Source organism: Nonomuraea spiralis, assembly GCF_014648435.1.
Taxonomy (GTDB): Bacteria; Actinomycetota; Actinomycetes; order Streptosporangiales; family Streptosporangiaceae; genus Nonomuraea; species Nonomuraea spiralis.
Genome location: NZ_BMRC01000011.1, coordinates 282,007 through 338,758, shown reverse-complemented (window position 1 = coordinate 338,758; position 56,752 = coordinate 282,007). Strand labels below are relative to the sequence as shown.

The 56,752-nt window shown below is 72.0% G+C and carries 52 protein-coding genes (2 of these 52 running past the window's edge); 16 read left to right on the top strand and 36 right to left on the bottom strand.

Going from position 1 to position 56,752, the window contains the following annotated elements; all coding sequences use genetic code 11:
• Window positions 1-1,144: the 3' portion of a type VII secretion protein EccB gene (gene eccB, locus IEZ27_RS28000; RefSeq protein ID WP_189649958.1), read on the top strand. It extends 290 nt beyond the left edge of the window; only the last 1,144 of its 1,434 coding nucleotides appear in the window; its start codon lies beyond the left edge, outside the window; it ends in the stop codon at window positions 1,142-1,144.
• 11 nt (window positions 1,145-1,155) lie between these two features.
• Here eccB and IEZ27_RS27995 read toward each other — a convergent pair whose 3' ends face one another.
• From IEZ27_RS27995 to IEZ27_RS27970, 6 genes are all read right to left on the bottom strand, one after another.
• Complete coding sequence (locus IEZ27_RS27995) at window positions 1,156-1,914, bottom strand: WXG100 family type VII secretion target (protein WP_189649957.1); 759 nt, start codon at window positions 1,912-1,914, stop codon at window positions 1,156-1,158.
• The gene (locus IEZ27_RS27990; protein WP_189649956.1) at window positions 1,915-3,006 is read right to left on the bottom strand and encodes a hypothetical protein; all 1,092 of its coding nucleotides are present in this window, start codon (window positions 3,004-3,006) and stop codon (window positions 1,915-1,917) included.
• Complete coding sequence (locus tag IEZ27_RS27985) at window positions 3,003-4,310, bottom strand: ICP22 family protein (RefSeq protein WP_189649955.1); 1,308 nt, start codon at window positions 4,308-4,310, stop codon at window positions 3,003-3,005. Before IEZ27_RS27985 ends, IEZ27_RS27990 begins: the two co-directional genes overlap by 4 nt.
• Window positions 4,311-4,312: 2 nt before the next feature.
• Window positions 4,313-4,693 carry a hypothetical protein gene (locus IEZ27_RS27980; RefSeq protein ID WP_189649954.1) on the bottom strand — a complete coding sequence of 127 codons (381 nt, stop codon included), beginning with the start codon at window positions 4,691-4,693 and terminating at the stop codon, window positions 4,313-4,315.
• 67 nt (window positions 4,694-4,760) lie between these two features.
• Window positions 4,761-5,066: a WXG100 family type VII secretion target gene (locus IEZ27_RS27975; RefSeq protein ID WP_125631982.1), complete on the bottom strand. Its 306-nt coding sequence runs from the start codon at window positions 5,064-5,066 to the stop codon at window positions 4,761-4,763.
• 24 nt (window positions 5,067-5,090) lie between these two features.
• A complete protein-coding gene (locus IEZ27_RS27970; protein ID WP_185844504.1) occupies window positions 5,091-5,405 on the bottom strand; it encodes a WXG100 family type VII secretion target in 315 nt (104 codons plus the stop codon).
• Between the two features lie 284 nt (window positions 5,406-5,689).
• Here IEZ27_RS27970 and IEZ27_RS27965 point away from each other — a divergent pair, with 284 nt between their 5' ends.
• The 3 genes from IEZ27_RS27965 (at window position 5,690) to IEZ27_RS27955 (ending at window position 8,012) form a co-directional block, all read left to right on the top strand.
• On the top strand, window positions 5,690-6,109 hold the full coding sequence (locus IEZ27_RS27965) for a hypothetical protein (protein ID WP_189649953.1): 420 nt from the start codon (window positions 5,690-5,692) through the stop codon (window positions 6,107-6,109).
• Window positions 6,110-6,180: 71 nt separating this feature from the next.
• Window positions 6,181-7,326 carry a hypothetical protein gene (locus tag IEZ27_RS27960; RefSeq protein ID WP_189649952.1) on the top strand — a complete coding sequence of 382 codons (1,146 nt, stop codon included), beginning with the start codon at window positions 6,181-6,183 and terminating at the stop codon, window positions 7,324-7,326.
• A gap of 5 nt (window positions 7,327-7,331) precedes the next feature.
• A complete protein-coding gene (locus IEZ27_RS27955; protein ID WP_189649951.1) occupies window positions 7,332-8,012 on the top strand; it encodes a hypothetical protein in 681 nt (226 codons plus the stop codon).
• A 1-nt stretch (window position 8,013) separates the two neighbouring features.
• Here IEZ27_RS27955 and IEZ27_RS27950 read toward each other — a convergent pair whose 3' ends face one another.
• Window positions 8,014-8,460: a YbaB/EbfC family nucleoid-associated protein gene (locus IEZ27_RS27950; protein WP_189649950.1), complete on the bottom strand. Its 447-nt coding sequence runs from the start codon at window positions 8,458-8,460 to the stop codon at window positions 8,014-8,016.
• 36 nt (window positions 8,461-8,496) lie between these two features.
• Entirely contained in the window at window positions 8,497-10,008 is a 1,512-nt protein-coding gene (gene eccD, locus IEZ27_RS27945; RefSeq protein WP_229824405.1) for a type VII secretion integral membrane protein EccD, read from the bottom strand.
• A 145-nt stretch (window positions 10,009-10,153) separates the two neighbouring features.
• Between eccD and eccCa the strand changes: the two genes are divergently transcribed.
• From eccCa to IEZ27_RS27930, 3 genes are read left to right on the top strand one after another with little or no spacing between them, the layout of a single operon-like run.
• The gene (eccCa, locus tag IEZ27_RS27940; RefSeq protein ID WP_229824399.1) at window positions 10,154-14,062 is read left to right on the top strand and encodes a type VII secretion protein EccCa; all 3,909 of its coding nucleotides are present in this window, start codon (window positions 10,154-10,156) and stop codon (window positions 14,060-14,062) included.
• A gap of 45 nt (window positions 14,063-14,107) precedes the next feature.
• Complete coding sequence (locus tag IEZ27_RS27935) at window positions 14,108-14,422, top strand: hypothetical protein (protein WP_189649948.1); 315 nt, start codon at window positions 14,108-14,110, stop codon at window positions 14,420-14,422.
• Window positions 14,419-15,654, top strand: coding sequence for a transglycosylase SLT domain-containing protein (locus IEZ27_RS27930; protein ID WP_189649947.1), 1,236 nt, complete (start codon window positions 14,419-14,421; stop codon window positions 15,652-15,654). The genes IEZ27_RS27935 and IEZ27_RS27930 overlap by 4 nt, the downstream gene beginning before the upstream one ends.
• 100 nt (window positions 15,655-15,754) lie before the next feature.
• Here the strand turns inward: IEZ27_RS27930 and IEZ27_RS27925 are convergent, their stop codons facing one another.
• The 5 genes from IEZ27_RS27925 to IEZ27_RS27905 form a co-directional block, all read right to left on the bottom strand.
• Entirely contained in the window at window positions 15,755-17,866 is a 2,112-nt protein-coding gene (locus IEZ27_RS27925; RefSeq protein ID WP_189649946.1) for a serine/threonine protein kinase, read from the bottom strand.
• Window positions 17,867-17,909: 43 nt separating this feature from the next.
• Window positions 17,910-19,169, bottom strand: coding sequence for a S8 family serine peptidase (locus IEZ27_RS27920; RefSeq protein WP_189649945.1), 1,260 nt, complete (start codon window positions 19,167-19,169; stop codon window positions 17,910-17,912).
• Window positions 19,170-19,402: 233 nt separating this feature from the next.
• Window positions 19,403-19,795, bottom strand: coding sequence for a hypothetical protein (locus IEZ27_RS27915; RefSeq protein ID WP_189649944.1), 393 nt, complete (start codon window positions 19,793-19,795; stop codon window positions 19,403-19,405).
• 10 nt (window positions 19,796-19,805) lie between these two features.
• Entirely contained in the window at window positions 19,806-20,336 is a 531-nt protein-coding gene (locus tag IEZ27_RS27910) for an alpha/beta fold hydrolase (protein ID WP_189649943.1), read from the bottom strand.
• 60 nt (window positions 20,337-20,396) lie between these two features.
• Window positions 20,397-20,978 carry a mycothiol transferase gene (locus IEZ27_RS27905; protein ID WP_229824398.1) on the bottom strand — a complete coding sequence of 194 codons (582 nt, stop codon included), beginning with the start codon at window positions 20,976-20,978 and terminating at the stop codon, window positions 20,397-20,399.
• 96 nt (window positions 20,979-21,074) lie between these two features.
• Here IEZ27_RS27905 and IEZ27_RS27900 point away from each other — a divergent pair, with 96 nt between their 5' ends.
• Both IEZ27_RS27900 and IEZ27_RS27895 read left to right on the top strand, forming a co-directional pair.
• On the top strand, window positions 21,075-22,019 hold the full coding sequence (locus tag IEZ27_RS27900; RefSeq protein WP_189649941.1) for an RNA polymerase sigma-70 factor: 945 nt from the start codon (window positions 21,075-21,077) through the stop codon (window positions 22,017-22,019).
• A gap of 93 nt (window positions 22,020-22,112) precedes the next feature.
• Entirely contained in the window at window positions 22,113-23,330 is a 1,218-nt protein-coding gene (locus IEZ27_RS27895; RefSeq protein WP_189649940.1) for an NAD(P)/FAD-dependent oxidoreductase, read from the top strand.
• A gap of 20 nt (window positions 23,331-23,350) precedes the next feature.
• On the opposite strand, the gene helR is transcribed toward IEZ27_RS27895, so the two are convergent.
• On the bottom strand, window positions 23,351-25,501 hold the full coding sequence (gene helR, locus IEZ27_RS27890) for an RNA polymerase recycling motor ATPase HelR (protein WP_189649939.1): 2,151 nt from the start codon (window positions 25,499-25,501) through the stop codon (window positions 23,351-23,353).
• Between the two features lie 478 nt (window positions 25,502-25,979).
• On the opposite strand from helR, the gene IEZ27_RS27885 reads away from it, so the two are divergent.
• Window positions 25,980-26,519, top strand: a complete 540-nt coding sequence (locus IEZ27_RS27885; RefSeq protein WP_189649938.1) for a transposase — start codon at window positions 25,980-25,982, stop codon at window positions 26,517-26,519.
• Between the two features lie 69 nt (window positions 26,520-26,588).
• Here IEZ27_RS27885 and IEZ27_RS27880 read toward each other — a convergent pair whose 3' ends face one another.
• The 4 genes from IEZ27_RS27880 to IEZ27_RS27865 all read right to left on the bottom strand — a co-directional run bounded on the left by IEZ27_RS27880 (window position 26,589) and on the right by IEZ27_RS27865 (window position 29,094).
• Entirely contained in the window at window positions 26,589-26,993 is a 405-nt protein-coding gene (locus tag IEZ27_RS27880) for a hypothetical protein (protein WP_194521970.1), read from the bottom strand.
• A 318-nt stretch (window positions 26,994-27,311) separates the two neighbouring features.
• The gene (locus IEZ27_RS27875; RefSeq protein ID WP_189649936.1) at window positions 27,312-28,304 is read right to left on the bottom strand and encodes a sporulation protein; all 993 of its coding nucleotides are present in this window, start codon (window positions 28,302-28,304) and stop codon (window positions 27,312-27,314) included.
• A gap of 170 nt (window positions 28,305-28,474) precedes the next feature.
• Window positions 28,475-28,747, bottom strand: a complete 273-nt coding sequence (locus tag IEZ27_RS27870; RefSeq protein WP_125632016.1) for a GlsB/YeaQ/YmgE family stress response membrane protein — start codon at window positions 28,745-28,747, stop codon at window positions 28,475-28,477.
• A gap of 155 nt (window positions 28,748-28,902) precedes the next feature.
• Complete coding sequence (locus IEZ27_RS27865; protein ID WP_189649935.1) at window positions 28,903-29,094, bottom strand: hypothetical protein; 192 nt, start codon at window positions 29,092-29,094, stop codon at window positions 28,903-28,905.
• Window positions 29,095-29,235: 141 nt separating this feature from the next.
• Between IEZ27_RS27865 and fxsT the strand changes: the two genes are divergently transcribed.
• Together fxsT and IEZ27_RS27855 are read left to right on the top strand one after the other, a co-directional pair.
• Window positions 29,236-32,478 (top strand): FxSxx-COOH system tetratricopeptide repeat protein, encoded by a 3,243-nt coding sequence (gene fxsT / locus IEZ27_RS27860; RefSeq protein WP_189649934.1) that lies wholly within the window; start codon window positions 29,236-29,238, stop codon window positions 32,476-32,478.
• 120 nt (window positions 32,479-32,598) lie between these two features.
• Window positions 32,599-33,162: a YbhB/YbcL family Raf kinase inhibitor-like protein gene (locus tag IEZ27_RS27855; protein ID WP_189649933.1), complete on the top strand. Its 564-nt coding sequence runs from the start codon at window positions 32,599-32,601 to the stop codon at window positions 33,160-33,162.
• A 43-nt stretch (window positions 33,163-33,205) separates the two neighbouring features.
• Here IEZ27_RS27855 and IEZ27_RS27850 read toward each other — a convergent pair whose 3' ends face one another.
• The 3 genes from IEZ27_RS27850 to IEZ27_RS27840 form a co-directional block, all read right to left on the bottom strand.
• Window positions 33,206-35,017: a glycoside hydrolase family 15 protein gene (locus tag IEZ27_RS27850; protein ID WP_189649932.1), complete on the bottom strand. Its 1,812-nt coding sequence runs from the start codon at window positions 35,015-35,017 to the stop codon at window positions 33,206-33,208.
• Between the two features lie 30 nt (window positions 35,018-35,047).
• A complete protein-coding gene (locus tag IEZ27_RS27845) occupies window positions 35,048-36,292 on the bottom strand; it encodes an RNA polymerase sigma factor (RefSeq protein WP_229824397.1) in 1,245 nt (414 codons plus the stop codon).
• A 72-nt stretch (window positions 36,293-36,364) separates the two neighbouring features.
• Complete coding sequence (locus IEZ27_RS27840) at window positions 36,365-36,697, bottom strand: YciI family protein (RefSeq protein WP_229824404.1); 333 nt, start codon at window positions 36,695-36,697, stop codon at window positions 36,365-36,367.
• A 153-nt stretch (window positions 36,698-36,850) separates the two neighbouring features.
• Between IEZ27_RS27840 and IEZ27_RS27835 the strand changes: the two genes are divergently transcribed.
• Together IEZ27_RS27835 and IEZ27_RS27830 are read left to right on the top strand one after the other, a co-directional pair.
• Window positions 36,851-37,408 (top strand): serine hydrolase domain-containing protein, encoded by a 558-nt coding sequence (locus IEZ27_RS27835; RefSeq protein WP_189649929.1) that lies wholly within the window; start codon window positions 36,851-36,853, stop codon window positions 37,406-37,408.
• Between the two features lie 55 nt (window positions 37,409-37,463).
• On the top strand, window positions 37,464-39,749 hold the full coding sequence (locus IEZ27_RS27830; protein ID WP_189649928.1) for an ATP-binding protein: 2,286 nt from the start codon (window positions 37,464-37,466) through the stop codon (window positions 39,747-39,749).
• A 23-nt stretch (window positions 39,750-39,772) separates the two neighbouring features.
• Here the strand turns inward: IEZ27_RS27830 and IEZ27_RS27825 are convergent, their stop codons facing one another.
• Both IEZ27_RS27825 and IEZ27_RS27820 read right to left on the bottom strand, forming a co-directional pair.
• Entirely contained in the window at window positions 39,773-40,450 is a 678-nt protein-coding gene (locus IEZ27_RS27825; RefSeq protein WP_189649927.1) for an alpha/beta hydrolase, read from the bottom strand.
• A gap of 11 nt (window positions 40,451-40,461) precedes the next feature.
• A complete protein-coding gene (locus IEZ27_RS27820) occupies window positions 40,462-41,415 on the bottom strand; it encodes an alpha/beta hydrolase (RefSeq protein ID WP_189649926.1) in 954 nt (317 codons plus the stop codon).
• Window positions 41,416-41,598: 183 nt separating this feature from the next.
• On the opposite strand from IEZ27_RS27820, the gene IEZ27_RS27815 reads away from it, so the two are divergent.
• A complete protein-coding gene (locus IEZ27_RS27815) occupies window positions 41,599-42,324 on the top strand; it encodes an alpha/beta fold hydrolase (RefSeq protein WP_125632036.1) in 726 nt (241 codons plus the stop codon).
• 54 nt (window positions 42,325-42,378) lie between these two features.
• Here IEZ27_RS27815 and IEZ27_RS27810 read toward each other — a convergent pair whose 3' ends face one another.
• The 11 genes from IEZ27_RS27810 to hisG all read right to left on the bottom strand — a co-directional run bounded on the left by IEZ27_RS27810 (window position 42,379) and on the right by hisG (window position 53,939).
• Entirely contained in the window at window positions 42,379-43,311 is a 933-nt protein-coding gene (locus IEZ27_RS27810; protein ID WP_125632038.1) for an isopenicillin N synthase family oxygenase, read from the bottom strand.
• Window positions 43,312-43,359: 48 nt separating this feature from the next.
• Window positions 43,360-44,052, bottom strand: a complete 693-nt coding sequence (locus IEZ27_RS27805; RefSeq protein WP_221762044.1) for a helix-turn-helix transcriptional regulator — start codon at window positions 44,050-44,052, stop codon at window positions 43,360-43,362.
• Window positions 44,053-44,110: 58 nt separating this feature from the next.
• Complete coding sequence (locus IEZ27_RS27800) at window positions 44,111-44,836, bottom strand: GntR family transcriptional regulator (protein WP_125632040.1); 726 nt, start codon at window positions 44,834-44,836, stop codon at window positions 44,111-44,113.
• Window positions 44,833-45,783 carry a PfkB family carbohydrate kinase gene (locus tag IEZ27_RS27795; RefSeq protein ID WP_229824396.1) on the bottom strand — a complete coding sequence of 317 codons (951 nt, stop codon included), beginning with the start codon at window positions 45,781-45,783 and terminating at the stop codon, window positions 44,833-44,835. Before IEZ27_RS27795 ends, IEZ27_RS27800 begins: the two co-directional genes overlap by 4 nt.
• Window positions 45,759-46,670 (bottom strand): 6-phosphogluconolactonase, encoded by a 912-nt coding sequence (locus IEZ27_RS27790; protein ID WP_189649924.1) that lies wholly within the window; start codon window positions 46,668-46,670, stop codon window positions 45,759-45,761. The genes IEZ27_RS27795 and IEZ27_RS27790 overlap by 25 nt, the downstream gene beginning before the upstream one ends.
• A gap of 11 nt (window positions 46,671-46,681) precedes the next feature.
• Window positions 46,682-48,775: a N,N-dimethylformamidase beta subunit family domain-containing protein gene (locus IEZ27_RS27785; protein ID WP_189649923.1), complete on the bottom strand. Its 2,094-nt coding sequence runs from the start codon at window positions 48,773-48,775 to the stop codon at window positions 46,682-46,684.
• On the bottom strand, window positions 48,775-50,001 hold the full coding sequence (locus tag IEZ27_RS27780; RefSeq protein ID WP_189649922.1) for an ABC transporter permease: 1,227 nt from the start codon (window positions 49,999-50,001) through the stop codon (window positions 48,775-48,777). The genes IEZ27_RS27785 and IEZ27_RS27780 overlap by 1 nt, the downstream gene beginning before the upstream one ends.
• Window positions 49,998-51,089, bottom strand: coding sequence for an ABC transporter permease (locus IEZ27_RS27775; RefSeq protein WP_229824395.1), 1,092 nt, complete (start codon window positions 51,087-51,089; stop codon window positions 49,998-50,000). Before IEZ27_RS27775 ends, IEZ27_RS27780 begins: the two co-directional genes overlap by 4 nt.
• The gene (locus IEZ27_RS27770; RefSeq protein ID WP_185844508.1) at window positions 51,086-52,114 is read right to left on the bottom strand and encodes a BMP family lipoprotein; all 1,029 of its coding nucleotides are present in this window, start codon (window positions 52,112-52,114) and stop codon (window positions 51,086-51,088) included. Before IEZ27_RS27770 ends, IEZ27_RS27775 begins: the two co-directional genes overlap by 4 nt.
• A 155-nt stretch (window positions 52,115-52,269) precedes the next feature.
• The gene (locus tag IEZ27_RS27765; RefSeq protein ID WP_189649921.1) at window positions 52,270-53,076 is read right to left on the bottom strand and encodes an HAD family hydrolase; all 807 of its coding nucleotides are present in this window, start codon (window positions 53,074-53,076) and stop codon (window positions 52,270-52,272) included.
• Window positions 53,073-53,939, bottom strand: coding sequence for an ATP phosphoribosyltransferase (gene hisG, locus IEZ27_RS27760; protein ID WP_189649920.1), 867 nt, complete (start codon window positions 53,937-53,939; stop codon window positions 53,073-53,075). The genes IEZ27_RS27765 and hisG overlap by 4 nt, the downstream gene beginning before the upstream one ends.
• Before the next feature lie 179 nt (window positions 53,940-54,118).
• Here hisG and priA point away from each other — a divergent pair, with 179 nt between their 5' ends.
• Window positions 54,119-54,856: a bifunctional 1-(5-phosphoribosyl)-5-((5-phosphoribosylamino)methylideneamino)imidazole-4-carboxamide isomerase/phosphoribosylanthranilate isomerase PriA gene (gene priA, locus IEZ27_RS27755; RefSeq protein ID WP_229824394.1), complete on the top strand. Its 738-nt coding sequence runs from the start codon at window positions 54,119-54,121 to the stop codon at window positions 54,854-54,856.
• On the opposite strand, the gene IEZ27_RS27750 is transcribed toward priA, so the two are convergent.
• Window positions 54,853-55,338 (bottom strand): NUDIX domain-containing protein, encoded by a 486-nt coding sequence (locus IEZ27_RS27750; RefSeq protein WP_189649919.1) that lies wholly within the window; start codon window positions 55,336-55,338, stop codon window positions 54,853-54,855. The two genes, priA and IEZ27_RS27750, sit on opposite strands and share 4 nt — an antisense overlap.
• Window positions 55,335-56,752, bottom strand: partial view of an ABC transporter ATP-binding protein gene (locus IEZ27_RS27745; RefSeq protein WP_189649918.1) — the 3' portion only. It continues 361 nt past the right edge of the window; only the last 1,418 of its 1,779 coding nucleotides appear in the window; its start codon lies off the right edge, out of view; its stop codon occupies window positions 55,335-55,337. Before IEZ27_RS27745 ends, IEZ27_RS27750 begins: the two co-directional genes overlap by 4 nt.

Genomic DNA, 56,752 nt, shown 5'->3' with positions numbered 1-56,752 from the left:
GGAGAACTACGTCTCCGCCAGGCTCCTGCTGGACAGCCAGGAGATCAAGGTCCGTACGGTGTCGGCCGAGTCGCTGGCCGGCTTCGCACGGGGGCAGAAGGTCGGCATCTCGGGCGCGCCCGACTCGCTGCCGAAGCCCCAGAAGCTGGTCAGATCTCCGTGGACGGTCTGCGTGGTCGAACAGCAGGACGCGACAGGGGTGCGGCGTCCGTACGTCACACTGCTGGGCGGGATCGACGTCGGCGGCACGCCGGTGGGCACCGACGCGCTGCTCGTCGACGACGGGCAGCAGAACTGGGTGTTGTGGAACAACTACCGCATGCTGGTCAGCAGCCCACGCCGGCTCACCGACCAGACGCCGCGCCGCGTACCGATCTCCTGGGTGAACTCCATCCCCGCGGGTCCGGACTTCGCCGCACCGGCGATCGCGCAGCGCGGCAAGCGGGTGCCGGGCCCCGGCGGCCCGCCCGCGCGGGTGGGGCAGGTCTTCACGCTGGCCGCCGTGCCCGGCGTGCCGGAACGCTGGTACGTGCTGCTCGCCGACGGCCTCACGCCCCTCACCCACACACAGGCGACGCTCCTGCTCCAGGACCCGGACACCAAGATCGCCTACGGCGGCGGCCGGGTACGCCCGATCGCCGTGGACGCCGCCACCGTCAACGCCGCCAAGATGTCGGCCCTGCGCGTCCTGGGCGGCGGGCTGCCGGTCACCATGCCGCGCTTCCGCGCCCCGGCGGCGGACGCGCCCTTGTGCGCGGTGTACGCCGACACGCTCAAGGGCTCGGTCCGGGCACGGCTGACGACCGGGGCGACGCTGGCCATCCCGAAGCCGCCGAGCAGCGGCAACCCCGACCGCGTCGACCAGGTGCTGCTGCCTCCCGGCGGCGCGGCGCTGGCCGGCCAGCTCTCGGGCGAAGGCCAGACCGACGCCATCCACGAGTACTCCCTCATCACCGACGAGGGCAAACGGTTCCGGCTGGCCTCCCCCGACCTCGTCGGCACGCTGGGCTACGACGCCGCCCAGGTGGCGCCGGTGCCCGCGCATCTGCTGCGGCTCATCCCGGAGGGCCCGCTCCTGGACCCCGCCGCCGCGCGGAAGCCCGTCGCGGAGACGTCGTCCGAACGCCTCCCCCGCCGGTCCTGAAGCCCGTCCGCTCAGGTGCGGGGGAGACCGCCCTGCGTGTCCAGCTTGGGCATCAGCGAGTGGCTCTCCACGCTGTACTCGAGCGCGGTGTTGCTGAACTCCGGCAGGTCGCCGGACTTCAGGGTGTCGAGCTCGTTCGGTATGCCCTTCATCGTGGGGAACGCCTTCCCGCTGGACTCGGACATCTGGACGGCCTGGTAGAACAGGGTGCCGAGGAGGGTGACCGCGATGCCGTGCTTGATCAGCACCTTCCTCCCGGCGCTGACGGCGGCCTTGCCGACCTTGAGGTCGAGCACGTAGGCGAACGGGACATAGCGTTTCACGGCGAGCATCGCCAGGGCGTATGTCAGCATCATGCCGGCGATGCTCACGAAGGTGAGCCCCCCTATGTAGTACAACTTCGCGCTCTGGTCGACCGCCTCGCCGGTGGCGTTCCGTGTCGACCTGAGCGTGGCCAGGGACTTGGTGAACTCCGCGTAGGCCTCGTCGAACTTCTCGCGTGCCGTGCCCTCCCAGGTGGTCCCCGTGCCCGTGACCGTGGCCTGCAGTTGCTTGAGCTGCTCCTCAAGCGCGGCCAGTTCGGAGGTCGTCCCGCCGTTGTCGGTGGTGCGCCAGGTCTTGGACGACCCCGACATGCGCCCCGGATCGGAGATCATGATCCCGATCATGCTCACTATGTAAAAGGCCCAGGGACGCCTGATCAGGACCGCCGCGCCAGAAGCGGTGGCGGCCGCCTTGTAGTACAGGCCCTTGCCCGACTCGTAGCTCATCTACGCCTCCTTGCCGATGATCTCGGGGGCGATGTCCTCGTCGTCCTCCCAGACGCCTTCGTCCTCCGACAGCAGCGAGCCTTCCTGCCGGTCGCGTTCGTCGAGGCCGTTGCCCGAGCCGGCCGTCGGCATCATGGGCATCATCGGCATGCCGCTGCCCATCCCCCCGGCCCCGGACGTGCCCATGCCGGGAACCCTCGGACCGGCGGCGGCGCCACCGCCCGAGCCCGCGCCGTTGCCGGTCGGCGACCCCCATGTGGTCCCCGGCCGGGTGCTCAGGTCGGTCAGGTTCGGGTTCGGCGTCCCGTTCAGGGCCCTGGGGTCGTACGACGACAGGCCGGTCGTGTCCTGCGGCGAGTTGATCGCCGAGTCGATGTCGGGGACCTTCATGTTCGGATCACCGGCGCCGGACAGGCCGGAGTCCGGCCGGTCGATCCCCGGCAGATCGCTGCCGGGAAGGTCGCTCCCGGGCCGGTCGCCGTTCGGCAGGTCGCCGTTGGGCGGCTCCGTGCCGGGCAGGTCGGTGTCAGGCCGGTCCGGGACGGGCAGGTCGGCGTCCGGAAGGTCGCCACCGGGCGGGTCCGCGTCCGGCATGTTCAGCTCCGGCGATTCGGGCATCTTCGGGGTCGGCACTCCGCCGCCGGTCGGGTCGTACTCCTCGTCCTTGCGGTACAGGCCGGCGTTCGCCTCCTCGGCCGCGTGGTAGTTGGCGTCGGCCGCCTTCAGCGCGGCCTGCCAGCTCTGCAGCGCCTTCTTGCCTCGCTCCAGGGCGGTGGACTGGGCCGCGATCGCCCTGTCATGGGCCTTGGTGAGTCCGTAGCCGATCACGCCGAAACCGGGGAAGGGCACCCCCATGTGGCCGGACTTGGCCCGCAGTGTGTCGATGATCGCCGTCTGTCCGTTGATCTGGCCGCTCGCCGCGTTGAGCGCGCCGTCCGTGAAGGAGATGCCCGACGACGGCAGCGGCACCTGGGTGCTCATCGGGATGCCGTACTGGCCGTAGGGCTGCTGCCCGGTCGGCTGCGCGCCTGCGCCGTTGGGCTGTTGCCCGGTCGGCTGCGCGCCGGCGCCGTTCTTCTGCTGGTCGCTCACCTGATCACCGGATCCGTCACGTCATGGTTGCCGTTCCAGGCCGACCTGTCCTCCGACAGGTAGGTGGTGCGCTCCAGGTCTCCGCCCGCGTCCCCGACAGGGCCCGCGCCGCCCGTCATCGGCAGGAACGGCGTGCCGGACAGGCCCGCCGCACTGCCGCCGCGCATCGCCCCGAGTCGCCCGCCGGGTGTGTACGCGCTGTTCGGCGAACCGATCACCGATGGTACGGGCTGGTTCGTGGCGACCGGCGCCACGGTCGTGTTGGGGGTCGCCACGAGAGGTGGGCGCTCGCCGATCGTGGGCTGGTAGGCCGAGCCCTCGGTCCGGACCGGGTCGGCCCCCGGAGTGGCGTCGTCGAGTTCGGTCCGGTCCTGAGCGCCGATCACCGGCGGGGTGGTGCCGTCCTCCGTGCCCGTGCCCGTGCCTGTGCCGGTGTTGCCGGCCTGGTCGCCGGGTTGTCGTCCGGGTGTGTCCCCGCCGGCGGGCTGGTCGCCGCCTGCGGGCTGATCGCCCGGGGGTGTCCCCGGAGCGGCGTCGTCCTCGCCACCTGGGGGGACCTGGTCCTGCGTGCCGTCCGGCGCGCCCGGGTCACCGGCGCCGGTCGTGCTCCGCTCGCCCGTGCCCGTCCCGGCCGGGTCGCCCGCGCCGGTCGTGGGACCGTCGCTCCCGCCCGTCCCGCCGTAGGCGACGCTCGTCGTGGCGAGCGGGCCCCCCGGGACCGTGACGGCCGGCAGCTCATAGGTGATGTTGTACGGGACCGAGCCGAGATGCAGGTCGCGGATCTTCTCGTTGAGCTTCCGCAGCGCCGCCTGCGCCCGCATGTTCTCCAGCAGGGCGACGGCGTTGGCCTCGTCGTCACCCTGCCGGTCGAGCCCGTACAGCGCCCGGTGGACCCGTACGACCTCCTGGACGTCCGGGTCGTTCTTGTCCAGTTTGATGCCTTCGACCTCGGCGACGGCCACGGGGATGGAGGCGGCGTAGCCCTCCAGGCTGCGGCCCATCTCCGCGAGCTTGCGCGCCAGCTCGTTGCCGGTGGCGTACAGGAGCTCAAGCGCGATGCGGGCCCGGTCGGCGTCCGGCCCCTTCCAGATGGTGAGGATCCGGCCCGCGTGGTCCTCGATCCCGACGACCGCGTTGAGGACCGCCTCGGCCGTGCTGACGTACATGGATCCGGCCAGTTTGACCAGGTCCGGCTGTGACGTCGCCAGCAGGCGCTGGATCTCCGCCTTCGGATGGACCTCCGTCTGGCCGGAGGGGACCTGGTCGCCCCAGATGACGAGCGTCTCGCGCTTCGAGCCGGCCATGGTCACCCGCCCTCGTTCCGGGTGTCCGCCTCGGCGTGGTTTCCGGCGCTCGCCTCGATCGCGTCGATGACGCTCTTGTACGCCTTCACGAACTCGGCGTAGACCTGGCCGAACTTCTGCCCCGCGCCGTCCCGGCCCGCGGTCGAGCCGAACGCCTTGGCGTCGATCCACTCGCCGAACTGGGCGGCGCCGGGCTGGACGTCGGCCAGGGTGCGCCCGCTGACGCCCGGCCTCTCCATGGCCTGCAGATTCTTCGACAGGGCCTCGGCGATCGACCGCATCACGGAGGGTTCGTGCACCCTGCCGTCGCCCTGGAACTTGTCGGCCGTGTGCGGCGGGATGCCGAGCGGGTCGGTCTGCGGTTCGGGTTCCTGGTTGCCCATCGCTTACCCCTGCGGATGCGAGTCCCCGGTCACCGCGTCGCCACGGTGACCGGGAAGAGGAGACGCGTCAGTCCGTCCAGATGGCGATGTTGCGCCGCTCGGCGGCCTCGTAGTTGCCCTTGGCGATGTTGACCGCGGTGGCGGCCTCGAAGAGCTGCCTGCCCATCGCCTGCTCGTGGGCGTTCCACTGGTCCTTCTTGGTGTTGAAGAACTGCTCGGCCTCGCCCTCCCAGCTGGTCGCCAGCTCCTTCTTGATGTCGGCGAACAGGTCGTCGGTGACCTTGTCGAGCTCGCTCACGACCTTCTTGAGCTCCTCGTACGCCTGCTCCATGCTGCCGAACTTGACGAATGTGTGATCATCGGGAACGGTCACTGGGATCTCCGTGGCGTCGGCCGGCTAGTTGCTGTTGATGACGTTGTCGATCCGGCCCGTGAGACCGTCCCTGGCCAGGGATCCCGACAGCTCCATGTTCTGGTCGGCGGCGTTCCGGTAGACCCCGGCGCCCATGTTGAGCCGGTCGTGGATGTCCTCAAGGATCTTGATCACGGCCTTGAACTCGACGTCCCACTCGTCGAGGGCGTGGCTGAACTTCTGGGCCGCGCCGCCCCGCCACCCCTGGGTGGTCAGGTCGCCCTTGATCGTCTGAACGCGCTGGCGCATGCCTTCGATGTACTGCGCGGTGTCCTGGCAGTACCCGGCAGCGTTGGTCAACTGCGTCGGACTTGCTCCGTACAGTGCCACTGGACCTCCAAGTGGACATTTCCTTGTCTCGCATGCCGGTTGGCCGACATGAATAGGGCGAACCCCTGCGAAACAACATCGACTCGCATGTTAACCACCACCCGTCCCAGCGATCACAACCGTCTGGTCGACAAGAAAAAATCTGCGCTCATTGCCAAAACATTCTGCGCTCTGCGCTGAAGACGCGGGGAATCCGGCATCACAGGATTGCCCCTCGGACAAATCGCCTTTTGACTCCTTCGGAGATGAAGAACTTGAGAATCACGAAGAGGACGGCCGGCGCGGTCATCGCGACCGTGCTCGGCACGACGGCGGTCTTCACCGCCACCACCGCCTCGGCCTCCCGCCAGGCGGCCGAGACGCCCGCCGTCGTCTGCGGCCCGGGGTACACCGTCCAGCGTCAGGCCGCGTTCGCCGGCGGCGTCGCCTACCTGCTCTACAACCCCGGCAAGCAGAACGCCTGCGCGGTGACGTTCAAGACCAAGGGCGTGGGCACGCGCAGCATGGTCTGGTCCGCGGTGGACGTGAAGGGCGCGGGCGTGGTGAAGAACGAGGAGATCACCCCTCTGCACACCGTGCCGGTCTACCACGCCGCGCCGACCGGGTCGTGGGTGAAGTTCTCCGGCGGCGTCAAGGCCGCCGACTCCGGCGGCGCGTACGAACGCATCGGCTGACCTGTACGGCTGACCGTTCACGCGGTTAGTGTTTCTGATCGTTTGGGCGGGTCGCGGGTTTGGGGGCGCGGATGGCCGAGTTCGGGAGCATCGACAGCCTTGTCAACTGGACCACGGCCGAGGACTCGGCGGCGACCGAACGTATGTCCGCCACGGTCGTCACGAGCGACGGAGACACGGGTGAGCCCGGACTGGTCGCTCCTCTGACGGCCGCCGCCGGCCTCGGACAGGCTCCGTACGTCCAGGAGGCCGAGGACGACGGCGAGCACCGGCCGGACGGCGGCGCCGTGGAGCCGGGGATCCCGGGCGACCTCGTCGAGATCTCCGGCGACGGCACCCCACCCGAGCCACACGATCCGCCCCCCACCGACCCGACGGCCTCCACCGACCCGGCGGACCCCGCCCGCGAGGACACCCAGGCCACCGAGGACGACCCGGCCCCCCAGAGCCCGCCCACCCTGGAGACCGCCCCTTCCGCCTCCACCCCCTCGGAGCCCCCCGCCGCCCCCGAGACGCCCACGACCCCCGACCGTCCCGAGGAGACCCCCGACCGTCCCGAGGAGACCCCCGACCGTCCCGAGGAGACCCCGTCGTCCGGGGAGCCGACGCCCGACCGACCGGCCGCGACCACCCCCGAGGACACCACGAAGGTTCCCGACGTCGCGAAACCCCCCACGGCCACCACCCCCAAGGCGGACGGCACCGAGGAATCTCCCAAGGAGACCGCCCCGGCGGGCGGCGGCGGCGGGATGCCGAGCGGCGGCACCCCCACCGGCGCGACCCCGGACCCCACCGCCGCCACCCCCACCACCCCCGCCGCCGCCGCGAACAAGAACGGCTCCGGCACGGAACGCCCCCAGGACCCGAAGGCGACCGCGCTGAGCAACGGCGGCGTGTCCGGCGACTGGCGCAAGGCCAGCCCGGACGCCATGGAACGGCTGGGCCAGAGCCTCGCCCCGACGCAGGCGGGCGGTACGCACACGCCGGGAGACCGGTTCAGGGCGGTGGAACGCACGGTCAGAGGCGCCACCCCCGGCTTCCCGGGCTTCGGCCTGGTCGGGAAGTTCGCCTTCGACGGCGCCTACGACGCGGCCCGCAACTCCGCCGCCGACTACCTCAAGCACGCCAAGAAGCAGCTCGGCCGCTGGCAGACCCAGCTCGACGAGGGCGCCAAGGTCATCAGGGCCGCCAACGACAAGAGCACGCCGAAGAAGTAGGAACCATGGACCATTACCGCAACGGCACGACCCTGTACACGATGGCCGTGGCCTCCTGCAACGCGGGCGCCATGCTGAAGACCAACGTGGTGCTCTCCGTCGTCTGCAAGATGTGCGCCGCGCTGATCGGCACGATGTTGTCCAGCCCCGAGGACATCCGCGGCACGGCCCAGGAGGTACGCGCCGCGACGCACGAGGTCGAGCAGGCGAAGGAGAGCGTACGGCAGCTCGTCGCCGGGGTCTCCGGCCAGGACTGGGAGCAGATGGCCCGGCCCGAGATGGAGAAGGTGGCCGAGAAGTTCACCCTTGAGGTGGCCAAGACCGGCGGCGTGTACAAGGAGCTGGCCCACACCCTCGACCAGCTCGCGAAGATGTCCCACACGGGTGCGGTGACGTCCGTCACCCTGGGCGGGTTGTTGCTGAGCCTCTCGGCCGCCGGGCACTTCTTCCCGGGCAATCCGCTGGCGGCCTCGGCGGCCGTGCGGGCGCAGGGGGCGTTCAGGCGGTTCCTGTCCAAGATGCTCGTGGTGTACGGCTCGGCCGCCGCCCTGGCCTGGCTCGCGAGCGGGCTGATGTCCGCCTTCAAGGACACGGGCATGTCGGAGGCGGTCACGCTCACCGGCAAGGACGCGCCCGCCTTCGAGCAGGTCGTCATCGCCGACCTGCCCACGCAGCGCCCGGCCTAGCTCACAACTCCAGCCGCCGCCGGATGCGGTCGAGTTCGCCCATCACGTCCTCGAACGTGCGGTTGTAAGCGGACTCCGCCTCCTTGATCTGGTTCAGCGCGGCGTCCGGGTTCCTGAGGTACGTCATGGGGTTGTCCTCGGAGTCGCCGAACGTCTCGCTCATGCTCTCGGCGACCTGCCGCTGCAGGTCGGCGGCGGCGTCGTTCAGCGCCGTCTTGATGAGGTCGGCCAGCTCGCCGGACGACAACCGCAGGCCCTTGGGGTGCAGTTGCAGCTCGCGGACGCCCTCTTGGCCGCACTCGACGGTGACCAGCCCCTGCTCGTCCTGGGCCCGTCCGACGAAGGAGTCCATCTTCTTCTGGAACTCCTCCATGCGGGCGAACTGCTGGTCGGCCCCCTTGAGCAGCTTCTCGATGTCGATGTTCGCGAAGTCTCCGAATTCCTGCACAGCCTCACTCCTCCGCTCGAAACGGCCAGCAAAGTATCAGCCCGACAACCCGCGTACCCAGGTGTAGAGCTCCAGCACGCCGGCCGCGAGCGGGAAGAGCTCGACGATCAGCAGCAGGTCGAGGATGTCCCCGGCCCGTCCCCAGAACGGCGACGGCTTGCCCGTGGCCAGCCCCCTCCCGACGCCCACCATCAGCAGGGACGCCCACAACACGCAGACCGCCACCGCCAGCGCGCCGATGACCCCGCCCTTGGAGCTGAGCGCGAAGGCCGTCATGGCGAGCCCCGCCATGCCCGGCCCGACCAGCCAGAGCCGCTGGCCGACGCCGGAGAACACGCGGGCGCGCATGATGAGCGTCAGCGAGAGCGCGACGGTCATGATGTACGCGATCAGGCCGTCGTGCAGCACCAGCAGCGCCTGGGCAACCAGCGCGGCCAGCCCGACGGCGACGATCTGCGCCGTGGCGTAACGCTGGGCGATCACGGTGCGCTCCTGGATCGCCGCCGCGTCGAGCCGCTGGTTGTCGGCGCGCAGTTCCTCGGCCGTCGTGGGCATGGCCGGCAGCGGCACCCGGGCCAGCCGGAACGACAACGTCGGCACCAGCGGGCTCAGCGCCAGCAGCACGGCGATGGCCACGGCCGCCACCCCCGCGGGGACGGTTCCGGTCAACATGACCACCGCCGCACAGACCGCGCCACAGGTCGCGGCGATGGCCGTACCGAGAAAGCCGGGAATGCCGTGCGAGATCGTCATCCCGGCGACGGCGGCGGCGAGCGCGGTGCAGGCGAACGCGGCGAGCAGATGGGGAGCGCCGATCCCGGCCAAGCCGCCGGTCCCGGCCGGGCCGCCGCTCCCTGCGGGCGTGAACAGCCCGGCCAGGAAGGCGTACGGCAGCGCCGCGTGACCGATCAGCGCGCTGGCCGTGGAGTCGCCCATGGCCCGCGACAACACGGTTCCGGCGGCGATGAGCAGCAGCGCGAGCGTTCCGAAGACGACCGTGCCGACCAGCGGGGGCAGACCGGCGAGGGCCAGGCCGACGGCCCCGAGGACCAGCAGCCCCGTGGCGCCGGCCGCGCCGAGGGCCGCGGTGTGGGCCGCCGTCCACTTGCCCGGCCCCTCGCGCACGCCGGTGGCCACGACGTCGGCGACGTCGTCGAAGATCGCGGCCGGCAGGATCGACTCGCGGGGGCGGAGGTAGAGGATCTCGGCGTCGAGCACGCCGAGCGCGCTGAGGCTCTGCTCCAGGTCGAGCGGGGAGCCGCCGAGCCGCTGCAGGGTCCATCCCGGCGACGACGTGGCGTCACCGCCCACCTCGCCGAGCATGCGCAGCAGCCCCGGCAGCACGTGCGGCAGCGGTATGTCGGCGGGCAGCGTCAGGTCGGCCTTCCTGCCGGGCCCCACGATCGTCACGTTGCACAACACCGGCAGCGGCAACGGCAGTTGCGCGAGCGCGCCCTGCTGAACCGGCCCCGACGGCGTCGGTGCGGGCGGCCCGCCGGGGTCCTCCGCGGCCGGCCGAGACTCGGGCGGCGGCGGCTTCTGAACCATCGATCCCACGGTCCACTCCGTCCCAAGAGGATCACGGACAGCACAGAACATAGCGGGTCGATTCTGGTAAGAACGTCGCGTGAGCAAAGTGGTTGTCCGGCGCCCGGAGCGTCGCCCCGGCCCCAAGCCACCTCGCGGAGAAGTCATGCTGGAGTCTCCGCCGGAGATCCCCGAGGTCCAGGGCCAGGGCTTCATGCTGGTGCTTTCGTACCTGCCCATGGTGGCCGGAGCCGCCGCGATGGCGCTGATGTTCACCTCGGGCGGCAACTCCAACCCGATCATGTACGTGGCCAGCGGCCTGTTCGCGGTCTCCATGGTCGGCATGACCATCGGCCAGATGGGACGCCAGTCGGGCGAGCGCAAACACCGCCTGAACGGCGCACGCCGCGACTACTTCCGCTATCTCGGACAGATCCGCAGGAAGGCCAGGCGCGCCGCCAAGCAGCAGCGCGAGGCCCTGGAGTGGAGCGGGCCGGAGCCGGACTCGCTGTGGTGGATCGCCATGGGCCCCCGCCTGTGGGAGCGCCGCCCCCGCGACGAGGACTTCAGCACGATCCGTCTCGGCACCGGCGTGCAGAAGCTGGCCATCCAGCTCTTCCCCCCGGACTCCAAGCCCGTCGAGGACCTGGACGCGCTCTCGTCCGGTGCGCTGCGCAGGTTCATGCGCGCCCACTCCACGCTCTCCCGGCTGCCCGTGGCCGTCGCCCTCGCCTCCTTCGCCCGGATCCGGCTCAGCGGCGACCTCGCGGCGATGCGGGATCTCGTACGGGCCGTGATCGGCCAGGTCGTCACCTTCCACTCCCCCGACGACATGCGCATCATGGTCTGCGCCGACCAGGAGCGCATGGCCCACTGGGAGTGGGTCAAGTGGCTGCCGCACGCCCTGCATCCCGACATGACCGACGCGTCCGGGCCTGTCCGCCTGATGGCCGAGAACCTGGGCGAGCTGGACCGGCTCGTCGGGGGCGACCTCAAGGAGCGGCCCAGGTTCCAGCCGGGCGCGCCCTCCGACGAGCTGCCGTACCACGTGCTGATCGTGGACGGCGGGCACATGCCGCACGACTCGCAGCTCGGCAGCGACGCCATCATGGGCGTGACCGTCATCGACCTGACCGGCTCCACCGGCGCCGTCGAGGAGGGCAACACGCTGCGGATGGAGGTCCAGCGGGACGATCTGTACATGGTGAAGGTCGACCACGCGGGCAAGGAACGCAAGACGCGTCTGGGCGCGCCGGACAGGCTCTCCTTCGTGTGGATGGAGGGGCTGGCCAGGCAGTTGTCCCCGCTCCGGGCCTCGTCCAAGAGCGGCGGCGACGGCGAGGACATGTTGTCGATCAACACGACGCTCACCGACCTGCTGGGCATCAGCGACCCGCGCGCCCTCGACCCGGCCGTCACCTGGCGGCCGCGGGCCGGCCGCAACCGGCTGCGCGTGCCGATCGGGCTCGGTGCGGACGGCCGCATGGTCGAGCTCGACATCAAGGAGTCGGCGCAGGGCGGCATGGGCCCCCACGGCCTGCTGATCGGAGCCACCGGCTCCGGAAAGTCGGAGCTGCTGCGCACGCTGGTGCTCGGGCTCGCCGTCACCCACTCCTCGGAGATCCTCAACTTCGTCCTGGTCGACTTCAAGGGCGGCGCGACCTTTCTCGGGCTCGACTCGCTCCCCCACGTCTCGGCCGTCATCACCAACCTTGAGGACGAGCTCCCGCTGGTCGACCGCATGCACGACGCGCTGCACGGCGAGATGGTACGCAGGCAGGAGCTCCTGCGGGCGACGGGCAACCACGCCTCGCTGCGCGACTACGAACGGGCCCGCGAGCAGGGCGCCGACCTGTTGCCGCTGCCCACGCTCTTCGTCGTGCTCGACGAGTTCAGTGAGCTGCTGTCCACGAAGCCGGAGTTCATCGACCTGTTCGTGATGATCGGCCGGCTCGGCCGCTCGCTCGGCGTGCACCTGCTGCTGGCCTCCCAGCGCCTGGACGAGGGCAGACTGCGGGGGCTCGACACCCATCTGTCGTACCGGATCGGCCTGCGGACGTTCTCGGCCATGGAGAGCCGGGCCGTGCTGGGTGTGGCCGACGCGTACGAGCTGCCTCCGGCGCCCGGCAACGGCTACCTCAAGTTCGAGACCACCGGCATGACCAGGTTCAAGGCCGCCTACGTCTCGGCCGCCTACCAGCCCGACCCCCGGCACCTGGTGAGCAACGGGCAGCCCGTGCCACGCGAGGTCATCGAGTACGGCCACGCCCACGCGCCGCTGCCCTCCGTCGAGACGCCGGAGGCCGAGGCGCCGGCGGAGGCGGAGGAGAGCGGCCCCCGGTCGAGCCTGCTCGACGTCGTGGTCGGCCGGCTGGAGGGACGCGGCCCCGCGGCGCACCGCATCTGGCTGCCGCCGCTGGCCGAGCCGCCGACCCTGGCCCACCTGCTGCCCGCGTTGTCGGTGACTCCGGAGCTCGGGCTGTCCACGCCGGGCTGGGACGGCAGAGGACGCCTGCACGCCGTCATCGGCATCATCGACCGGCCCTTCGACCAGCGGCGGGACCCGTACTGGCTGAACCTGTCCGGCGCGGCCGGGCACGTCGGCATCGCGGGCGGCACGCAGAGCGGCAAGAGCACCGTGCTGCGCTCGCTGATCGCCAGCATGGCGCTCACGCACACGCCCAAGGAGGTGCAGTTCTACTGCCTGGACTTCGGCGGCGGCGCCCTGGCGGCGCTGGAGGGCCTGCCGCACGTGGGCGGCGTGGCCAACCGGCAGAACGCCGACCGGGTCCGCCGTACGGTCGCCGAGATCTCGGCCCTCCTCCAGCAGCGCGAGCGGGACTTCGCCGACAAGGGCATCGACTCGATCGCCACGTACCGCAAGCGGCTGGCCGACGGCAGCGTCGAGGGCGACGGCTGGGGTGATGTGTTCCTGGTCGTGGACGGCTGGCTGACGATCCGGCAGGAGTACGAGAGCCTGGAGCAGGTGATCACCGACCTCGCCGCACGCGGGCTCGGCTACGGCATCCATGTCATGGTGACCACCAACAAGTGGTCGGAGTACCGGCCGGGCATCCGCGACCTGTTCGGCACCAGGATCGAGCTGAAGCTCGGCGACGCCTACGAGTCGGAGGTCAGCCGCAGCGCGTCGCTGGCGGTGCCCGAGGGAACGCCGGGACGCGGGCTCACCAAGGACGGCATGCACTTCCTGTCCGCCCTCCCCCGCATCGACGGGGTACGCGGCGCCGACGACCTCGCCGACGGGCTGCGTTCCCTCGTGGACGTCGTCAGCGAGTCGTGGCAGGGCCCCTCGGCCCGGCCCGTACGGCTGCTGCCGTCGCTGCTGCCCGCGGCCGGCCTGCCGGGCCCGGAGGAGACCGGCCGGAGCCGCATCGCGATCGGCATCGACGAGGCGACCCTCTCCCCGGTCACCGTCGACTTCGACGTCGACCCGCACTTCGTCGTGTTCGGCGACACCGGGTGCGGCAAGTCGAACGCGCTGAAGCTGATCATGGAGGGGCTCGTCGCGCGCCGCACGCCCAAGGAGGCCAGGCTGGTCGTGATCGACTACCGCCGCTCGCTCCTGGACACCGCGGTCACCGAGCACCGCATCGGTTACGCCGTGTCCAGCGCGGCGGCCTCCGAGCTGGTGCAGGAGGTCCGTTTCGCCCTGCTCAAGCGCCTGCCGCCGGCCGACCTGACCCCCGACCAGCTCCGTGAGCGCAGCTGGTGGAAGGGGTCGGACCTCTACATCGTGGTGGACGACTACGACCTGGTCGCCACCTCGAACAACCCCCTGCAACCGCTGGCCGAGCTGCTGCCGCAGGCCCGCGACATCGGGCTGCACCTGATCCTCGCCCGCCAGATGGGCGGCGCCTCCCGGGCCATGTACGACCACGCGGTGCAGCGGCTCAAGGAGATGGCCACCCCGGCGCTGATCATGTCGGGGAACCGCGAGGAGGGCGTGCTGTTCGGCAAGGTGAGACCGCAACCGCTCCCGCCCGGCCGGGCCTTCCATGTGGACAGAAGGTTCGGAGAGCGACTGATCCAGACAGCATCCCTTGAAGGGGAGTAAAACGGGTCTCTTCAACCTCAATGATCTCCATTATGCTCAACCTTCATGAGCCAGGGCTTGGTTGGTGTTTCCTACAAGGCGCTCGACGAGTGCAGGACGCAGATCAACATCGCGGCCAAGAAGTTCTCCGTCGACGAAATACTCAAAATCGGCCAACGGCCGCCACCCGCCGAGCAGACGGACGTCAACCTGTTCGCCAAGCTGGATGTCGCGCGCGAGCTGACCACTCAGGTGGACGCCATCTGGGTCGCCGTCCGAGTCGAGATCGACAGCGGTCAGCTCAAGCTGGAGAGCGTGGAGCGGGCGCTCGACGACGTGGAGACCAACCTCCGCAAGGCGGAGACAGCCTCGGGCGCATGAGCGACAACGCCCCGATCACGATCACCATCACCGCGCCGGACATCACCGAGCTGCCCCGCGGGCCGGAGTTGCAGGCGCTGCTCGACAAGGTGACCGGGAACCCCGCAGGCATCAGAGCCATCGCCTCGACCTGGAAAACGTGCTCGTTCCACGTCGCCGCCCAGACTTCGGCGCTCGTCAAGAACATCAACGACGTCGACAAGAAATGGGAAGGCGACTCCGCGGACGCCTTCGACCGCTACATGCGCCTTTACCCCAAGGCGGGCGACGAGTTCAACACCACCGTCCTCGCCTGTGTGGCGGCGCTCGACAACACGGCGGCGGCACTGGAGAAGGCATCCACAGAGATCCGTACGCTTTGCGACAAAACGGTTGGAAGCGCAACGACCTTCATCGGGAACTACCTGGCCAATAACCCCAAAAAGGACCAGGTCGACGCGAAACGCGCACTGTCAGAGGACGCGGGCTTCGCCAGTACGGTGAACAGCAACATCGAGCAGGCCAAGGGGCTCGTCAAGGCGGCCGAGGACGCCGCCACAACCGCCAAGAACACGCTGGCCAGCCACATCAAGCCCGGCGGCCCCGGCGAGAACGCCGGAATGGGCTTCTTGTCCGCCCTCCCCTATCCCGGCGGCGCGGACTTCGATCCCGGCGACAAGAAGGTCGTCTGGAAGACGACGCCTCAGGGCAAGACGCAGTTGTCGGGTGACAACGGCTCGGGCGGCGGCTCGGACTCCGGCGGCTCCGGGGCAGGCGGCGACTCCGGATCGGGTGGCGGCTCGGGGGCGGGTGGCGGGGCCTCGTCCGCGAAGTCCACGCCCGCGCCCAAGGCCGAGGTCGTCGAGTGGATCAAGCAGGCCCTCACCGTCATCAGATCCCCCGAAATGGCGGAAACCCTGCGCGGACGTGCCATCGACGTCAGCGACCTGGACCCGAACGACCCCCAGGACGTCCAGCGCATCTGGACGATCATCTACCACGAGTCCGGCGGCAACCCCAATTCCGTCAACACCTGGGACATCAACGCCAAGAACGGCGTCCCGTCCCAGGGCCTGATGCAGACCATCCCGCCGACGTTCAACGCGCACTCCCTGCCCGGCCACGGCAGGATCCTGGACCCGGTCGACAACATCATCGCGGGCGTCCTGTACACCTACAGCCGCTACGGCAACCTCGCCGGCCACCCCGGCATCTCCTCCCTTGAGCGAGGCGGCGGCTACCAGCCCTACTGACCGCCCGGCCCTCGCGTCCGACCGGAGGCAGCATTCCGAAACGGCGCCAGAAAACGGGCCCCACCCGGAAGTCTCCGAGTGGGGCCCGTCCGGCGCTGGATCAGCCGCAGTTCCCCCAGTCCGCGGCGGTGCCCTGCCCACTGACGCTGCCGGAGAACTTCACGCACTTGCCCGGCGCGGCCAGCTTCACGGGGCCGGCGTAGTACTTGTAGTTGCCGCTGTCGGTCGAGCTGCCCCCGCCCTGGACCTCGAGCGTCGCGCTGACCGGGGTCTCCTTGCCCACGTTCACGCTCTTCATCGTCACCACGCAGTTCTGCTTGGTGCCGCTGTTGTAGAGCTGGAAGGTCTCACCGCCGTTGAACGCCTGCGAACGCTGCACGTAGAAGCCGGATCCGCACGCCTGAACCGGCGTGTAGGGGTTCTTCGCCTCCGGCTGCGGTTGCGGCTGCGCGGGCGGCGCGTCCGCGCTCTTGGTCTCCTCCGGCGCGGGAGCCTCCGTCGTGGGCGCCGGAGCGGGCGCCTGCGGCGTGCTCCTGGTCGGCGTCGGGGACGGGGCCTCGGTGCTCCTCGTGGGAGTCGGCGACGGGGACTCGGCGCTCCTGGTGGGAGTCGGCGTCGGCGTCGGCGGCTCCGTGCTCTTCCTCGGAGAGGGGGACGGGGACGGTTCCTGGGACTGCTCCGGCGTCCTCGTGTTCCTGGCCGTCGGCGTCGGCGTCGGCGTGGCCGTGACCGTCTTGGTCGCCTGCGGGCTCTTCGGCTGCGTGGTCGTCGGCTGGGGGGTCGTCGGACGCGGGGTGGCGACCGCCTGGTTCGGCGGCGTAGACAACGTCGGCACCGAGCTGTACTTGGGCACGGTCGGGACGCCCGACGGCTCCTCGGTGGGCAGGATGAGCGGGCCCACGCCGTCCGAGTCGGTGTCGGACTCGGTCGCCCACGGCACGGTCACGTCGGGCTGCGGCTGGTCGACGCCCGGATCGCCCTGCTGCGGAACCGTCCCGTCACCGTGATCGGTCGTCGTCCCGTTCTCCTTCGAGCCGGCCCACCCGGTGGCGCCGCGGGTGGCCTTGCCGTCGGCCGAGACGCCGACCGAGTTGATCTGCTGGGTGTCCGTGTAGCGGCTGGCTCCCCAGAGGCCCACCCCCGACAACACCATGAGCGCGGCCACGGACGCGGCCAGGCCGACCGGGAACTTGCGGCGCGGGGACGCCGGGTCCACGACCGACGCCTGCCACACCTGGGGCCGCTGCGGCGCGTCCCACATGGGCGGCTGCTGCTGCACCTTGGGCGGCTCCCAGACCTGCTGCTGCTGGGGATGGGGCTGGACCGGAGGCAGCGGCAACGGCTGCACCGGCACGCCTTCCAGGGGCGCCTCGCCCCCCGCCGGCGCGACAGCGGGCGGACCGAACGCCGGAAGCTGGACCTGAGCTCCCGGCGGCGGCGGCAGCTTCGCCGTGACCTCCGCGTCGGCCGCCGAGCCGCCGAGCAGGCGCAACAGCGCCTTGTACGTGCTCGGCCGCTGCGCGGCGTCCTTCGACAGCGCCTCGGACAACACGCCCCGGAGCGGCTCCGCCAGCGTGCCCAGCGCGGGCGTACCGGTCAGCACCGCTTCGGCGTCCTGACCGAACGGCGCCTTCCCGGTGGCCGCGAAGACGACCGTGGCCGCCCAGGCGAACAGGTCCGCCGCGGGACCGTACGGCTCGTTCCTCAGCTGCTCGGGCGAGTGGTAGCCGATCTCGCCGGCTGCCTCGCCGAGGCCCAGGTCGGTCACCCGGAGGCCGTCGGGGCCGATGATGACGTTGCGGGGGTTCAGGCCCCCGTGCGTGACGGCCGCCAGGTGCGCGGCGGTGAGCGCGGTCAACGTGCCGACGGCCACCCGCTCGACCCCGTCGGCGTCGAGCGGTCCGTCGGCCGCGACGATCTCGGCGAGGCTGCGCCCCTCGACGTGCTCGCGTACGACGTAGAGGTGGCCTTCGTGCAGACCGGCGTCGACCGTTCGCGCGACGGAGGAGCTGGAGACGCGCCGGACCGCGGCGAAGCGCGCGACGCCTTCCGCGTCCTCGTCCGGCTTCGCGCTCAGCAGCTTGATCACCCGGAGGGGCGCGTCGTCCGACTCCCGGCCAAGGAATGACGTCCCTCGCGGCCCCTCCGGCAGACGTCCCGACAGGTCGTAGTCACCCAACCTTGTGGGGTCGTCCGGTTGTAATGGGTGCATCTAGGTTCCCTTCGTACCAAAGTCTTTGTAGTCAACAAGGTCATCAGGTCGGCGTGCGTGCCCGCCACCCGCGACTTCTGCCGAGCGGCAACACGAGTGCGAGCGCCCCGGCCACGGCGACGAGGATCAGCGCACCCGCCGTCACCGCCAGCGAGACGTTCCGGGCCATGACATCCTCCCGTGGCACCCTGGCGATCGCATCCACCGGGATGCCCGGAGGCGGCGGCGCGGCCACCAACGGCCGGCCCGCGGGCTCGAAGGGCAGCACAGCGCTGACCGCCTGCACCGGATTGACCATGCCCGCCCCCGTCCCCTCGCCGACGGAGCCGTCAGCCGTTGCGATGATGCGCCGCCGTACCTGCTCCTGGTCGAGGTGCGGGAAGCGGGCGCGTACCAGTGCGGCGGTCCCGGACACGTAGGCGGCGCCGAAGCTGGACCCCTCAAGATCCAATTTGTACGCCCCACCCGGCCACGGCGCAATGACGCCGACCCCGGGTCCCAGGACGGCGACCGGCGTGGCCGTGTTGGAGGAGTCGGCGCGCCGCCCGTCGGGGGTGGCCGAGCCGACGGCCAGCACCCCCTCGTACGAGCCGGGGTAGGCGGGCACGTCCTCCTTCTTGTCGGTGATGTTGCCCGCGGCGGCGACGATCACGATGTCGTTGGCCAGGGCGTTCCGTACGGCCGCCTTGAGCGCGGGATTGTCGGCGGCCTTGATCGAGATGTTGATCACATCGGCCTTGAGCTGGACCGCCTTGTCGATGGCCGCCGCCAACGTGGCCACGTGGCCCTCGGCCTGGCTGCTCTGCTTGAGCTCGATGACGGTCGCGCGCGGCGCCACGCCGTGGAAGGCGACGCCCGGGTAGACGCGGCCGGCGATGATCCCGGTGACGGCGGTGCCGTGCCCGACGCAGTCGGTGTAGCCGGTTCCGGTGAAGTCGACGAACTCGGCGAGCCAGGGCAGTTGCGGATGCTTGACGTCGAGGCCGCTGTCGATGACCGCCACCCGTACGCCCGCGCCGGTGCTCAGCCGCCACGCCGTCTTGATGTCGAGCCGTTTCTGCGCCCAGGGCTCGCCGCCGGGCAGCTTCACCACCCCCGGCTCAGGGGTGCACGTCTCGTCCGCCGGGGCCGCGGCCGCCGGGGCGGCGGTGACGCCGAGGCCCAGTACGGCCGCCAGCAGCACCCGGCCGAGCACGGCCGGGCGTACCGGCCCGCGGCTCCGGGGGACCCGCTCCGGGGGAACATCAGGGCTTCCGGCCAGCACGGATGCGTGGCCCGCGCTCCACCGCTCTACCAGGGTCATCTCAGCCGTCCGGGGTCGAACCGCGTCTAACCGCCGAGTACGGCGATCAACACGACCAGCGGGGCGACGGGCGACGCGGGCGTCCTGGCCCCGGCATCCGCGCCCACGCACACCTGCCCCGATCGAGTCGCATTCGTTCGAGAGGCAGTCTTGCGACGCCCGGTGACCCATGTCGTTAGCGGAGAGTGCACGATATCTTGGCGAAGAGCGCAGATTGTCGGCCCGCGTCCCGGTTAGAGGTCGTCGTCCTGCCGGTAGAAGTCGTGCCGCACATAATCGATCAGGTCCCGGCCGTACGTGATCATGTCCGATCCCGCGTCGTTTCCCGGAGCACGGTCCACGTCGGGTACCGGCCACTCCAGGTGGCGGCGGAGTTCGTCCTCGTCGCCGTCACGCCAGTCCGGCCAGGGGCGCTGCCAGGTGGCGCCCTCCTCCGGCCGGGCCGAGTTGATCGGGAGGCCGCCGGCGAGGAAGGCGCGGTGATCGTCGGCGAACTCGATGTCGTACTCGGCCTCGATCCGGGCGAACTCCCGGTCGGTCAGACCGGGCCTGAGCTCGCACACGCCGGACGACGCGAGAAGCCGGGTCGCTTCGCGGCCGAGATGGAGGGCGTCCGGGTGCGGCACGGCGTTCACCCTATCGAGGGGGTCGGCCGTGGAGGAAGGTCAGCAGGGCGGCGGCCAGTTCGTCCGGGGCCTCCTCGGCCATGTGGTGGCCGCTGTCGATCGGGTGGCCGGTCACGTCGCCGGCCCAGGTGCGCCAGATCGCCAGGGGGTCGCCGTACAGGTCCTCCATGCCGTCCCGGGCCGCCCAGAGGAACAGGGTCGGGCAGGTGAGGCGGCGACCGGCGGCGCGGTCGTGGCCGGCCACGGCGAACCGTTCGTGGCCCAGGGAACGCATGAGGGCGACCAGGTCGGCGGCCATGGCGCGCTTGGAGAAGGGGGTGTGGTCGGGGGTGGTGGGCGGCTTGCCCGAACGGCCGTAACCGCGCAGATCCGGGCAGACCACCGTGTGGTACGGAGCGAGCAGCGGAGCGACGCGATGCCAGGTCGCATGCGTACGGGGGTGGCCGTGGAGTAGCAGGACGGGTGAGCCCGTGCCGCCGTGCCGGACGTACAGCTCGGTCTCGCCCACGTCGATCAGGCCGGTCGCGAAGTCGTCGAACATCCGCCGCCCCTACCCGGAACCGCGCCGCCCATCAGAGGGCACCGCGACGCCGGTGACGCCCTACTGGCCGATGCGGCCGTCGATGCGCTCGCGCAGGAGGTCGACGTGGCCCAGGTGGCGGCCGTACTCCCAGACCATCCCGATCACGGCCTCGCGCATCGACATCCGGCCTCCGCCGCTGCCGTGCAGGTTGTCCGGGTCGTCGACGGTGTCGTCGAGGCTGGGCAGTTCGGTAAGGAAGCGGGTCGCGAAGTCGGCCTCCGCGCGCCACGCGGCCCACGCCTCGGCGACCACCCGGGGGTCGGCGATGGCGCCGTCGAAGTCACCGTCGCGGTCGGTCTCGCCGGTGAACAGCTTGGGCGCGTCCTGTCCGGCCATCAGCACCCGGAATGTCGCCCGCTCGACCTCGGCCAGGTGTCGTACGAGACCCAGGAGCGACATCGTCGACGGCTCGACGGACCGCCGCGCCATGGCCTCGGCGTCGAGGCCCTCGCACTTCATCTCCAGGGTGAGGCGGGCGCAGCGCAGCGTCTCGATCAGGGTGGCGCGCTCGTCGCCCATGGTGGGCCCGTTCTCACGCGGGTCGTCCGCGGAGGGCCTGCCGTCCGCGGTGAACATGTCAGCTCGTCGTGTCGTGGCCATGACGGCCATCATCGGCGACGGTCCCGGCGGCGACAAACGATTAACACGGCGGGCTCCGGCCGCTGGAGGGTCAAGGGGACGTTCTAGTATCGGGCCATGCCCTTGACCGTGGACGACGTCGACCGGTTCGTGGCCGCCAGACCGCGCCTGGAGGCCATCGCCTATCGCATGCTCGGCTCCGCCGCCGAGGCCGAGGACGCCGTGCAGGAGACGTTCCTGCGCTGGCAGGCCGCCGACGTCGACCGCATCGAGGTGCCCGAGGCCTGGCTGACGAAGGTGCTCACCAACCTCTGCCTCACCCAGCTCACCTCCGCGCGGGCGCGCCGCGAGACGTACGTGGGCCAGTGGCTGCCCGAGCCGCTGCTCGCCGGCGACCCGATGCTCGGCCCGGCCGACACCGCCGAGCAGCGCGATTCGGTCTCCTACGCCGTCCTCACCCTGATGGAACGCCTCTCCCCCAACGAGCGGGCGGTCTACGTGCTGCGGGAGGCGTTCGGCTACGCGCACCGGGAGATCGCCGAGATCCTCGACCTCACCGAGGCCGCCAGCCAGCAGATCCTCCACCGCGCCAAGAAGCACGTCGCCGACGGCAAGACCCGCGCCGAGGTCGACGAGGCCGCCGCCCGGCGCATCGTCGAGGAGTTCCTGGCCGCCGCCACCAGCGGGCAGACCGAGCCGCTCGTACGCCTGCTCACCCAGGACGCCATCGGCATCGGCGACGGGGGCGGGAAGATCCCGGCCCGTACCAAGGCGTTCGAGGGCGCCGTCGCGGTCGCGAAGTTCCTGCGCGGCCTGTTCAAACCGAGCGAGGCCAAGCGCACCCTGGCCGGCGGCATGCCCGAGATCCACTCCTGGGTCGCCAACGGCGACCCGGCCGTCGTGGCCGTCGTCGACGGCCAGGTCGTGGGCGTGATGTGCCTGGAGGTCACCGCCGACGGCATCGCCGCGTTCCGCAACCAGGTCAACCCCGACAAACTCGCACGCGCGACCGCCCAGTGGGCGGCCACCGAGCACGGGGAGCCCCTGTTCAGAGCCTTCTGATCGAGGTGTGACGCGCTTCACACCGAGTTCCTGTCAGGAAAGCGCGGGTCGTCCGGTTCAGGTGGCGAACCCGCGCAAGACAGGAGCGAGGAAATGCAGCACCGCATCATCGTCCTCGGAGCCGGATACACCGGAGCCGTCGCCGCCGGCCGCCTCGCCAGGCGGCTGAGCCGCGCAGACGTCGCCATCACCCTGGTCAACGCCGAGCCCGACTTCGTGGAACGCGTCCGCATGCACCAGGTGGCGACCGGCCAGGACCTCAGGCCGCGGCCGTTCCACGAGATGTTCGCGGGCACCGGCGTCGAGCTGCGGCTCGCGACAGTCACCGGCATCGACGTCGACCGCAGGACCGTCACGGTCACCGGCACCGGCAGCGGCACGGACGCCGGGAACGGCGGCGAGGAACTGCCCTACGACACGCTCGTCTACGCGCTCGGCAGCGGCTGGGACGCCGAGGGTGTCCCCGGGGTCGCCGAGCACGCGTACGACATCGCCGGCCGTCCGGGGGCGCTGCGGCTGCGCGAGCGGCTGGCCCGGCTCGACGCCGGGCAGAGTGTGGTCGTCGTCGGCGGCGGGCTGACCGGGCTGGAGACCGCGACCGAGATCGCCGAGGCCCGCCCGGACCTCGACGTCGCCATCGTCGCCCGCGGCGGCCTCGGCGACTGGCTCTCGCCCAAGGGCCGCGCGCACGTGCGGAAGGTCTTCGCCGAGCTCGGGATCACCGTGCACGAGCACGTCGCCGTCACCGGCGTCGAGGCCGACCGCGTCACCACCGCCGGGGACGACGCCCTCCCCGCCGCGGTGACCGTCTGGACCGCCGGCTTCGCGGTGCACCCGATCGCGCGGGCGACCGCCATGGAGGTCACCGGCACCGGCCAGATCGTGGTCGACGGGACCATGCGCTCGGTCTCGCACCCCGACGTGTACGCCGTCGGTGACGCCGCCATGGCGATGGGCCCCGGCGACAAGCCGCTGCGGATGTCGTGCGCGTCGGGCATCCCCACCGCCTGGCAGGCCGCCGACTCGATCGCCGCGCGCCTGACCGGCCGGAAGCTCCCGAACACGACGATGCGCTACTTCAACCAGTGCGTCTCGCTGGGCCGCAAGGAAGGTCTGATCCAGTACGTCACCGCCGACGACCGCGCCGTGTCGGCCGTGCTGACCGGACGGACCGCGGCCTTCTACAAGGAGGTGATCTGCAAGGGCGCCGCCTGGGGGGTCGCCAACCCGATGCTCGGCCTGCCGTCCCGGCGCCGCCGCGTCGCCCGGGGGCGGACCGCGACGGGCCAGGCCGTCCGGGCGCGGGCCTAGAGCGGGTGGACGGGACGGCGTCAGGGAGTGGTGAGGATGACCAGTTGCCGCGTCGCCCTGGTCATCGCCACGTAGCGGTCGACCGCTCCCTCGACGCCCGCGCCGAACCTCTCCGGATCGACGAGGATCACCAGGTCGAACTCCAGCCCCTTCGACAATTCCGGCGTCAGCGACCGCACCCGGGACGTCTCCCGGAACGCCGGGTCCCCGATCACGCAGGCGACCCCCTCGGCGTTCGCGGCCAGCCAGTCACCGAGGATCGAGTCCAGGTCCGCGGCCGATCCGCGCACGACGGGGACGCCGCCGGCGCGGATGGAGGTCGGCACGTTCGCGTCCGGGAGCACGGCCCGGATGACCGGCTCGGCCTCCGCCATGATCTCCGCCGGGGTCCGGTAGTTGACGCTCAGGGAGGCCAGGGTGACGCGGTCGATCCCGACCCGGCCGAGCCGTTCCTCCCACGACTCGGTGAAGCCGTGCCTGGCCTGGGCGCGGTCCCCGACGATGGTGAAACTCCTGGACGGGCAGCGCAGCAACAACATCTGCCACTCCGCGTCGGTGAGCTCCTGGGCCTCGTCCACGACGACGTGCGCGAAGGGGCCGGCGAGCAGGTCCGGCTCCGGCGCCGACAACTCCGACTCGTCGACCAGGTTTCGCTGGAGGTCCGCCCGGCGCAACTGCGTCACCAGGCCCTCGCCGTCGTCGTCGGCCTCGATCAGGTTGTCCACGACCTGGGCCATACGCTCGCGCTGGACGGCCAGGGCGGCCTCCTGCCGGCGCTTGCGCCGGGACGCCTCCGGGTCGCCGAGCCGCTGGCGGGCCGCGTCCAGGAGCGGCAGGTCGGAGACCGTCCACGCCTGGGCGTCGGCGCGCTGGAGCCGCCGGATCTCGTCCGGGGTGAGCCAGGGCGCGCACATCCGCAGGTAGGCGGGCACGGTCCACAGGTCGCCGACGAGGTCGGCCGGCTCGATCAGCGGCCAGGCGCGGTTGAACGCCGTGAGCAGCTCCCGGTTCTGCGACAGTGACCTGCGCAGCAGATCGGCCGAGACGTCGTCCTCGTCGTGCTTGTCCATGAGGATCGTGAGCAGTTCCTCCCAGATCTGGTCGCGTGCCTCGTTGTGGGGCGTACCGGGGTCCGCAGCGTCGAACGCCTCGGCCCAGTCCTCGGCGCTCAGCCAGATGTCGGACCAGTGCGTCGTGACCGTCATGCCCTTGGCGGGCGGGTTCTCGTAGAACCGGACGGCCGGCTCGATCGCCTTCACCATGTCCGCGGACGCCTTCAGCCGGGCCGCCTCCGCGTCCTTCTCGGGCGTCGCCGCGGCCCCCTCCGGTACGAGGTCCCGCAGGGTGCAGGTCTGCACGCCCTCCTCCCCCAGGCTGGGGAGCACGTCGGCGACGTAGGCCAGGTAGGGCTGGTGCGGGCCGACGAACAACACGCCGCCGCGGTGGTGGCCGAGCCTGGGGTCGGAGTAGAGGAGGTAGGCGGAGCGGTGCAGGGCGACGACGGTCTTGCCCGTACCGGGGCCGCCGTCCACGACGAGGGCGCCTCGGGACCCGGCGCGGATGACGGCGTCCTGGTCGGCCTGGATGGTGCCGAGGACGTCCCGCATCCTGGGTGAGCGGTTGCCGCCCAGGCTGGCGATGAAGGCGGACTGGTCGTCGAGCGCGGCGTGCCCCTCGAAGCCGTCGGCGGAGAACACCTCGTCCCAGTAGTCGCTGATCCGGCCACGGGTCCAGCGGTACCTGCGGCGGCTGGTCAGCCCCATGGGGTTGGCGTGGGTGGCGCCGAAGAACGGCTCGGCCGCGGGCGAGCGCCAGTCGAGCAGCAGGCGGCGGCCCTGGCTGTCCGTCAGGCCGAGGCGTCCGATGTAGACCGGTTCGGGGTCGTCCGCGGTGACCATGTGGCCGAGGCACAGGTCCAGGCCGAAGCGGCGCAGCGTACGCAGGCGGGCGGCCAGGCGGTGGATCTCCAGGTCCCGGTCGAGCGCCTGCCGGCCCTTGCCGCCGGGGGCCTTGCGTTCGGCGTCGAGACGGGCGGACAGGTCGGCGATCGACTGCTCAAGGCTCCCGGCGAGGGCCGCGAAGTGCCGCTCGTCGGCGGCGATCAGCGCCGGGGCGGCCTTGGCGGCGAGGGTTTCGGGCAGCTCGAACACGCTGGTGGTCAGTGAATTCATCTTTTCCGGCTCCGCTACGAGGTGGCTGGCGATGTTGGCGCGTGGCATGGCGTCAGGGATCGGGGTGACCTGCCTGACGGTCACGACGGGCACACGGACGGCACCTCATACACTTCGTCCCCCATTTCCGCAGGTTCTGGCCTCGGCGGACGATTCTGCGGCACGATGGGGGTCTTGCCGCAAGCCCCCGGGTGCGCTATACGTTGAGAGTGGAAAGGGGTAATCACTCCTTTTCCTGACTTCTCACCGCGATCAGCTGCGGTTCCCCAGGGCACCCCAGAGGGTCGGACGACCCGCCGTACGGGTCCCCCGTTCATCAGGGCGTCACCGCCCGAAGCTGACCCGCGCTCTCCACCGACGCTCACCGGCGCTCCCCGTCGGGCCGACGCGCATACGCCAGAGACGCGCGCGCCCCGCCCACCAGCGGGGACACCGTTGGCGAAGTAGATCAAAAAGTAGCGGCCCTACGATCACGTCTGTGATCAGGGGGCCGCCATTGTCGTTCTTGCTCGCGGATGGAGTCGGGGGTGTCGCTGCGTTCGACTTCACCATCGACTGGGACAACCGCGTCATGACCTGCCCCACCGGAGCCACCAGCTTGCCCTGGGCCAACGAGACCGATCAAGGCGGAACTCCGGTCATCCGGGTGCGCTTTTCGATGCGCGACTGCAAGGACTGCCCCAGCCGGGACCTGTGCACACGTGGAGCCAAAGGCCGACGCATCACCCTGCGCCCACAGGAGGAGCATGACGCCCTGCAATGCGCACGCCAGAGGCAAGGCACCGACGAATGGCAGCAACGCTACGCCCGCAGAGCAGGCGTGGAGGGCACCATCGCCCAAGGCGTCAAAGGCTTTGGCCGGCGGCGGTGCCGCTATCGCCGGACCACCAAGACCCATCTCCAGCACATTCTCATCGCCGCGGCGATGAACCTCACCAGGCTCGACGCGTGGCTCACCGGAATGCCGCTGGCCCCGACCCGCACCTCGCGCTTCGCCGCCCTGCGCCCGGTGGCGTGAGACGGTGTCTTTAATCCCGGCGATCTTGATTAGAGCGCAAGAGACCAGCACGCGAGCAGCCCTGCCGTGTCAGTAGCAGCGCATGTCCATCCAGGTGTCGTCGTACATGCCGTCCAAATTGATGATCACTGAGTTTGTGACGGAGGTGTCATCCACGACGGGGGTGCCGGGCTCGTCGAACAGCGTGAAGGCCGCTACGTCGTAGTCGCCGAGGTCTCCGTCGGGGTCTTCAATTTTCGCCTGGCGGTAGTGGTTCAGCACCTCTTGGACGGGCCGCTCGGTGGAGAGCTCGAAGCGGATGGTGTACCAGCAGTCGCCGGAGTCGCCGCTCACCTCGACTTGCGGGTCGAAGTACCCGAAGTCTGTTCCTGATGGCAGCGGATACGCCTGGATGCGGCCCACCATACGCGCCAGCCGGTGGTCATTGATCCACACCGGCGCCATGACGATCGCCGCGAGCAGCAGGAGCGGCACTAATAGCAAGGCCAGGCAACCGCTTCGGCGAGCCATTCGTGAATGTCTGGACTTCTGCGGTGGTGCGGGTGCGGGCGGGTCCCGGGGGATCGACATGGATCACATGATCGCGTACCCGTTCCCCCTCGCGTAAAGTTACCGCCCTGCTCGGGGATGGACTTAGGGGTCAAAGACACTCTCTGATGAGCCCTGCTTGCCCGGCGTGCACCTCCCAACGCAGAAACGCCCCGTGATCACAAACGTGACCACGGGGCTGCTTCTGTTTGGCCTACTTCGCCAACGGTGTCCCGGCGGGTGGGCGGGGCGGCGGGATCCGGTTTACCAGTCGCCGTCGCCGCTCTCGTCGTCGTCGCCTTCGAAGATCTCCTCGACGATCTCGCCCGCCACCAGGCCGCCGACCACGCCGGCGGCGCCGGCCGCGGCCACCGCGCCCCAGCCAGGACCGCCCTGGTGCTGCTCGTGGTGCCCGTAACCGTGGTGGTCGCCATGATGGTCACCGTGGTGGTCGCCGTAGCCGCCGTGGTGGTCGCCGTAGCCGCCGTGGCCGTGGGAGGCGAGGCCGGACAGCCAGCGGTCCAGCTCACCGGCCCAGTCGGTGTGCAGGGCGTCGGCGTGGCTGACGGTGAAACGGCCGATCGCGTCGCCGGAGTAGCGGCCCGCGCCCTTGTCGGCCTCCAGGACCACCTCCAGCCCGGCCGGGTCGGCCACGAAGGTCACTTCGAGCTCCCCGACCAGACCGGCGTACCGGGCCGGCGGGTGGAACTCGATCTCCTGGTAGAACGGCAGCTGCTGGTGCACGCCGTACAGGCGGCCGGCCTCCAGGTCGGCGGACTTGAAGGCGAAGCCGAGCTGCAGCAGCGCCTCCAGGATGCCCAGCTGGGAGGGCAGCGGCTCGACCGCGATCTCGTCGAGGTCGCCCTTGTCGACCGCCTTGGCGATGGCGAGCTCGGTGCGTACGCCCAGCGCCATGCCGTGCAGCGGCTGCCCGCCGATCCGGCTGATCGGGGCCTCCCACGGCACGCCGATCTCGAAGGCGATCGTACGCTCCTCGCCCTGGCGCAGCAGGAACGGCCCCGACACCTGGACGCGGGAGAACTCGCCCGCCCCCGCGTGCTCGCCGTCGCCGTGCTCGAACTCCACGCGGGCCACGAGGCCGAGGGTGACGTGCTCGATCTCGGCGTCGAAGTCGCCGCCCTTGAGCCGTACCTCGCCGGACAGCGTGCCGCCCGGCTGGACGCGCGAGGTGGCCAGGACGGTGTCCACCGAGGGCGCGCCGACGCCGAAGGCACCCAGCATGCGTTTGAAGACCACGGCTTTGTTCTCCCTGTCGAAGATCGAATGTGTGCAGCCGCCCGGCACAACGATCTTCGGCCGACGCCGGTTCCGGTCATAGCGAAAACGTATGACCAAGGAGGACCGAGAACGGCAGGATCCCGGAGGCCTGGTGCCGTTCCTCCGGGATCCTGTGACATGTCCCGCCTTTACGGGACGCTGCGCCTGCCGTAGAGGCCCGCCGCGAGGGCCACGCCAACACCGGCCAGCACCACCTGGATGACCAGTTCGATCCAGTCGATGCCACGGGTGTCGGCGACGCCGATCGCGGCGGCGATCGCGGTGCCGATGAGGGCGGCGACGATGCCGATCACGATGGTGAGCCAGATGGGGATGCTCTGACGGCCCGGTACGACGAGCCGGCCCAGTACGCCGATGACGAGTCCGATGATGAGGGCGGAGATGATGCCGGTGACTTCCACGCTGCACGCTCCCGTTCTGCCGCGCCGGGGGTGGCCCCCGTTCTCTTGGGGGAGGCGGGGCCCCTGGCCTGACAGCGGCATTGCTTCCCTGCTGGATCTCGAAGAAACGGGACGAATCGGCCTGATATCGGTTCATGACGGGCCCGGTGACCGGGTCATGACGGGGTGCGGGTGAGGAAGGTCGCCACGGTCAGGGCGAGGAGGGTGAAGCCGCTGAAGGCCGCGCCGCCGGTCAGGATCGCCAGCGCCGTCTGCACGCCGCCGATCCAGGCGAGGCCGCCCGCCACCACGGCGACCACGACGCCCGCCACGACGATGATCGCCAGCCACATTCCCCTGGTGTTCATTCCGCTCTCCTCCCGCAGGTCACGCCCGCTCTTCCGGGTCACGTCCAGCCTGTGCCCGGCGGGCGGTGTTGCGGGGGACGGCAACGGTGCCCGTCTCCGCAACACCCTTGCCTGCCGCATGCAATGCCTCAGACTGGAACGATGAGCGCAGACGAAGGCCCGGCCGCCGGTCTGGAGATCCCCGGCGACCGGCCGGTCACGTTCCCCGCGGACGAGCCACCCGACCGGCTGCTCGCGCAGGTCCTCATGCGGCTCTTCCAGCAGGTGGCGAGCGCGCGGGAGCTGAGCCAGAACGGTTACGCGGCCCGCATCTACCAGTCGCCCGCCAGCGTGTCCCGCTGGCTGCGCGGGAAACGGGTGCCGCCCGCGCAGTTCGTCGAGCAGCTCATCCGCGACGTCGAGGAGGCGACCGAGGTCGTCATCCCGCCCGACGTGCGCGCCTCCATCGAGGACCTGCACGTGCGGGCGCTCGCCGCGGTGAGCCCGGCGGTCGCCAAGGAGCAGGCGTACGTCTACCGGCTGCACCAGGCCCAGGACCGCGTCCAGGAGGCCGAGGCCACCATCAGCCTCCTCCAGGCCGAGGTGGTGAGCCTGGAGGACAAGGTCAAGCAGCGGGACGCCGAGATCAGGCGGATCAAGGAGCGCCACCGCCAGGCCGCGAGCCACACCGCCGAGATCATCGCCGACTACGAGACCCGCGTCCGCCGCCTGGAGGACGAACGCGACGAGCTCGACGCCGACCTCACCCGCATGAAGGTCAGCGTCGAACGGTACGAGTCCGAACGGGAACGGGCCCGCCAGGAGTCGGAACGGCTCGAAACCGCCCTCGCCGAGATCCAGCACACGATGACGGTCGCGGACGGCGGCGACGAGATGGCGGTCACGGACACCCCGGCCGGCCACGAGGTGGTGGTCGAGCCCGACCGGCAGCCCGCGGTCTGGGAGCGGGTCCCGCTGCGCAACCGCAACTTCACCGGCCGGGAGCAGGAGCTCAGGCGCATCCGGGACGACCTGCGCTCCTCCGCCCAGCCCGGCATGCCCCAGGCCGTGGTGCTCCAGGGCATGATCGGCGTCGGCAAGACCCAGCTCGCGATCGAGTACGCGTGGCGCAACCGGGCCTCCTACGACCTGGTGAGCTGGATCTCCGCCGACTCCCCCGCGTTGCTCGCCGTCCGCGTCGCCGCGATGGCGCCCCTGCTCGGCTTACCCCAGGAGGGGGGCCGCGAGGAGGCGGTGGCGGGCGTGGTCAAGGCGCTGGGGCAGAGCAGGCCGTACGCGCGCTGGTTGCTGGTGTTCGACCAGGCGGTCGATCCGCGGGACGTGCTGGACCTGCTGCCGCCGGGGCCGGGCCACATCCTGATCACCTCCCGCAATCCGGAGTGGGAGGGCCCGTACGAGATCCACCGCGTCGAGTGTTTCCCCCGGGAGGAGAGCGTCTCCTTCCTGCGGCGGCGGCTCGGCGTGGATCTCGGCGAGGAGTCCGACCGGCTCGCCGCCGAGCTCGGCGACCTGCCGCTGGCCCTGGAGCAGACGGCGGTGTTGCAGATCCACACCGGCATCTCGATCGAGGAGTGCCTTCCACTGCTGCGGCAGAGCCCCACGGAGCTGCTGAACATGAGCAGGCCGCACGACTACCCGTCCACGCTTCCGGCGGCGTGCGCGGCGTCGATCGCGCGGCTGGCCGAGGAGTCACCCGACGCGGTCACCTTCATGTGGTGGTGTGCCCTTCTCGGGCCGGCGCCCGTCCCCCGCGCCTTCTTCCGGCGGTTGCCGCCCGGCCGGATGCGCGAGATCCTGTCCGACTCCCTGCGGCTGAGCCGGATCCTGCGCAGCCTCACGCGGCTCGCGCTCGTCCGGCTGGAGCCGGCCGGCGGCATGATCCACGTCCATCGGCTCGTCCAGGTGCTCTGTCGTGCTGACCTGCCGGAGGCCATGCTCGCGCAGAGCCGTCAGGACGTCTGCCGGCTGCTGGCGGTCAACACGCCGGACGACCCCGGGAACCCGGCCGGCTGGCCGGCCTTCCGGGCGCTGACGCCGCACGTCGTCCCGACCGGGCTGATCGGGTGGACCGAGCCGGAGGGGCCGCAGGCCGCGCTGCGCGTGACCCGCTACCTCTGCCTGTCGGGCGACTACGAGCAGGCCCGCGCGTTCCTGCGCGTCATGGACGACGAGTGGAACGTGAACGAGCGGGACCTGCATCTGTTCGCCGCCCGGAGCCTGCTGACCGACCTGCTGCGGGCCCTCGGCCAGTACACGGCGGCGTACAAGCTCTCCAAGGAGAACGTCTCGGCGATGCGCGACGAGCTCGGCGGGGACCACCCCGAGACGCTCGCCGCGGTCAGCGGCTTCGGCGGCGCCCTTCGCGCGTGCGGCCGTTTCCTTGAGGCCCGGCACCTGCACGAGGAGAGCCTGCGCGACCACGAGCGGCAACTCGGCCCGGACGAGCCCGAGAGCCTGCGCGTGATGAGCGAGCTGGCCCACGACCACGGCCTCACCGGCGACCACGCCACCGCCGTCGAACTGTTCCGGCGCGCGTACGCCGGGCAGAGCACCGGCCCCCGGCGGGCCGGGCCCGTGGACGTGCTCGTCTCCTTGAGCGGCCTGGCCCGCGAACTGCGCCTGAACGGCCACCACGTGGACGCCCGCGCGGTCGGCGAGGACGCCTACGCCCACGGCGCCGGGACGCTGGGGGCCGAGCATCACCTGACCGTGCTGGCCGCGAAGGACCTGGCGATCGCGGTCAGGAGGTGCGGCGCCGTGGGGCAGGCGCTCGACCTGGCCCGCGAGACCCACCTGCGGCTCCGGCTGCTCCTCGGCGACGAGCATCCCGACACCCTGGCGGCGGCGATCACGTTGTCGAACTCGCTGCGCTGGACCGGCCGGGTGGAGGAGGCGCTGACGCTGGCCAGGGGCGCGGTGACCGGGTACGCCGACGCCCTCGGCCCGGACCATCCCTTCAGCCACGCGTCCGGGATGACCGTCGCGCTGCTGAGCCGGTTGTGCGGCGTGCCCGCGTCCGGTGAGCTCCCGCTCAGGCGGGCCTTCGCCGGACTGGTCGAGACGCTCGGCCAGGCGCACGACCTCACGTTCGCCTGCGCCGTCAACCTCCAGTCGGACCTCCTCTCCTCGGGCGCGGTGGCGGAGGCGCGCGCGTTCGGCGAGGTCAACCTCGCGCACGCGCGCAAGGCGCTGGGCGAGGACCATCCCCTGACCCTGGCCTGCGCCGCCAACCACGCCCTGGACCTGGCGGCGGAGGGGTCCGGCGACCTGTACGCCGAGACCGTCGAACGATACCGGCGGGTTCTCGGGCCCGAGCATCCCGAGACGGTGATCGTGCGCGAGGGGGGCCGGGTCCACTGCGACTTCGATCCCGTACCGCTGTGAACGGGGTGGTGCCGGCCGCGGCGATGGCGGGATCGGCCCGCGCCGCCTAGACTGCGCACACACCCCGAGTGACACAGCAGACGCGAACGAACGGCGCACCGAACCCCCCAGGAGCCCTTTGTGACCGTCAGACGAATCGTGTTGTACGCCCTGCTCGCCGCGACGACCGCCGCGGGCGCGACACCGGCCCACGCCGCCGCCTTCACGCTGACCAGCACCGCCTTCGCCTCCGGTGGAATCATCCCGAAGGTGCACGAGTGCACCAGCGGCGGCCAGACCGACCCCGGCCGCCGCAACGAGTCGCCGCCCCTGACCTGGAGCGGCGGTCCGGCCGGCACCCAGAGCTACGCCCTGGTCATGAGAGACCTCGACAACGCCAACCTCATCCACTGGGTGATCTACGACATCCCGGCGGGCGCGACCTCGCTGCCCCAGAACGTCGATCACGCCTACCGTCCCACGGCCCCGGCGGGCGCCCGGCAGATCTACTACCGCGGCAGCGCGAGCCTGTACGGCTACCAGGGCCCGTGTTCCCCCTGGTCGATCAACACCTACCAGTTCACCGTCCACGCACTCAACCGGGCGACCCTGTCCGAGCTGAGCTCCAGCTCGTCCACGACGACCGCGGCGCGGGTGATCTCCGGCGCGTCACTGGGCACGGCCACGCTCTCCGGCGAGTCCTGAGGCCCGGGAATCAGCAGGGCAGGCTCCAGAGCCCGAGCCCCGGTCAGCCGAGTGCGCGGTCGAGGTTGAAGGCGGCGCTGATCAGCGCCAGGTGGGTGAACGCCTGCGGGAAGTTGCCCTGCTGCTCCCCGGTTCGGCCGATCTCCTCGGCGTACAGGCCGAGGTGGTTGGCGTAGGTCAGCATCTTCTCGAAGGCCAGGCGCGCCTCGTCCACCCGGCCGGCGCGGACCAGCGCCTCGACGTACCAGAAGGAGCAGATGGAGAACGTGCCCTCCTGGCCGCGCAGGCCGTCGGGGCTGGCGTCCGGGTCGTAGCGGTAGACCAGCGAGTCGGACACCAGGTCGGCGGTGAGCGCGTCGAGGGTGGACAACCACTTCGGGTCGGTGGGCGAGACGAACTTGGCCAGCGGCATCATCAGCAACGCCGCGTCGAGCACGTCGCCGTCCTCGTGCTGGACGAACGCCTTCCGTACGTCGGACCAGCCCTGGGCCATGATCTGCCGGTACAGGGCATCGCGGGACTCGCGCCAGTGGGGGATGTCGGCCGGCAGGCCGCGGTGGGCGGCCATGCGCATGGCGCGTTCGATGGCGACCCAGCACATCAGCCGCGAGTACAGGAACTTCTTGCGCCCGCCCCTGGTCTCCCAGACGCCCTCGTCAGGCTGGTTCCAGTTGTCGCAGACCCAGTCGACCAGGGCGCAGACGGCGACCCAATGGTCGCTGGAGATCGGTTCGCCCCACTTGTCGTAGAGGTAGATCGAGTCGAGCAGGGCGCCGTAGATGTCGAGCTGGAGCTGCCCGGCGGCGGCGTTGCCGACACGGACCGGGGCCGAGCCCCGGTAGCCCTCAAGGTGGTCGAGCTGCCGTTCGGGCAGGTCGGTACGGCCGTCGATGCCGTACATGATCTGGAGTGGGCCGGTTGGGCCGGCGCCACGCAGGCTGACGTGCCGGGTCAGGAACGACATGAACGCCTCGGCCTCGCCGGTGAAGCCCAGCCTGAGCAGGGCGTAGACGCAGAAGGCGGCGTCGCGGACCCAGACGTAGCGGTAGTCCCAGTTGCGTTCACCGCCGATCAGCTCGGGCAGGCTGGTCGTGGGGGCGGCGACGATCGCGCCGGTCGGGGCGTACGTCAGCAGCTTGAGCGTCAGCGCCGAGCGGTGGACCATCTCCCGCCACCTGCCCCGGTAGCGGGAGGCCGACAGCCACTTGCGCCAGAACGCCACCGTGGCGGTCATCGCCTCCTCCGCCTCGACGTGCGGGCACCCGAGCAGCGGCACCTCCTCCTCGACGCGGTCGAGCGCGAACACCTGCGTCTCGCCCTCCACGAGGGTGAAGGCCGCGCGTACGTCCCGGCCGTCGGACTCGACCGGCACGGTGGCGCTCAGCGAGAGCGTCAGGGACGCCGACTCGAAGATCGTGAGCCCGTCGGCCATCCGTACGGTGTGCGGGTCGGCGCCGTAGCCGAATCGCGGGGCCACCCGCGCGTGGAAGGGCAGCGAGCCGCGTACGCAGAGCACCCGGCGGATCAGCCGCTGCCGTCCGCCGCCGCCCTCGCCGGTGACCGGCATGAAGTCCTGGACCTCGCCCACGCCGTGCTCGGTGAAGAAGCGGGTGATGAGCACGTTGGTGTCGGGGAAGTAGAACTGCTTCGTACGCGCCGGGACGTCGGTGGCCAGCTCGAACGCCCCTCCCCGGTCGGCGTCGAGGATCGCGGCGAAGACGCTGGGCGAGTCGAAGGCCGGGCAGCAGTACCAGTCGATGGTGCCGTCGGTGCCGACCAGGGCCACGCTGCGCAGATCGCCGATGAGGCCGTGCTCGGCGATCGGCAGGTAACGGTCCCCGGCTGCTCCACCCATCGCAGCAGTTCTCCCAGGTCAGAGCCGTTCTCAAACCTCGTCGGCGGTCCCCTCGGTCTCGGCCAGGCGGCGGCGCAGGAGGGCGCGCTCGGGCTCACTCCCGGCCGCTTCGAGGGCGGAACGGTAGGCCGCGGCGGCCTCCGGCAGCCGGCCGAGCCGGTGCAGCAGGTCGGCGCGGGCCGCCAGGTACGGCTGGTAGCCGCGCAGCAGCCGGGCGCCGGCCAGCTCCTCCAGCAGCGCCAGGCCGGCCTCGGGCCCGTCGCGCATGGCCACGGCCGCCGCCCTGTTCAGCGCGACCACCGGGGAGGGGTCGAGCGCGAGCAGCACGTCGTACAGGGCCACGACCTGCGGCCAGTCGGTCGCGGCCAGGTCGGGGGCCTCGTCGTGAAGTGCCGCGATCGCGGCCTGGACGGCGTACGGGCCGGGCGGGCCGCCGCTGAGCGCGGTCACCACCAGGGCCGTGCCCTCCTCGATCATGGCCCGGTCCCAGAGGCCGCGGTCCTGCTCGTCGAGCAGCACCGGCTCGCCTCCCGGCCCGGTACGTGCCGCGCGCCGCGCGTGGACCAGCAGCAACAGCGCCAACAGCCCGGCGACCTCCCGCTCGGCGGGCAGCAGCCGGCTCAGGATCCGGGCCAGCCTGATCGCCTCCTCGGCCAGGTCGAGCCGTTGCAGGAGGGGGCCGGAGCTGGCCGCGTAGCCCTCGGTGAAGATCGAATAGATCACCTGGAGCACGCCGGGCACCCGTTCCGGCAGCTCACCGGGGTCGGGCACGCGGAACGGGATGCGGGCCTCACGGATCTTCTTCTTGGCCCGTACGATGCGCTTGGCCATCGTCTGGACCGGCACCAGGTAGGCCCGCGCCACCTCGGGGGTCGTCAGGCCGGCCAGGCAGCGCAACGTCAGCGCCCCGCGGTCCTCGGCGGGCAGCGCCGGATGCGCGCAGGTGAAGAAGAGCCGCAGCCGCTCGTCGGGCAGGCCGCCGTCCTCACCCGGGGGCGCCTCGGGGGCCGCCCGCTCGGCCTCCGCCCACAGGACGGCCAGCCGGGTGGCCAGCGCCTGCTCGCGCCTGAGCCGGTCGACCGCCTTGCGCCGGGCCGTGGTCATCAGCCACGCGCCCGGGTTGGGCGGCACGCCCTCGACCGGCCAGTGCCTCAGCGCCGCCTCGACGGCGTCGGAGGTCACCTCCTCGGCCAGGTCGAGATCGCCGAAGCGGCGGACGAGCGCGGCCAGCAACCGGCCGCGCTCCTCCCGGAAGACAGCCTCGACCTCACGCACCGAAGCCCTCACTCACCGAAGCTCTCCCGCACCGAAGCCCTCCCGCACCGAAGCCTTCACGCGCCGAAGCCTTCACGCACCGAAGTCGGCTACCGGGCGCACCACCACCGAGCCGCCGCCGCGCGCCCCCGGGCAGCGGGCGGCCCAGTCGAGCGCGACGTCCAGGTCCGGCACGTCGATCACGTAGAAGCCGCCCAGGACCTCGCGGGTCTCGGCGTACGGCCCGTCGGTCACGGTGGGCGTGCCGTCGGCGCCGACGCGTACGGTCGTGGCGGTCACCAGGTCGGCCAGCGACTCGCCGGAGACCATGATGCCCGCCTCCCGGACGGCCTTGTCGTAGGCCACCCACTCCTGGAAGTCGCCCGGCTCCTGCTCGTCGGAGGTGCCGGCGTTGATCAGCAGCATGTACTTCACGGTGTTCCCTTCCCGGGGTCGGCGTACGGCGGGGCCGCCGTACGCCATCACCACGAACGGGACCCGCCCGGATGGACATGCCGTGGCGATGAGTTTTCCGGCCCCGGCCGGTCATTGTCACGACACGTCACTTCAGGAGGAGCGATGAGCGTACTGGAACGGCGGATGCGCGACGTGCTGGGCGGCTTCGTGGCGCGGGGTGAGGTGCCGGGGCTGGTCGGGCTCGTCCACCACCGGGGCGAGACCCATCTCGTGGCCGAGGGCACGCTGGAGTCCGGCGGCGGCGCTCCCGGGCTGCTCACGACGCCCCTGGACTACGCCGCGTTCTGCCGCATGCTGCTCGCCAAGGGACACCACGACGGCGGCCGGCTCCTGTCGCGGGCCTCGGTCGAGCTGATGACGACCGACCATCTGTCACCGACGCAGAAGGCGGGCAGCGAGACGTTCCCCGGTGAGGGCGGGTGGGGGTTCGGGATGCAGGTGGACACGCGGATGCGGCACCTCTACACCCGGCCGGGGCGCTTCGGGTGGACCGGCGGCCTCGGCACCACCGCCTACACCGACCCGTCGGAGGACCTGGTCGGCCTGCTGTTCACGCAGGTGGCGATGACCTCGCCGGTGCCGCCCAGGTTCTTCGAGGACTTCTGGACGGTGACCTACACCTCGCTCGACCAACGCCAAGGCCCTTTTCCTGGCGGATAAGGTGGTTATGCGGCTTTTCGGGGGATTTAGCCGTACATGATCACGAGGGGGACGGGTGGCGGAGTCGTTCGGCACGATGTTGCGGAGCCTGAGACACGCGGCCGGGCTGACCATCGAGGAGCTCTCGCACGCCTCCGGCGTCAGCGTACGGGCCATCGGCGACATGGAGCGCGGGGCCAGCCGGGGGCCGCAGCGGCGTACCGTCGCGGCCCTGGCCGAGGCGCTGCACCTGGACGAGCCGCGCCAGGCCGCGCTGTCGGAGGCGGCCCGCGCCGGCCGGCCGCGCCAGGAGGCCCCCGCCCCGGGCGCCTGCGAACCGCCCCGCGGCGTGGGCGACTTCACCGGACGCGACCGGGAGCTGGGCCTGCTGTACGACCTGGCCACGCGTACCGCGGAGGACACGGACGCCGTCGTCGCCGCCGTCTCCGGGACCGCGGGCATCGGCAAGACCGCCCTGGCCGTACGTGCCGCCGGGCACCTGGCCGAGTTGTTCCCCGACGGCCGCTTCTACCTCGACCTGCGCGGCATGGACCCGGTACCGCTCGACCCGGGCACGGCGCTGTCCCGGCTGCTCAACGCCCTGGGCGTGGCCGAGCGGCGCATCCCCGCCGACGAGGACGACCGCGCCGGCCACTACCGCGCCCTGCTGCGCGGACGGCGCTGCCTGGTCATCCTGGACAACGCGGCGCACGAGGCCCAGGTCCGCCCGCTGCTGCCCGCCGAAGGACCGGCGATGACGCTGGTCACCAGCCGCCGCCCGCTGGCCGGGCTCGAAGGCGTGCACCAGATGCCGCTGGCGCACCTGGCCGCCGGCGAGTCGGCCGCGCTGCTGCGCGCGATCGTCGGCGCCGAGCGAGCCGAGGCCGACCCCGGCGGGGTGGCGCGGGTGGCCGACCTGTGCGGCAACCTGCCGCTGGCGCTGCGCATCGCCGGCAACCGGCTGCAGAGCAGGCCCGGCTGGACCGTCGGCCAGCTGGCCACCCGCCTCGGCGACGAGGGACGCCGGGTCGAGTCGCTGGCCGCCGGCGACCTGTCCGTGGCGGCGGCCTTCGCGCTGTCGTACCGGCAGCTCTCGGCGTCGGCGCGGCGGAGCTTCCGGCGCCTGGCGCTGGCCGCCGCGCCGGACTTCGGGGCGCCGATGACGGCGGTCCTCGCCGAGCTCGGCCCGGACGAGGCCGAGGACGCCCTGGAGGAGCTGGTCGACCTCGGCCTGTTGCAGTCGCCGTACCCCGGCCGCTACCGCTTCCACGATCTCGTACGGTTGTTCGCCCGCGCCCGGCTCTCCGACGAGGAGCCCATGACCGATCAGCGGCAGGCCCGGCGGCGGATGGACGACTGGCTGCTGGAGGTCGCGACCGTCGCCGGACGCTGGTTCGAGCCCGGCTTCGGCGCCCCGCCCGCCGGCTGGAGCTCGCTGGTCGAGCTGGACAACGCGCGGCAGGCACAGGAATGGCTCCAGGCGGAGGGCACGGCCTGGCTGGCGGCGCTGCGGCAGGCGGCCCGCGTCGGCGAGCACGCGCGGGTCGTCGAGGTGGCCGAGTCCATGCACTGGTTCTCCGACCTGTGGATGCACTGGGGACACTGGCCCGAGGTGTTCGAGTTGTCGTCCGCGGCCGCCCACGCGGCGGGTGACCGGGCGCAGGAGGCGGTGCACCTCAACTACCTGTCCTGGGCGCGGACGCACTGCCAGGGCCGCTACGACGAAGGCGAACGGACCGCGCTGCGCGCGCTGGAGCTGGCCCGCGAGCTCGGCGACGTACGCCAGCAGGGCTGGGCCCTGACCTACGCCACCTGGGCGCTGTGGGGGCACGACGACCGGCGCAGCCTGGAGACCGGCCTCGACCACGCGCGGCGGGCGGCCGAGTGCTTCCGGCAGGCCGGTGACCCGGAGGGGTACGCCCAGGCCATGCTCAGCGTGGGCAACGGCCTGCGCCGGCTCGGCCGGATCGAGGAGGCCGTACAACACGGGCTGGACCTGCTGGAACGGCTACGCGACCCGGCGTTCGGCGGCACGCCGGTCATCGTCGCCCACGCGGTCGGCGCGGCGCTCGACCTGCTGAGCGACGGCTACTTCGCGCTCGGCCGCTGGCAGGAGGCCGCCGACCACTACCGCGAGGCGCTGGTCGAGCTGCGCAAACGCCCGATCAACCGGGCCACGGCGCAGACCCTCACGAGCCTCGGCCGGGCGCTGGTCGAGCTGGGGCGGCGGGAGGAGGCCCGCGAGGCGTTCCAGGAGGCCCTGGAGCTGTACGAAGCCTCCGCCGACGCCACCCGCGCCGCCCGCGTGACCGCCGAACTCGCCCGGCTGACCCCGGTCACCACCCCGCACACCACCGCCTGAAAGCCCCCCCGGGACGCGTCGCCTCACGGCTCCACGAAACGCTGGATGAAGGTCAGGGCGGTGCCGCAGACCTCGCGCCAGCCGTTGTCGACGGTCATCGAGTGCCCGCGTCCCGGCAGCTCGACGATCTCGGTCAGGTGGTGCTCGTTGCGCGCCTGGCACAGGTAGGAGGCGTGCGCGGCGGCCCACGGGACCGTACGGTCCATCTCACCGGCGACCAGCAGCAGCGGCCCCCGGTCCGGCGACGTGCCGTCCACGCTCCACGGGTCGGCCGCCTCCCCCGCCGGGACGGCGTACCTGTCGTACAACCGCCGGGCCTCCTCCTCGCCGACGGCGTTGGCGACGGCGTGCCGGAACCGCCCGTACGTGAGCGCCCCCCGGAAGGGCGCCGGGCTGACGGCCACGCACGCGCGAACCAGACCGAGCCCGGCGAGGACCTGCGCGACCAGCCCCCCGGCGGCGTGCCCGACGACGCAGGGCCGGCGCGCCAGCTCGCCGACCAGCCCCGCGAAGTGCCCCACCGCCTCACCGGCCGCCGCCGGCCAGGCCGGGATGACGGGTACGAACCCCGCCTGGCCGAACACCTCGGCCCAGGGCTCCCAGCTCTCGGCCAGCAACCACGGGTCGTGCACGAAGACGACCGGGACCCGGCCGGAGGCGTTGGCGTGGCGTACCTGGTCGAGGTCGTAGGCGGAGGACATGGCGCGGCGGGTCAGCTCTCGTGCAGGGCCCGGCGCAGCGTGCCGATGGCCAGCTCGATCGCCGACCCGGCCGCGTACGTGCCGCGCAGCGCGTTGAGCATGACGAAGTCGTGGATGATGCCCTGGTAGCGCACGGCGGTCACGGGCACCCCGGCCGCGCGCAGCTTGGCGGCGTACGCCTCGCCCTCGTCCCGCAGCACGTCCGCCTCGCCGGTGATGACCAGCGCCGGCGGCAGCCCGGCCAGCTCCTCGGTGGTGGCCCGCAACGGGGACGCGGTGATCTCGGCGCGCTCGGCGGCGGAGGTCGTGTACTGGTCCCAGAACCACTGCATGCCGTCCCGGCGCAGGAAGTAGCCCTCGGCGAACTGCCGGTAGGAGTCGGTGTCGAAGGACGCGTCGGTCACCGGGTAGAACAGCACCTGCTGGCGCAGCGGCAGCCCGCCGCGCCGCTTGGCCATGATGGTCAGCGCGGCGGTCATGTTGCCGCCCACCGAGTCGCCGGCCACCGCGAGGCGCGTGGCGTCCAGGCCCTTGGACGCGCCCTCGGCGACGATCCAGCGGGCGACCGTCCAGTTCTGCTCGATGGCGACCGGGTAGCGGTGCTCGGGCGACAGGTCGTACTCGGGGAAGACGACGGCGGCGCCGGCGCCCACGGCCAGCTCGCGGACCAGCCGGTCGTGGGTGCGGGCGTTGCCGAACACCCAGCCGGCGCCGTGGATGTAGATGATCACGGGCAGGTCGCCGGCGCTGCCCGCGGGCCGCACGATGCGGGCCCTGACCTCGCCGGTGGGGCCGCCGGGGACCGTCACCCACTCCTCGTCGACGGCGGGCAGGTCGGCCGGGCCCGACTGCACCTCGTCCACGGCCTTGCGGCCCTCCTCCGGCGGGAGCTGGAAGAGGTACGGCGGCTCGGCGGTGGCCTCGGCGAACGACTGCGCGGCGGGTTCCAGGACGGGCTTGTTCATGATGGCTCCAAGAGAGGTGGAAAGCGGGGGGCCGTCGCCCATCAAAGCAACCACCCCCGGGTGAGGACGAGGCGGAACCACAGGCAGAAGTACGTTTCCGCCTCGTGCCCGCGCGTGGCCGGCTGTTTGGATCTCCGGTGGAGACAACCGGTCCCCGTATGCCCCGAGAAGGAGCTTTTCCCCATGACGCAGAGCACCACCCCGACGGCCGTCCTCGTGCACGGCGCGTTCGCCGACGCCGCGAGCTGGTCCGGCGTCATCGCCGGGCTGCAGCGGGACGGCATCCCCGTGCTGGCCCCGCCCAACCCGCTGCGCGGCCTGGCCGCGGACGCGGCGTACGTCGCCTCCGTGGCGGCCCAGGTCGACGGCCCGGTCGTGCTGGTGGGCCACTCCTACGGCGGCGCGGTCATCACCGTGGCCGGAGCCGCGGAGAACGTCGTCGGCCTCGTCTACGTCGCCGCGTACGTGCCGGAGGAGAACGAGAGCCTGGCCGACCTGCAAGGACGCTTCCCGGAACCGCCGCTCGCGGCCGGCCTGCGACAGGCGTCCTATCCCACGGCGGACGGCGGGCAGGCCGTGGAGTTCACCATCGCCGCCGACGCCTTCCCCGAGATCTTCGCCGCGGACGTGCCCGCCGAGGTCACCCGTGTCCTGGCGGTGGCGCAGCGGCCGCTGGCGGCCGGGGCGTTCACCGAGGCCCCGGGCACGGCGGCCTGGCGGACGAAGCCGTCGTGGGCCGTCATCGCGGACGCCGACCAGGCCATCAACCCCGACGTGCAGCGGTTCGGGGCCGAGCGGGCCGGGGCGAAGGCCGTGGAGGTCGCCGGCGCCTCGCACGCGGTCGCGGTGTCCCGTCCCGAAGAGGTGGCCGGCGTGATCCGCGAGGCGGTCCGCGCCACCGCCTCCTGACCGGCCGTCCCGGACGGCGGCGGGGCAGGTGCCGCCGTCCGGGGCCCGGGATGGTCAGGACTGCTTGCCGAGACCCTGGAAGCGGCTCTCGATGAAGTCGCCCCATGTGGAGTTCAGCGTCATCAGCTCGCCGTCCACCATCTTCCATTGACGTGCCTTGTGTTGCGGGTAGGCGAAGAGCACCGACGACAGGCGCTCGTACCCGGCGGGCATCGGCCTGGTGTGCACGCGGTGCGTGGACGGCCGGAACCGCCCGTCGGAGGCGCTGGTCAGCATCCGGCCGATGTTGCACAGCACCACGTCGGTCCCGGCGATCACCGGCTCGACCCACGTGCCGTCGTGCAGGACGTACTGGAGGCCCTGGTCGGACGGAGGTAGCTGGAGGCCGAGCATCTGGATGCCGGAGTGCTCGTGGGCCAGCACCTGGCGGTCGCCCACGTCCCGGTAGTGGATCACCCGCAGGTTCGTCGCGTCGTGCGACAGGTCCAGTTCGGGCGTGCCGGGCGGCAGCATGCCCCGGACGACCTCGCCGAACAGCGAGATCAGCCGGAAGGCGATGTCGAACACCTCGGCGGCACGGGTGCCGAACGCGGGGAAGGCGCGCAGCACGTCCCCCGCCCCGGGCGGCTGGTCGCCGATCATGGCGCCGCTGACGTGGATGAACTCCTTCGGGTCCGGCACGCCGTTGGCCAGCCGCGGGATCTCCGAGTTGTACGGGAAGAACCCGTGCGTGCCGCCGACGGCGAGCTGCGGGACGGCGGTGTAGGCGTAGTCGGACAGGCGCGGCTCGGCCGATCCGCAGGCCGCGGCGAACTCGTTCATCATGGCCTCGACGCGCTCGCCGATGCCGGGGACCTCCGCGGCCATGAAGCCCCATCCGGTCAGCTGCGACCTGATGGCTTCGGTGGAGGCGGCCATGTCCGCCTCGATGTCATGCAGCCTGACGACGGGAGCGCGGCCGCTGAGTTCCATGAGAGGGACGTCCATTGCCACTCCATTTCTCGATGACCGTTCTGGGATGGTTCGTCGTACGTGCTACTTGCCGGTGGTGCTCAGATGGCGCTGGTTGCGGGAGTCGAGGCCGAGGCGCTGGGCGACCAGGGCGACCTCGGTGCGGTTGGAGCAGTTGAACTTGACGAGCAGGTTCGAGATGTGCCGTTTGACGCCGTGGATGGAGATGTCCATGGCACGGGCGATCTGGTGGTTGCTCATCCCGCGCAGCAGCAGCGCCAGGACGAGGTGCTCGCGTTCGGTCAGGCGTCCGAGCAGGTCAGGGCCGCGCCTGGACGGGACGGGCGCGTCGCCGCGCAGCAGTCGTTCGAAGGTGCCCGACAAGCCCGCGACATTGATCTCGTCCCACGGCAGGCAACCGGCCAGGTCGTACCGCTGGGCAAGGCAGGGGGCCGGTTCCTCCCCCTGCCGCACCATGGCCAGGATCCGCGGGCGCGCCCGGCGGGGACGCCCGCCCAGCACGTCCGGCAGGACGGCGAGCGGGATCACCGCCACGTCGAAGTCCTCGCCGGCCAGCAGCAGCGCCCTGGCCTCCGACACGCTGCGCACGACCGCGACCCCGGCCACGTTCGACACCTTCATGAGCAACGGCGGGAGCCCGTAGTAGGAGACCTCGTCCTCGGCGAGCCAGAACACGGACAGCCTGGAGCACCTCGCACGGAGGCTGGAAGGGGAGGCCGGGATCGGCTGGCCGGCCTCCAGCGTGATGGCACTCATCGCATGATCCTCTCTGCGTCGGCGAACGGCGGTCGGTCGGTACGCGGCGGGAGTTCTGTCAGTCGCGGCGTCTCACCAGGTGGAAGGAGAAGTCGGTGCCCCTGTGGTAGTCCTGCGAATACAGCAGCGGCCGTCCGGCGCTGTCGTGGTGGGTCTGGAGGAGCAGCAGCCAGGCGCCGCCGTCCTCGTGGCTGCCGATGCGCTCGGCCTGGGCGTGGCTGAGGGTCACCGCGCGGACCTGGGCGACGGCGTACGCGATGGTGTGGCCGTACTCGGTGAGGAGCTGGAACAGCGACCCGGTCCAGTCCACCTCGTCCATGGGACGGCCGATGAGCGAGCGCGGGAACAGGTCGATCGAGTACAGCAGCGCGTCGTCCCGGTGCCGGCGCAGCCGTTCCAGCCGGACGATGGCCTCGCCGGGCGGGAGCTGGAGCAGCTCCCGCTGGTGCCGGTCCGGCTCGGTGGCCACGACGTCGAGGACGGTGTTGTCGGCGGTGAACCCGCGGCTGGCCAGCATCTCCGTCACGCCTTCGAGCCTGGTCAGCGGCCGGTCCAGGCTGGGTTGTGAGGTGAGGTAGCGGCCGTCGCCGTGGCGGGCCTGGATCAGCCCTTCCTGCTCCAGGAGCTTGAACGCCTCCCTGATGCTCGTACGCCCGACGTCGAACAGGGTCATGAGCTCGTTCTCCGAAGGCAGCCTGTCCCCCGGGCGCAACCCCTGTTCGACGATCAGGGCGTGCAGCCGGTCACGGATCTGGATGGCCAGGGTGGGATGACGTCGTGTCACGCGGGTCTCTCCTGCACGGACGGACCGTGGAGCGGGGCGATGCCGAGCTCTGCGGCCGATGGGTAGCTGGGGGCACAGAACCGGCGCGTGACCGAGACGGTCGCCACCTGACAGGCGAGCCGGACGCCGCGCACCAGGCCCGTGCCGGCGCGGAGGGCGGCCGCCAGCGCGCCGGTGAAGGCGTCACCCGCGCCGGTGGTGTCCACAACGCGCACGCTGGGGACGTCGATCAGCATAGTGCCGCCGTCGTCGGCGATCTCGGCGCCGTGCTCGCCGCGGGTGACGACGACGGTGCGTCCTCTGGTCCTGCCGCGCAGATCGTCCAGGTCGCCGGGGGTGTCCCCGGCCAGGGCCGACAGCTCGCCCTCGTTGAGCACGAGCACGTCGGCGCGGGCCAGCAGCTCCTTGCCCGTACCCTCCCGGAACGGTCCCGCCGGGCTGGGGTTGAGCAACACGCGCACGCCCGCCGGGGCCGCCGTCGCGGCGGCGTACGAGATCTCCAGCGGGATCTCGCCCTGGAGCACGAGCACCGATCCGGTGGGCAGGTCGGCGACCGCGGCGGCCGCCTGGGCGGGCGGCAGCAGGTCGGCGGCCCCCGGCCAGGTCATGACCAGTTGCCCGCCACCGGCGTCGACGCAGACGAAGCTGCGCCCGGTCGCCACGCCGATGGCGGTGGTGCAGTCGCCGACGTCGATGCCCTCGGCGCGCAGCTCGGCCAGCGCCACCGGCCTGGCGCCGTCGTCGCCGAGGCAGCCGACGAAGCTGGTGGGGGCGCCCAGCCGGGCGGCGGCGACGGCCACGTTCGCGGCCTTGCCGCCGTGGGCGGTGGCGTAGTCGGCGGCGTTGACGCTCTCGCCCGGCTCCGGCAGGCGGTCGCCGAACATGTAGAGGTCGACGATGTAGGCGCCGATCGCGACGACGGTCATGAGCCCAGCCCCAGGGCGCACGGCGCGATGCTGTCGGCGTCCACGGTCACCCGTACGTCGGGGTGGCGGTGGGCGAAGGTCACCGGGAGCAGCACGTCCGGCTCGGTGGTGAGCAGAAGGACGCGGACGATGTAGCGCTTCCATGCGCCCCCGTCGGTGATGAGGTGCAGCCGCCGGGCGGAGAGGATCTCCGACATGCCGACGGTGATCGCCATACGCGGGATCGCCTGCGTGTAACCGCCGGTCACGCGGTGGGAGTGGGCCACGATCGTGTCTTCCAGCAGGGGGACGACGCGCGTGGTCGAGGCGGCGAACTCCTCGGCGGTGTACTGGTGCCAGCGTGTGGACGGCGGCTCGTTGAAGGCCAGGTGCCCCCGGTAGCCGAAGCCCGCGAAGCAGGTGTCTGCGCCGCCGGCCCGGCGCAGGCGCTCGCCGAAGGCGTCGGGGTCGAACACGTCGGGGAAGACGACGTTGTCCGGGTGGGGCCGCAGGTCGGGGTCGAGAAGCTGGTAGAGGTTGCGGTCGCAGTAACCCCGGAAGCTGAAGGGGTGCGACGGCTCCACCGGCCTGCCCTGCCAGTCGAGGAACTCGTCCATGTGGAAGGCGAACACGTCGGCCCAGCTGATGCGCTCCTCGTTGCAGATGCGCGCGAGTATCGGGTACTGCGCCTTCGGGCCCACGGGCAGGATCCAGCGGGTGGGCTCGCCGCGCATGTTGTTCGCGCGCAGCTCGTCGGCCATCTCCCGGGCCAGCCGGTAGTAGAGCTCGGTGGTGTCGGGGTAAACGGTCAGCGGATGGCGGGCGATCGCCGCCAGCTCCTCGGCGGGCATGGATAACATCTCGTCGGTCAGATCGCCCGACGTGCGGGGATAGGGGTAGTCGAGGTGCCTCGCGCTGGCGGTGGTCACGTCACTCCTCCTCACGAGCTGCGGGAGAGCAGGAATCGGGACAGGACGTTTCGGGTGATCCGCCTGATGTCACCATCACAGCAGGCAAGACTGGTCACCCAGTTGATGGATCCGGCGGCGAACACCGCACCGCCGTTCCCGAGCCGTCGCAGGGTCATGTCGGCGCGTACGGTCTCCGCACCCGGCCCGGCCTCCTCGGTGGGCGGCCGGTAGTGGTGGCTGTGGGCGCCCGCGGAGGTCGCGAGCAGCAGGGTGCCCGGCGGGGTGCCGAGCTCGGGGGCGGCCCGGTCGATCTCGTCCCCGGCGGCGCCGCCGAGCGCGAGACCGCAGGTCCCCACGGGGTTCGTCCCGACGCCCTCGAAGACCCAGGACGCCTCGTCCCGGTAGCTGTCGGGCAGGCGGGTGTAGCCGGGCGCGGGGCCCCACCCCTGGGCGGCGAAGCCGACGCCGAGCAGCTCCTGCGGCGCGAGGCCGCGGTGGCGCCAGAGGCCGCCGGGCTCGCCGGTGGAGGTCAGCACGTCCTCGCCGGGCTCGTCGTCCCACCAGTCGCCGACGTGGCCGCGGCGGACCTCGATGGCGTGCGGGTGGCGGGGATCGACGCCGGTCACCCAGTAGAACCCGTTGCCGCCCAGGTACATGAGCCGGCCGCCGCCGGACACGTACGCGCTGAAGGCCGCGCGGCCGGGGGCGGTGACGTACTCGGGGTGGCTGCCGGTCAGGACGACGCGGTAGCCGGCCAGCAGGGCGGCGCCGCCTTCGTGCACGTCCTCGTCGGCCAGCACGTCGAAGTCGAACCCCTCGGAACGCAGCCAGCGCAGCAGCAGGAGGTCGGCGGCGAAGTGGCGCGGCGCGCCGGTCATCCACCAGCGGTAGCCGGGGTCGAGGTTGAGCACCGGGCGCAGCCGGGAGGAATGGGTGACGTGGCCGCCCTCCTGCCTCTGGTCGTAGAGGGACAGGCCGAGCTCGCGGTGCTCGTTGAGGTAGACGTCCACCGGGGAGAGCGTGATCCCGCGGTCGGTCACCCGCGTGTAGTCCCCGAAGTACTCGGCCTCGCTGGACTGCCGGTGATTGGCGTAGGCGAGATAGGTGAACGTGGGCAGGACGACCGCGACCCGGCTCCCGCGCGCCCCGCCCGGACCCGCGATCACCGGGACGACGCAGGACTGCCCCGCGGCGCGCAGCCGGACGCCGAGCACGGTCGAGCCGCAGTCCTCGGGGACGGTCAGCTCGCACGTCGCCGGCCAGCGGGCGTCGTCGAGGTCCTCCGGGCTGACCTGGAGGGCGGTGCGGGCGACGCCTCCCGGGCCGATCAGCCCCGCGAGCGGCCGGTTGACGGCGCCCGCGTGGCGGCCGTTCCCGCTGACGTCGGGTACGACCGGCGCGCCGGGGTCGCCGGACGGGTCCCACAGGGCCAGGAGGTCCGAGCCGAGGTGTTTGACCAGGTCGGGACCGGTGGTCAGGTCGCGCAGCAGAGTGTGTTCAGAGGTGGCGAGCAGGCTGGCCGTCACCATCGGCAGGGCGATCCGGCCCGCGTACGGGTGCTCGTCCCCCGCGCCGACCACCAGGTCGCCGGTCGGGGAGGGCACCGGCAGCCGGCCCCGGCCCGAGCTCACCCCCGGGCCCCGGAAGTCGGTCAGGTGCAGGACGGTCATCAGCGGCGTCGTCTCCCACGCCACCGCCAGCAGCGTCCACTCGCCCGGCGGGACGGCGGAGCGCAGCCGGCAGCCCATGCTCCCGGACGGCGTCACCACGGCCGCCTCCGGCCGGCCCGCCTCGTCGAGCGTGAGCAGCAGCCGCCAGCCGGAGGCGCCCAGACGGGCCACGACCTGCCGCGGGCCGAGCCGCTTCGGCCGGATCCAGAGGGCGAGGCCGCCCCTGGCCGGGGTGGGCACCGCGACCGCCTCCAGCCGGGAGCCGGGGCGCAGCGGCCGCGGCTCGATCGGCGCCGGGACGGGCGCGGTGAGGTCGCGCTCCCGTACGAGGTCCACGAGGGTGACGTCGGCGTTCCCGGCCGGGCCCGAGGCGTGCAGGGTCAGCCGCTGCCCGGGGGCCGTGGACCAGCGGTCGGCGTAGCCCATCAGGCGGGGCTCGCGGTCTATGGCCATCACGCGTCTCCTCGCCGGTAGGGGATGCCGACGTAGGCCGGCATGCGCAGTCGTTGGGCGACCGTGACCAGCACCAGGAGGGTGGTGAGGTACGGCGTGGCGTACACGAGCTGGGTGGGGACGGAGTCGGTGCCCTGGAAGAGCACGAACGCGGCGGCGCCGAGCAGCGCCAGCGTCCCGGCCAGGCGGAGCCGCGTACGGACGAGGACGATCGCGGCGGCCCACGCCAGCACGGCCCCGAGGAGCAGCAGCACGTGCACGGCGCTCGCCTGGCGCAGTTGCAGGGCGTCGGCGTAGCCGAACAGCAGGGCGCCCGCGGCGGTGCCGGTCGGGCGCCAGTTGCCGAAGATCATGGCGGCGAGCCCGATGAAGCCCCGGCCGCCGGTCTGGCCCTCGCGGTAGACGGTCGAGGAGACGGTGACCAGGTACGCCCCGCCGAGCCCGGCCAGCCCGCCGGAGACCAGCACCCCGTAGTACCGCATCCGCAACACCGGCACGCCGAGCGAGTCCGCCGCGGCCGGGTGCTCCCCCGCCGACCGCAGCCGCAACCCGAACGCGGTGCGCCACAACAACAGGAAGCTGAGCGGGACCAGCGCGACCGCGACCACGGTGAGCAGCGAGACCTCGTGCAGCAGCCCCCGGACGATGCCCGCGAGGTCGGACAGCAGGAAGATCCGGGCCCGCTCCAGCCCGCCGAGCAGGTCGCCGCCGCCCCCGCCGCCCGCCAGGACGGGCACGCTCACCGTGCCGATCGTCCCGCGTACGGGCGGCGACTGGGTGGCGCCCGCCCCCGGCAGCCCGCTGAAGGCGATGACCGACATGAACCGGGCCACGCCCACCGCCAGGATGTTGATCGCGATGCCGCAGACGACCTGGTCGACCCCGAACGTCACGGTGACGACCGCGTGCAGCAGCCCCGCGGCCACCCCGCCCAGCACCCCGGCCAGCACCCCGGCCCAGACGCCGTACGCGTACCCGGCCCAGGCGCCGCAGACCGTCCCGATGATCATCATGCCTTCGATGCCGAGGTTGGCGACGCCGGCCCGTTCACTCCACAGGCCGCTGAGCCCGGCGAGCCCGATGGGGACCGCCAGCCGCAGCGCCGCCCCCACGACGCCGGACCCGGTGAGCTCGTCCACGCCGGTGACCGTCCTGACCGCCGACATCGCGAGCAGCAGGACGAGCGCCGCCCGCCACCACCGGTGCCGTCCCGTGGCCGCGCTCATACGGCCGACTCCAGCGCCGGGGAGCTCTGCTCCCGTACCAGCCGGGCGGCACGCCTGCGCTCCACGCGCCGCGCCACCTCGTACGCCACCACGACGCTGAGCACGATGACGCCCTGCATGATGGTGACGATCTCCTTGGGGATGCCCTCGATGTCGAGGATCAGCGCCGACCGTTCCAGGAACCCGAAGAGCAGGGCGGCCAGCACAATGCCCGCCGGCGTGTTGCGGCCGAGCAGGGCCACGGCGATGCCGGTGAAGCCCGCGCCGGAGGGGAAGTCCATGCCGTACCGGTAGGTGTCGCCCAGCAGGTCGGGCAGCCCGGCCAGACCGGCCAGGCCGCCGGACAGGAGCATCGTGACAAGGACCATCCGGCGCGGGTCGACGCCGTGGACGCGGGCCGCCGCCGGGTTCAGGCCGCCGGCCTTCAGCTCGTAGCCGTAGCGGGTGCGGGTGAGCATCAGGTGCACGGCCACCCCCAGGACGACCGCGCCCAGCGTGGCCGAGCCGAGCTGGTCGCCCGAGGGCAGCGTGAGCTCGGGCAGGCGGGCCGACGGCGGCAGGTCCGGCGTCGACCCGGACGGGCTGCCCACCGCGAAGACCTCGGCCAGCAGGTAGGCGACGAGGGCGGTGGCGACGTAGTTGAGCAGCAGCGTGGACAGCACCTCGGAGACCCCGCGCCACACCTTGAGCACGGCGGCGATCCCGGCCCACAGGGCCCCGGCGACCACGGCGACCAGGCAGACGAAGGCCAGGTGCAGCGGGCCCGGCAGCCGTACGGCCGCCCCGGCGACCGCCGCGAACAGCGCGGCCACGTGGTACTGGCCCTCGACCCCGATGTTGAACAGCTTCATCCGGAACGTCACGGCCACGGCGAGGGCGGCGAAGAAGTAGACGGCCGCCCGGTTCACCGCGGAGACGAGCGAGTCCGGCCGGAGCCCGAACTCCAGCATCGTCAGGTACGTCCGCCCCGGCGCGGCCCCCACCGCGGCCAGCAGCGCGGTGGCGACCGTGAGCGCGATCAGCAGCGCGAGCGCCGGTACGGCGAGCACGCCCAGCGCTTCCCGGCCCGCCGCCCGCGCCCGGTTCACCGGCTCTCCGCCGGCCTGACGGGCACCTTGATCTCGCCCGAGACGATCTGCTTGCGGAGCTGCTCCAGGCGCGGCTGGATGTCGGCCAGCTCGCCGCCGCTGGTGGCGTAGCCGACGCCGCCCTCCTTGAGCCCGAACTCGTGCACCCCGTTGATCGGGCGGCCCGCCGCCGCGTCGCGGACGATGCTCAGCACCGCGACGTCGAGCTGCTTGGTGGCACTGGTCAGGATCACTCCGGCGAGCCCGGCGTCGACCGTCTTGCGCTGGTCGACGTCCACGCCGATCGCCCACTTGCCGGCCGCCTTGGCCGCCTGGAAGACGCCGAGCCCGGACGCGCCGGCGGCGTGGTAGACCACGTCGGCGCCGCCGTCGTACATGCCGCGGGCGGCTTCCTGGGCCTTGTCGGGGACGGAGAAGCCGCTGAAGTCGGGCGGCTGGGACATGAACACGCTGGAGAGCCGGATGCCGGGGTTGACCGCGCGGGCGCCGGCCTCGTAACCGGCCAGGAACTTCTCCTGCGGCGGGGTCTGCACGCCGCCGACGAAGCCGATGCGGCCGGTGGCGGACTTGAGCGCGGCCGCCGCGCCGACCAAATAACTGGCCTGCTCCTCGCGGAACACCACGTTGGTGACGTTGGGCAGCTTCACGGTGGCGTCGTCGATGATGACGAACTGGGTGCGGGGGAAGGCGGGCGCGACCTTCGCCAGCGGCTGGGCGTAGAAGAAGCCGACGGCCAGCACGGGGTTGTGGCCGGTCTCGGCCAGCAGCCGCAGGATCTCCTCCAGGTCGGACCCGGCGGCGTTGGGGCTGAGCTCCTTGGCGGAGACGCCCAGCTCGGCCTTCGCGCGGTCGACCCCGGCCCCCACCGAGTCGTTGAAGGATCTGTCGCCCCGCCCGCCGCGGCTGAAGGCCACGCCGACCGAGGTGGCGCCCTTCGCTCCGGCCTCCTTCGTTCCGGCGGCCGGGGAGACGGCGGTGCAGGCGGCGAGCGAGCACAACGCCGTGCAGACGGCGAGGACGCGCACGAATACAGGGGCAACGGCTAATCGGGGCACTGGAGGCACCTCTCAGACGGGACGCCCGCGCCCGGCGCGGGCCGTGGCGGCCTGCCTCCGCAGGCCGATCCTGGCCGGTGTGTTCCCGGCTCCAGCGACCATCATGAATAGTCGTCAGACAAGCGTCAATACTTCTCTGAGAAATCGGCCGTGGCGTGCCGTTCCAGCCAGGCGGCCACCCCGTCGTCGTCGTTGGACGCGGTCACCTCGCCGACCGCGCCGAGCACCGAGGGATGGGCGTTGGCGACCGCCACCGCGGTCCCGGCCCAGGTCAGCATGGGGAGATCGTTCGGCATGTCACCGAACGCGATCACGTCGGCGCTGCCGAACCCGAGCCGGTCCGCCATCGACTCAAGGGCCGCCGCCTTGGTGACGCCGGCCCGCATCACCTCGCAGAACACGTCCGCCGAGATGGTGACCTCGCAGCCGGTCAGGACCCCGCGTACGGTCTCGTAGTACTGGCGGGCGGCGCCTTCGAGCTGCACCATGAGCTTGCCGACGTCGTGCCGGTCGATCTCGCCCTCCAGCCGGGGCACCCGACGCGCGCCCCGGGACAGCGGCTCGGGCAGGTGGAACTCGTCCTCCAGCAGGAGCTCCAGGCGGCATTCGGCGCCCAGGCGGACGCCAGGGAACCGGTCGCGGAGCGCCGACAGGGCCGCGGCGAGCGGCTGCCGGTCCAGCGGGCGGTAGTCGACCACCTCGTCGCGGCCGAAGTCGAAGGTGATCGAGCCGTTCCCGCACACGGCGACGGCCGCGTCGTCCAGGGCCGCGGCCACCGAGCGGGTGTCGCGGACCGGGCGCGCGGTGGCGATGACGAACACGTGCCCGGCGGCGCGGGCGCGGCGCACCGCCGTACGGGTGCGCTCGGAGACCTGGCCGCGGGAGTCCAGCAGCGTCCCGTCGAGGTCGCACACGATCATCCGGCGGCTCACGGCGTGACGTCTTTCCCGACGTGCGACTCGATGACGTCGAGGGCCCCCGCGGCCAGGATGCCGCCGATGGTCTCGGCCAGTCCCCGGCGGGCCGCCAGCCCCTGGACGACCACCAGCCCCTCCGTCAGGCCGGTCCCGGCCCGCCAGGACCGCTCCGGCATGGAACCGGCCACGCTCGGCAGGTTGCGCGAGGAGGTGCGGACGGTCAGCAGCACGTGCGCCGCTCCCCCGTCCACCGCGGCCAGCAGCCGCGCGACCTTCTGGATCGCGGCCCGTTTCCCGGTCTCCCGCCAGGCGGCCGGGCTCGCGACGAGCTGCGGGACGCACGTGCGCAACGTGGCGATGACCCGCAGGTCGTGCTCGTCGAAGGCGGAGTCGGGGCCGTCGGCCTCGATGACGGCGTCGGCGAGCTCAGGGACCTTGGCCTCCGTCGCGCCGAAGGACGGCACGATCCGTACGGGCAGCGGCACGCTCTGGAAGAACTGCCGGGCGATCTTCGGGAACCCGGTCGCGACCCGGACCCCGGGCGGCAGGCCGGCGACGTCCACGGCGGGATGATCGGCGGGTACGGCGAGCACCAGCCGCCACGGGGGCACGCACCCGCTCGTCTCGACCAGCTCGACCTTCGCGCCGGTCTCCTCGATCCAGTCGGCGCCGGTCACGCCGAAGTCGAAGATGCCCTTCTCCACGGCGAGCGGGATCTCGCGCGCCTTGTGGAAGGCCACCTCGATGTCGCCGTCGTAGTCGATGCGCGCCCGGTAGCTGCGTTCGGACGGCCGCCGCACCTCCAGCCCGGCGGCGGCGAACCGGCCGAGGACGGGACGTTCCAGGTAAGAGCCTTTGGGCAGCGCGAGCGAGACCATGCAGTCCTCCTCGGAACAGGGGGACCGAACCCCCGGTGGCGTCCAGCGCGCACCGGCAAGCGTCCCCGTCCGGCCGGGCGGCGGCAAGTGAACCATGGGGGTGGCCGAAGGTTGACTTCGATTCCTGACCATTGTCGACCATGATGGGAAAGGGGGGTTCACGGGAGAGGAAACGACGAGTGTCCACATGCCTGACCCTCCTGCCCGCCGTTGACGTGCGCGGCGGCCGGGCCGTCCGCCTGGTACGCGGCGAGTCCGGGACCGAGACCTGGTACGGCGACCCGCTCGACACGGCGCTGGCCTGGCAGGACGCGGGCGCCGACTGGGTGCACCTGGTGGACCTCGACGCCGCCTTCGGCACCGGCACGAACCGCGCGCGCATCGCCGAGGTCGTCGGCGCCCTCGACGTCCCGGTCGAGTTGTGCGGCGGCGTACGCGACGACGACGGGCTCGCGGCGGCGCTGGCCACCGGCTGCGGCCGGGTGGTGCTCGGCACCGGCGCACTGGAACGTCCGGAGTGGGTGGCGGGCGTGATCGCCCGGCACGGCGACCGGGTCGCCGTCGAGCTGGACGTCTGGGGCACGACCGTACGCAGCCACGGCTGGACCCGCGACGCCGGCGACCTGTACGAGACCCTGGCCCGCCTGGACGCGGCCGGCTGCGCCCGGTACGTCGTCACCGACATCGCCAGGGACGGCACGCTCGGCGGCCCCAACCTCGGCCTGCTGCGCGACGTCTGCGCCGCCACCGGCCGGCCCGTCGTGGCCTCCGGCGGGGTGTCCTGCCTCGACGACCTGCGCGCCATCGCGTCCCTGACCTCGCTCGGCGTCGAGGGCGTGGTGGTGGGCAAGGCGCTGTACGCCGGCAGGTTCACCCTCGGGCAGGCCCTGGACGCGGTACGCAAGCCGGAGTCCTAGCCCGGCCGCATGGCCAGCGCGCGCAGGGCCAGCTGGATCATGCCGGACTCGGCGGACCCGGCGGCCAGGCTGCGCAGCTCGTCCTCCTCCAGCCAGCGGGCCTCGTCGAACTTGTCCCGTTCGATCCTGGGCCGGGTCAGGTCGCCCTCGACCGTGGCCAGCACGTCGATCTCGCGCCGGAGGCCGCCGTCGCCGCCGGTCCAGTCGAAGACGTCCACCAGGCCGCCCACCTCCAGCAGGCGCCAGCCCGTCTCCTCCTCGATCTCCCTGGCGAGCGCCGCGCACAGGGTCTCGCCCTGCTCGACGTGCCCGCCGACGATGTCCCAGCAGCCGGGGAAGAGCCGTACGTGCTCCGCCCGGCGCTGGAGGAACACCTCACCGCTCGGGTTGACCAGCACGGCGCCCACCACGCACCGCGCGCCCGCCGCGGACGCCTCCCGCTGGATCGGCTCGAACTCCGCCGGATGGGGGGCACAGGTCATGCGGACTCCTGATGGGCGTAGTAGGTGGCGTAGAGCGCGGCGAACGGGCCGTCGCGGCGCAGCAGTTCCCCGAATCCGCCCTGCTCGGCGATCTCGCCGCCGTGCAGCACCAGGACGCGGTCGGCGCGCCGGATGGTGGAGAGCCGGTGGGCGATCACCAGCACGGTGCGATCGGCGCACAACCGGGACAGCGCGTCCTGGATGCCGCGTTCGGTCAGCGGGTCGACGCTGGCGGTGGGCTCGTCCAGCAGCAGGATGTCCGGTTCGCGGACGAACATCCTGGCCAGGGCGATGAGCTGCCGCTGCCCGACGGACACCCCCTGGCCACCGGCGGCCAACGGGTCGTCCAGGGACATCGGCATGCTGCGGTCCCACACGCGGTGGCCGATCCGCTCGACGGCCCGTACGACGTCGGCGCGGTCCGCGCCGGGCCGGCCGTAGGCGATGTTCTCCGCGAGCGTGCCGGCGAAGATGAACGGATGTTGCGGCACGACGCCCACCCGCCGCCGGTAGGCCAGCAGGTCGAGACCGCGGATGTCACGGCCGTCGACCAGCAGTTCGCCGCCCTGGAAGTCGTAGGCGCGGGCGATCAGCTTGGCCAGCGTGGACTTGCCGCCGCCTGTGTGCCCGACGACCGCCACCGTCTCGCGAGGGGCGAGGCGCACGTCGAAGTCCCGGAACACGGTGGCGCCGGAGCCGTACCGGAAGTGCAGGCCGCGGGCCTCGACCGCGCCGCTCAGCGCGGTCACCGGCGCGTTCCCGCTCTGGACGACGGCGTGGTCGCTGTCGATCAGCGCGAACACCCGCTCGGCGGCGGCCAGCCCCTGCTGGAACAGGCTCCAGAACGAGGCGGCCTGGGTGACCGGCTGCCACAACATGCCGAGCGCCTGGAGGGCGAAGTACCACTCACCCGCCGAGAGCCGGCCGAGCACCGCGAACCGCCCGCCCTGGTACAGCACGACGGCCGTGGCCAGCCCGGCCAGCAGCGTCAGGACCGGCAGGATGACCGCGTAGATGAGGCCCTGCCGGACGTAGACGCGGTACGACAGGCGGTTGACCTCGTCGAAGTCGCCGTAGACGGCCTGCTCGCGGCCGAAGTTCTTGGCGACCGCGATGCCGAGCATGGTCTCGTGCACGTTGGCGTTGACCTTGGCCATGACCCGCCGCGTGGCCGACGCCGCCGTACGGGCCACCCGGCGGAAGGCCAGGGCCGTGCCCAGCAGGAACGGCAGCGCCGCCACGATGACCAGGCCGAGCCCGGGGTCGATCCAGAACACCACGCCGCCGAGCAGCACCACCAGGAAGAGCTGGCTGATCAGATTGAGGGTGAGGGTGAGCACCGAGCCGAAGCCCTCGGTGTCGCCGGTGACCCGGCTGAGCACCTTGCCGACCGAGTTCTCGTCGTAGAAGGCGA

Excerpts from the sequence above, each read along its gene's own strand:
- IEZ27_RS27900 (WP_189649941.1), top strand. The coding sequence starts at position 21,075 with ATGCCCTTGACCGTGGACGACGTCGACCGGTTCGTGGCCGCCAGACCG.
- IEZ27_RS27785 (WP_189649923.1), bottom strand. The coding sequence starts at position 48,775 with ATGGCCATAGACCGCGAGCCCCGCCTGATGGGCTACGCCGACCGCTGG.
- hisG (WP_189649920.1), bottom strand. The coding sequence starts at position 53,939 with ATGGTCTCGCTCGCGCTGCCCAAAGGCTCTTACCTGGAACGTCCCGTC.
- IEZ27_RS27750 (WP_189649919.1), bottom strand. The coding sequence starts at position 55,338 with ATGACCTGTGCCCCCCATCCGGCGGAGTTCGAGCCGATCCAGCGGGAG.
- IEZ27_RS27955 (WP_189649951.1), top strand. The coding sequence starts at position 7,332 with ATGGACCATTACCGCAACGGCACGACCCTGTACACGATGGCCGTGGCC.
- IEZ27_RS27895 (WP_189649940.1), top strand. The coding sequence starts at position 22,113 with ATGCAGCACCGCATCATCGTCCTCGGAGCCGGATACACCGGAGCCGTC.
- IEZ27_RS27840 (WP_229824404.1), bottom strand. The coding sequence starts at position 36,697 with ATGCTGCTGATCAACGCCGGCACCTCCGACGAGCAGGAGCCGGGCGAC.
- IEZ27_RS27835 (WP_189649929.1), top strand. The coding sequence starts at position 36,851 with ATGAGCGTACTGGAACGGCGGATGCGCGACGTGCTGGGCGGCTTCGTG.
- IEZ27_RS27935 (WP_189649948.1), top strand. The coding sequence starts at position 14,108 with ATGAGCCAGGGCTTGGTTGGTGTTTCCTACAAGGCGCTCGACGAGTGC.
- IEZ27_RS27910 (WP_189649943.1), bottom strand. The coding sequence starts at position 20,336 with ATGTTCGACGACTTCGCGACCGGCCTGATCGACGTGGGCGAGACCGAG.
- eccCa (WP_229824399.1), top strand. The coding sequence starts at position 10,154 with ATGCTGGAGTCTCCGCCGGAGATCCCCGAGGTCCAGGGCCAGGGCTTC.
- eccD (WP_229824405.1), bottom strand. The coding sequence starts at position 10,008 with ATGGTTCAGAAGCCGCCGCCGCCCGAGTCTCGGCCGGCCGCGGAGGAC.
- IEZ27_RS27810 (WP_125632038.1), bottom strand. The coding sequence starts at position 43,311 with ATGGACGTCCCTCTCATGGAACTCAGCGGCCGCGCTCCCGTCGTCAGG.
- IEZ27_RS27980 (WP_189649954.1), bottom strand. The coding sequence starts at position 4,693 with ATGGGCAACCAGGAACCCGAACCGCAGACCGACCCGCTCGGCATCCCG.
- helR (WP_189649939.1), bottom strand. The coding sequence starts at position 25,501 with ATGAATTCACTGACCACCAGCGTGTTCGAGCTGCCCGAAACCCTCGCC.
- IEZ27_RS27985 (WP_189649955.1), bottom strand. The coding sequence starts at position 4,310 with ATGGCCGGCTCGAAGCGCGAGACGCTCGTCATCTGGGGCGACCAGGTC.
- IEZ27_RS27920 (WP_189649945.1), bottom strand. The coding sequence starts at position 19,169 with ATGACCCTGGTAGAGCGGTGGAGCGCGGGCCACGCATCCGTGCTGGCC.
- IEZ27_RS27815 (WP_125632036.1), top strand. The coding sequence starts at position 41,599 with ATGACGCAGAGCACCACCCCGACGGCCGTCCTCGTGCACGGCGCGTTC.
- fxsT (WP_189649934.1), top strand. The coding sequence starts at position 29,236 with ATGAGCGCAGACGAAGGCCCGGCCGCCGGTCTGGAGATCCCCGGCGAC.
- IEZ27_RS27960 (WP_189649952.1), top strand. The coding sequence starts at position 6,181 with ATGGCCGAGTTCGGGAGCATCGACAGCCTTGTCAACTGGACCACGGCC.
- IEZ27_RS27805 (WP_221762044.1), bottom strand. The coding sequence starts at position 44,052 with ATGAGTGCCATCACGCTGGAGGCCGGCCAGCCGATCCCGGCCTCCCCT.
- IEZ27_RS27905 (WP_229824398.1), bottom strand. The coding sequence starts at position 20,978 with ATGGCCACGACACGACGAGCTGACATGTTCACCGCGGACGGCAGGCCC.
- IEZ27_RS27825 (WP_189649927.1), bottom strand. The coding sequence starts at position 40,450 with ATGTCCTCCGCCTACGACCTCGACCAGGTACGCCACGCCAACGCCTCC.
- IEZ27_RS27780 (WP_189649922.1), bottom strand. The coding sequence starts at position 50,001 with ATGAGCGCGGCCACGGGACGGCACCGGTGGTGGCGGGCGGCGCTCGTC.
- IEZ27_RS27930 (WP_189649947.1), top strand. The coding sequence starts at position 14,419 with ATGAGCGACAACGCCCCGATCACGATCACCATCACCGCGCCGGACATC.
- IEZ27_RS27925 (WP_189649946.1), bottom strand. The coding sequence starts at position 17,866 with ATGCACCCATTACAACCGGACGACCCCACAAGGTTGGGTGACTACGAC.
- IEZ27_RS27995 (WP_189649957.1), bottom strand. The coding sequence starts at position 1,914 with ATGAGCTACGAGTCGGGCAAGGGCCTGTACTACAAGGCGGCCGCCACC.
- IEZ27_RS27820 (WP_189649926.1), bottom strand. The coding sequence starts at position 41,415 with ATGAACAAGCCCGTCCTGGAACCCGCCGCGCAGTCGTTCGCCGAGGCC.
- IEZ27_RS27865 (WP_189649935.1), bottom strand. The coding sequence starts at position 29,094 with ATGAACACCAGGGGAATGTGGCTGGCGATCATCGTCGTGGCGGGCGTC.
- IEZ27_RS27850 (WP_189649932.1), bottom strand. The coding sequence starts at position 35,017 with ATGGGTGGAGCAGCCGGGGACCGTTACCTGCCGATCGCCGAGCACGGC.